Genomic DNA, 57,671 nt, shown 5'->3' with positions numbered 1-57,671 from the left:
ACAATCAATGCAATACTTCCGCCAAAATACAAACCATACTCTATCGCAACTGCTACAATTCTTTCAATATGTTGTCCAAATAAAGAACCTAGTACGAAATAAACGAGTGTCCAAACAAATCCTGTCGTATAAGAATACAAAGCATACGTCTTAAATGACATATTATTCATTCCAACTAAATACGGCACGATATGTCTTACAACTGGTATGAAATAGCTTGTCACTAACGCGTACTTTCCGTATTTATCAACCATTTCTTGTGATTTTATTAAATACTTCGCTTTTTTCTTTTTCATCAATTTATGGAGTACCTTCGTGCCAAATACCTTCCCTAATATATATCCTAAAGAAAGCCCTGATACAACACCTAAATATGTTAATACAAATGAAGGAACAACACTTAATATACCTACTGAAGATACGAAACCACCACTCATAACAATCATTTCATCTGGAATTGGCATACCGATAATACCTAACCATAAACAGAAAAATAATGCCCAATAACCGTATTGCTCGATATAGGATAATAATTCATGTAATTCCATTATGCATACGCTCTCCTTAGTTCTTTTTTGCAACTAAAGACGTAGGCTGGCGGGAAATTGAGCCATACTTTTTCTAGTGTAATTTCAGGGAAGAAATGCTGTATAAACCCTTTTTTCACAAGTGAATATTGAAATGTAATGAATTCACCATTCTCATGTATCGCTTCCATCGCATTATTTAAAATGCGCTTTGAAACTTCTTCTGGTAAAGAAGTGAAAGGCAACCCTGATAAAACGTAATCAATGCATTCTATATTGAGCTCCTCCATATACTTCTTTATATTTTCAGCTGAACCGTGTACAACAATGACATTCTGCTCATCTTTAAACTTTCTTTTTAATTCTTTGAAAAATACTTCATTAATTTCAATAAGAAGAAATATTGTTTCCTTCTTTTTTCTCTTCATAATCTCTTTCGTAAAAACCCCTGTGCCAGGCCCTAACTCTACAATACATTTCGCTTTATTAAAATCAATTACATCGACCATTTTCTTTGCTAATATTTTTGAACTTGGCGCAATTGCACCAGTATGTTTTGGATGCTTTATAAATTCATGTAAAAATGTAATGAGCTGCATGTAAACCTCTCCTCATTCTTTCGATAGTTTTTAACTTGTGTCTAAGTATAACTATCGTTTCTTAATAAAAATTGAGGAAGTTTCTTAAGATTTTATGAAGAATAAAAAAACAGCTATCGCGTGTAGCGATAGCTGCCCCTTATTACTTCGCACTCACGATCTTATAATAAGAACGAACCGTTAAGAAGTAATATCCAATATAGATGACACCGTATACTCCAATACTAATGAGAAGCGGAATCATAATTTCAAATGGTAATATATTTGATAAACCTTTTAGTGCAAATAAGCTGTGTAAAATACCGATTACTAACGGAATAGCGAAGATAAAGCTTACTTGTTTTGCGATAGCTTTCTTCATTTCTTGCTTCGTTACACCAACTTTATGAAGGACAATGTAACGATCACGGTCAGCACTTGCTTCTGTTAATTGTTTAAAGTAAATAATTGAGCCTGTTGCTAATAGGAATACTAATCCTAAGAATAACCCAATAAACATCATTAAGCCTGTCGTTTCAAGCCCCATTTGGAATCCTGTATAGAAATCGTTAAATGGTTTTAAAACTTCTGATTCTCCAGCTGGCATAATGCTTGCTAATTTTGCTGTTAACTCTTTACTATTTCGCTCACCTTTTACATCAATATTTTTTACAGTACGCGTTTCGTTTACTTGTTTCACTTGCTCATATGTTTTATCAGGAACGATTACAAATAGTTCATTTAAATTTGTAAGGCTTCTATTATTTACACCTTTAATTTTTAATTCTTTTGACTCATTTCCAACAGGGAATACAGCTGTATTTCCTGTATAAAGAGGACCAAAATCAAGTTTCTCAATATATAAGCTATCATATACGAAAGCTTCATTCGCACTTAAATTTACAGGTTCTACATCTAAATGTTTCACATGTTTATTAAAGCTTGATTGAGAAATAAGCTGGTACTGATTCGTAACATTATAGTGTGTGTTCAGAACTTGATCAGCTCTTTCACCTTTAAATGTTCCTTTCACAGGAATCATTTCAACTTCTGATTCATATGTGACTGGGTGATTATTCTTCTCTCCAGCAAGTATTTCATTTACTTTTTTATCTAATGCTGCATCTTTTTTCTCATAGGAATAACTATACGGCGCAGCAACTTTTGATTGCGTAAATGTGTTGTAATACATCGTAACTGACGTACCAACCGCTGTTAATGTAACTGCACTTAAAATAGCGATTGTCGCCAATGATTTCGCATTTCCTTTAATACGATATAGTAACTGCGATGTCGTTACCATATTCATACCATTATAAAATGCTGACTTATTATTTCTTGCACGTTTCAATACAAATACTGTGAAGAACATGAACAGTAAATAAGTCCCTGCTACTGTCGCTAATAAAATATATAATGCAACGACCATAAAGTCTGCATACATAACTGCTTTCATGTACATTAGCGCTAAAAAATAACCTGAACCGATTAAGAAAACTGAAATTAATGCCATGATGACAGATCCTTTTGGCATTGCTTCTCCTTCACGTTCTGCACGGAAAAGTTCAATTAACTTAAAGCGATAAATTAAACGATATCCTTGAAGTGATGTATATAAAATAATCACAAAGAAAATAATTGCTGTATCAATAATGGCAGCCATCGGTACTTCAAAATGAACGTTTAAATTTAATCCCATCATATTTACTAATAACTCAAGGAATAATTTCGAAAGGACACTACCGATCGCAATCCCGATTACTAATGACATTAATCCCATTAACATATTTTCATAAAAGAGCATTTTACCAATTTGTCTTTTACGAATACCTAATAACGAATATAAGCCAACTTCTTTTTTACGTTTACGTGTAAAGAATCCGTTCGAATATATAATGAACACTGCTACGAAAATGATAAGCATCACACTGGAAACTTGGAACGCTCCGCTAATTTTTTTTGAAGCTTCTGCTGCTTTTTCCATTTGTGAATTATATTGCAGTGCTTTAAATGTAAAATAAATAACAATACTAAAAATCATAGATGCGAAATATACAAAGTAGTCTTTAAAGTTCCGCTGTATGTTGCGGAGGGCAATGCTAGATAAGGTCATCAGCCATACCTCCAGAAATAGAAGACATTACGTCAACGACTTTTTGGAAGAACTGTTTACGCGTTGATTCACCACGGTGCAATTCTTTATATAGTTCACCATCTTTAATGAAAATAACTCGTTTACAATAACTTGCTGCAAATGCATCATGCGTTACCATTAAAATTGTTGAGTTATCATATTCATTTAATGACTTCATACTTTCAAGTAAATCTGTTGCAGATTTAGAATCAAGCGCTCCAGTTGGCTCGTCCCCGAAAATCATACTTGGATTCGTAACGATTGCACGTGATGCTGCGCAGCGCTGCTTCTGTCCACCAGATACTTGATATGGGAACTGACTTAAAATATGATCAATACCAAATTTCTTTGAGATTTCAAGAACGCGGCGATCAATCTCACTCGCTTTCACCTTTGATAACGCAAGTGGTAAAGCGATATTCTCTTTCACTGTTAACGTATCTAATAAGTTATAATCTTGGAAAATGAAACCTAAATGATCGCGGCGGAATAACGCTAACTTATCATCATTCATTTTCACAATATCTTTTCCATCAATTAAAATTTCACCGTTCGTCGCATTATCAATTGTAGAAAGAACGTTTAGTAAAGTCGTCTTACCAGAACCAGAAGGTCCCATAATTCCAACGAACTCACCTTCTTTTACTTGTAAGTTAATACCTTTTAACGCTGAAAATTTATTACCACCCGTGTCATATACTTTTTCAATATTTTTTGCTTCTAATACTGTTTTCATCTCGACATCCCTCATTTCTTCTATTCTCTATTTTCAACTATATACACTCTCTACTCTTGCCACTATCGATGTTTCTTACACAAACATGACAGTTATGTAAGGCACATAAGTAAAGAAATCAAAAAGTTAACGTAATGAATTAAAGTACTTTGTTACTATAACATTGGGATATCATACCATCCATTCATTCTCCTTACAGGAACATTACAATTTTGTAAGGTAAAAAATGCACCTACAAAGTTGTGCACGAAATGTCGGATGGAGCTATTTCGTTCCTGCTATTCTATGTACAGAGGAGGTCATAATATGGATTCACTTAAAAATATGAATGCTGCAATGCAGTATATCGAAAACAACCTTACACATGAAATTGATTTTAAAGAAGTCGCAAAAATAGCTTACTGCTCCGAATATCATTTCAAGAGAATGTTTTCTTTTTTAGCTGGCATATCACTATCAGAATATATTCGCTGTAGACGTCTTACTCTCGCTGCCTTTGAACTAAAAAACAACAATGTAAAAGTCATTGATATCGCTATAAAATATGGATACAACTCACCAGATTCATTCGCTCGTGCATTTCAAAACTTGCACGGTATAACACCTTCAGAGGCCCGAAATAGTAGCCATTCTTTGAAGGCTTATTCACCAATGACCTTCCAATTATCCATTCAAGGAGGAAATGAAATGAACTATCGAATTGAAGAAAAAGAGCCCTTTCGAATTATAGGTATTGCAAAACGAGTACCAATCGTTTTTAACGGTGTAAATGAAGAAATTGCTTCTATGTGGAAAAGTTTAAACCCAGAGTCTATTCAAACATTAAAGTCCCTTTCAAACATTGCACCTACTGGAATTATTAGTGCTTCTACTAATTTTTCTGAAGGAAGAATGGCGGAAAAAGGAGAACTTGATCACTATATTGGAGTAGCCACAACAAAGGATTGTCCAGAGCAGTTTAAACAACTCGAAGTCGCAGCTTCAACATGGGCTATATTTGAAGCTGTCGGTCCATTTCCTGATGCACTACAAAATGTATGGGGGCGTATTTATTCTGAATGGTTCCCTTCTTCGAACTATGAACTAGCGGAAGGACCGGAAGTATTGTGGAATGAACAGAAAGACATATCTTCTCCAAACTTTAAAAGTGAAATTTGGATACCGGTTTTGAAGAAGTGATAAAAAAACAAAGCTGCTCTTCCCTAAAAGGAAAAGCAGCTTTATTTACATTTTCAACTCTTCTTTATAAATACTATATGACTTTATTGTTGATACGATAATACATATTAATATGATTCCAATCCCCATAAAAATATTAAATGGATCTGGAAGCAAAGCCCCGGCATATATACAAAGTGAACCTATTACAAATACCCTCGAAGCAAATCTATGTGTTTTTCTCCAAACTACAGGATTTTCTAATGTCCAGTCCATTCGAATGCCTACTAACCCGTTCGGCTTCGTTTGTTGCATGTAATTACCTAGTACAAGAAACAATGTTCCAAGTCCAAAATTAAATGCAATTGAGCCCGATGCAATATAATTAGACGCTGCTAATAGTGCAAATATGTTACATCCAAATCCGATAAAGAGAATGGCATAATTAATCGCTGAAAGAACTTTGGATTGCTGTGTAGACTTATCTTTTATGAATCCAAAAACTAGCCATATCATATAGAGCACTACCATACTACCTATCGAGAATGAACTTGCTTCTATTTTAGAAAAATATCCATCTACTACTCCTGCTGCATTATAATGGCGTGGAATTTGTTCTGGTAAATATGGCCATACAATATACCATCCAATTGCAATGCCAATAATTAAACTCCATGGTAATACGTGTCTTTTCATCCTCTCTCCCCCATAATTTTTTATTAGGCCCCTATTTCTTTTTTATAAGCAATATATGAATATCCCATCGTTAATCCTACTGCACCAATAATAATTCCAACCATTACGAAAGATTTCCACGTTACTGGTGCAAAAACACTTAAAATCATAATGATCCCCAATGCAACAAACACCTTTCCGCTAAAACGGTGTGTCTTTCTCCATACTTCTTCGCTACTTAACGTCCACGGCGTTTTTATACCTACAAAATAATTTGGTTTACATTGTGGTAAATAGTTTCCGATGACTATAAATAAAATACCCACTAATAATTCCGGCACGCGATTAATGAATAAATTGTATCCTAATCCACTTGTAATAATATCTATATTCCCTACAAATAGTAGCAGTAATATCCCGTTATTCATCATCATAAAAGCTTTAGAAAACTTCTCGTAGTTCGCTTTCTTTGGATCAATCTTTGGTAACACGTTTAGAAAAATATATAAAACAATCATAATTCCAATCATAGAAAGCATTCCATACAATTTAGAAGAATATCCATCTACTTTACCTCCGCTCCAATGCGTTGCAATTGTATCCGGTAAATGTGGCCAAGCAAACGCCCAAGCTAAACAAGTTATAACAATTAATAAGATTGCAAAAAGATGCTTTTTCATTTCCCCTCTTCCCCCTTATTCGTAAATGTAAACACCCAAGTCAACAAATCTTGAAAGACCGTTGTGTTTAAAGAGTACACAATGAATTGCCCTTTCTTTTCATCTTGAATAAGTTCAGCATTTTTAAGTGCGCTTAAGTGGTGTGAAATACTTGGTTTTGTCATATTGAAATGTTCAGCAATCTCACCAGCGGTTAGATCACCTTCTTTTAATAAGTCTAAAATTTTTCGCCTTGTTGGATCTGCTAATGCTTTGAATGCTTGATTCAATGTCTTTCTTCCTTTCGATAATTAGACATTTAGATATTTATCTAAATATTAAACCGATTACCGTTATTTGTCAATTTCATCCAGCGCCCTTTTTACTTTTCTCACTTTTAACCTATACTGTTTACTAGCTTATCTTTCAACATAATGAAAAGACTTGAAACACATGATACACTATAGCTACAATTGTTTTTTTGAGGAGGAATATACATATGTATAAAATTTTAATCGTTGAAGACGATCCAAATATTTCATCATTACTGCAATCTCACATTCAGAAGTACGGTTATGAGGCTGTGGTAGCGGAGAATTTCGATGATATTATGGAATCGTTTAACGCCGTGAAACCACATCTTGTTTTACTTGATGTAAACTTACCGAAATTCGATGGTTTCTACTGGTGCCGTCAAATTCGTCATGAATCTACTTGTCCAATTATTTTCATTTCAGCTCGTGCTGGTGAGATGGAACAAATTATGGCAATTGAAAGCGGTGCGGATGATTACATTACAAAACCGTTCCACTACGATGTTGTAATGGCGAAAATTAAAGGACAATTACGTCGTATTTACGGTGATTATGCACCGAATATTTCTGAACGTATCGTTGAAGTAGAAGGTTTAAAACTATTCCCAGAACGTCCTGAAATTCACTTCGGATCTGAACAAGTTCTTTTAACGAAGAAAGAAGCTATTTTAGCTGAAATGTTATTATCTAAATTCCCTCGTACAGCGAGCCGTGAAGATTTATTAGCTGCGCTTTGGGATGACGAGAGCTTCGTTGAAGAAAATACATTAAACGTAAACATTACGCGTCTTCGTAAAAAGTTTAATGAGCTTGGCATTGAGAACTCTATTGAAACAGTACGTGGACTTGGATATCGCTTTAACGCAACTTGGAGTGAATAAGCATGAAGCTATTTTTACGTGATCATTTTGCATTTTTCCTACTGTACGTATTAAACTTCGGTATCATTTTCGTTCTTTATGATGCAGTAGATGGATTTCAAAACAATAAATTCTACTTCGTCGTTTTAAGTTTATATTTATTCATTTGTTTCCTCGCTTATCGTTACGTTCGCAATCGTAGAATGTACCATAGATTAAGTGAGCAACCAGAAAAAATGGAAGATGCGTTTATTGAAAGAGCGACTGCTCCGATGCCTCACGGTGTCAATGAACTCGTGCGTACGCAGTACCGCCTCTTCCAAAAAGAACTACAATCGTATGAAGTAAAACAACAAGAACATCAACTATTCATTAACCATTGGGTACATCAAATGAAAACACCTGTTTCTGTTATGCAGCTTATGGTGCTAGAAATGGAAGACGAGCATTTAATTCCAAAGTTTAAAAAAGAATTAGAGCGTCTAAACCAAGGGCTTGATATGGCCTTATACATGGCTAGGTTAAATAACTTCCATGAAGATTTCCATGTCGAGACGATTTCATTAAAAGATACGGTAACAAAAAATATTAATGGCTTAAAAGAACTATTCATTCGTAATGGTGTCTTCCCTGTTTTAGAAGTCCATTCTGATTTAAAAGTTACTTCTGATGCGAAATGGCTAAAATTTATCATCTATCAGTTAATGACAAATGCTGTTCGTTACTCTGGTGAGCGCGGAAAGAAAGTTTTCTTATCTGCTTACCGAAACGGAAAAGATATTATTTTAGAAGTTCGTGATGAAGGTGTTGGTATTCCGCAAGAAGATATTCGAAGAGTATTTGAACCGTTTTACACTGGGAAAAACGGTCGCGCATTCGGAGAATCTACTGGTATGGGCCTTTATATTGTAAGTAAAATTTGTGATTATTTAGGTCACTCGGTCAAACTAGATTCTGAAGTTGGTAAAGGAACGACGATTAAAATCATCTTCCACAACGCTGCAAATAATCAAGCAGAACATACGGAGAAGGTGACCGAAGTATGATCGTAACATATGCAAGCAAAATGTATGAGAACTCACTCTCATACATTTTTTGCAATACAACTACTTCTATATCTTCTAGCCGGAGGTATAATCTATGACATTTTGGCAATTTGCATTTAAAAACGTCACGCGCAACTCGAGAGCTTATTTTGCTTACTTTGTAAGTAGTTCCTTTTCCATTGCTGTGTTCTTTTCGTTTGCTGTTTACTTATTCCATCCGAAATTACAAAACTTTGACATGACCTCTGAAATTTCAGGATTAATGATATTTTCAGAAGTAGTAATTGTATTTTTCTCTTTCTTCTTTTTACTATATTCCATTGGTACTTTTTTAAAAGTTAGAAAAAAACAATTTGGTATTTTGACCATTTTAGGAATATCGAGAAAACAATTACATCGTCTTGTTTTTATGGAGAATATGTTAATCGGGATTTTATCTATCTTTTTCGGCATGCAGTTTGGAGTTGTTTTTTCGCAATTTTTCTTATTAGTAACAGCCAAACTTACGCATGTTCCAGGAATATATTTATACGGTCCTACTAACGCGTTTATTTTAACAACCATTGTTTTCCTTAGTCTTTTTATCATTGTATCCGCATTCACACCAATGCTTATTCGTACAAAAAAAGCAGTACACCTTTTAAAAACAAATGGTGGAAAACAAAAAGAAAGAAAACCATCCATACTTGTTTCATTATTTGGTGCGATTTGTTTATTTGGTGGTTATGCGTTAGCTGGAAATCCTAAATATTTCGTATCAGTAAACCCGCAAATCGGTGTTATATATATGGTTTCAAGTATTTTCGTTATCCCAACGCTTGTTACAATTGGAACATATTTCTTCTTTTCACAAATTAGTTTCTTACTTATTTATATTTTAAAGAAAAGAAGGAAGTTTTATATGAAACGGATTAATATGCTTTGGATTTCGGATTTAGCGAGCCGTATTCGAACGAATATTAATATGCTTTTTATTGTAGCGATGCTATCTACTATCGCTTTCACAATGATTACGTTTCTATATGGATTCGGGAAATTTATTAAGCTAGAAGTTAATAGAACTTCTCCTTTCCCAATTTCTTATTTTTCTTATGAGGCGAACCCTTTTGTTACAGAGCATTTAAATTGGCTTGAGCAACAATTACAAAAAGAGCATTTCCCTTATCAAAAAATAAAAGCTGATATATATGAAACACCACTAAAAGAAGATAAAGATATAGCTATTTATAATGACGTATACGCAATTAAGCAAAGTGACTATAACAAACTTGCAGATTCTTTACGAATGAAACAACTATTTATGGATGATAACGAAGTATATGTGTTAACAGGGACATCTTATTTCACTATATTCAACGAATTTGAGCAAAGCTACAAAAGAGATTACATTACACTCTCTAGTACAAATACGAAATTACGAGTAAAAGGCTATGAGCATGTGAATGCAATTCCATCTGGCTTTTCATATCAAACGATAGTTTTGCCTGATGTTATCGTAAATAACTTACCTAGCACCGTAAAGCATATATCAGCATACAATTACAAAATTCAAAACTGGGAACAGACATATAAAATTGCTGATAATTTTATGAAAAAAGTACAAAAAGATCGAGATAATTTCCAATATGAAGGGCCTCTCATTCGCTACTTTGAATCGGCAAACTCTTTATATAGAATAACATCAGGCAGTGCTGCATTCTTCCTAATCGGGACATTTTTAGGAGTTATCTTCTTCATTGGAGCTAGTAGCGTTCTTTACTTCAGAATGTATACGGATTTGACGAACGAACAAGAGAAATATATAACAATTTCTAAAATCGGTGTAACAGATACAGAGATGAAACGATCTGCAACCATTCAACTTAGTATTTTATTTTTCATTCCGTACATTATGGCATCCATTCATACAATGTTCGCAACAAAAATGCTACAAGATGTAATTGGTTTATCTCTGTTCAAAGAAGTTTCAGCTGTTCTTATTATTTTTGGATTCGTTGAAATCGTATTTTTCGTATTCATTCGTTCACTTTATATGCAAAAATTATCACAATACACAAGTGGACAAAATATTTAAAACAAACTTGATGAAAAGAGTATTTCTTATGCTCTTCTCATCTTCACCCTATCAGGAGGTTCAGGTGAATGACATTTTGGCAGTTTGCATTTAAAAACGTGACGCGGAACGCCAGAGCTTATTTCGCCTATTTTGTAAGCAGTGCGTTCTCCATCGCAATCTTTTTCTCATTTGCAGTTTATTTATTTCATCCTAAATTGCATATGACAGACGTGAATTATTCTCTGAACATATTAATGACAATTTCAGAAGTTGTCATTGTGTTCTTTTCATTTTTCTTTTTACTGTATTCAATCGGGACGTTTTTAAAAGTACGAAAAAAACAGTTCGGGATTTTAACAGTACTTGGCATATCTCAAAAACAATTAAAGCGACTCATATTTATAGAAAATATGTTAATTGGTGCTCTTTCTATATTTTTTGGCATTCAACTTGGAGTTGTCTTTTCACAGTTCTTTTTATTAGTTACCGCCAAAATTACACACGTACCTGGTTTATATTTATATCCGCCTACAAGTGCTATCGTTTTAACTATCATCATCTTTCTCGGGCTCTTCATTCTCGTATCATCTTTTACACCGATGCTCATTCGCACGAGAAAAGCCGTACGTCTTTTAAAAGAAGGAAAACAACAAAAAGAAAGAAAAGCATCCGTGCTCATCTCTCTATTTGGTGCGGCATGTTTAATAACTGGATATGTATTAGAATCCAATCCATTATATTTTATGTCGTTAGGCGATACCATTGGGCTTTTATATGCCGTCTCTAGTATATTTGTTATTCCATCGCTTATTGCAGCTGGAACATACTTTTTCTTTTCACAAATTAGTTTTTTACTTATTCGTATTTTAAAAATGCGAAGAACGTTTTATATGAAACGAATTAATATGCTTTGGATTTCGGATTTAGCAGCGCGCATTCGGACAAACATTAACATGCTCTTTATTGTAGCGATGCTATCAACACTCGCTTTTACAATGATTACATTCTTATACGGTTTTGGGAAATTTACAAAGTTTGATGCAATTAGACAAAACCCTTTCCCGTTTACGTATTTATCACATACTGAAAATACATTAGCTGATGAACATTTAAACTGGTTAGAGCAGAAATTTAATGAAGAGCATTTTACTTATACGAAATTTAAAACGGATATATATGAAGTATCTTCAGCTGAAGATAACACGCAGCTCTATTACGCAATTAAACAAAGTGACTATAATGTACTTGCTAAAGCATTAAATTGGGAAAAACTCACGGTAAATAAGAATGAATCTTATATTCTTATGAAAGACTTAGATGATCAAGTTATTGGAACACTTCACAATGAAGAAAAGAAAAATACTCTTACACTTACTCAAAACAATTTACAACTACAAGTGAAAGAATATAAAAGTTATAGCCCATTCCCAAACAGCTTAATATACCAATTACTCATACTATCTGATGAAACTGTAGAATCCTTATCCACAGTTTCCAAACAAATGAGTGTATATAACTTCAAAGTTACAGATTGGGAAAAAGCACATAATATCGGTTCATCGTTTATCACAAAAATCAATAACGACAATGCAGCAATTCAAGCAGAGCATCCACCGTTCCATGCAAGTGAAGCGAGCGATTCTCTATACACAACAAAACTAAATGTCGCTTCGTTCTTCTTAATTGGTACTTTCTTAGGTGTTATTTTCTTTATCGGTGCTGGTAGTGTTCTTTACTTCCGAATGTATACAGATTTAACAAATGAGCAAGAAAAATATATAACGATTACGAAAATTGGCTTAACTGAAACTGAAATGAAACGTTCAGCGACAATTCAGCTTGCGATTCTTTTCTTCGTGCCTTACATTATGGCATCAATCCATACGATGTTTGCGACAAAGATGCTACAAGAAGTTTTACATCTCTCGTTCTTCGCTGAGATTACAGTCGTACTGTTGATTTTTGGAACAGTTGAAATTTTATTTTTCCTTTTAATTCGTTCCTTTTATATGCAAAAATTATCACAACATATTAAGTTTTAAAAGTAGAAAGGTGATTACTATGGAAGAAGTATTACACATAAAAAACGTCTCAAAAGTATATGAGGGAAAAGTCCCTCATACTGCTTTAAAAAATATAAATTTACACGTAGATAAAGGGGAATTCGTTGCCATTATGGGGCCATCTGGTAGCGGGAAATCTACATTTTTAAACGTTATTTCTACAATTGATTCTCCTACTTCTGGTGACGTCGTTATTAACGGAAAAAAACCACACACATTTCGTAGAGAGAAGTTAGCTATTTTCCGCCGCCAAGAGTTAGGATTTGTTTTCCAAAACTTTAACCTACTAGATACACTAACAATCGGTGAAAATATCGTACTACCTTTAACATTAGATAATGTTCCATTAAAAGAAATGGATGAAAAGCTTGATAACATTTCAAAAAAGCTTGGAATTGATCATATTTTGGACAAACGTATTTTTGAAGTTTCTGGAGGACAAGCACAGCGTACTGCAGTAGCACGCGCTGTTATTCATCACCCTTCTCTCTTACTAGCCGATGAACCGACAGGGAACCTGGATTCAAAAGCCGCTATTGATGTAATGGAGTTATTTACGAAATTAAACAAAGAAGAAGATGCAACGATTTTAATGGTTACGCACGATCCGTTTGCAGCAAGTTATTGTAACCGTGTTATTTTCATTAAAGATGGAGAGCTTTACAATGAACTGCACCGCGGATTATATCGCGAGAAGTTTTATCAAGAAATATTAGATGTTCTAGCCTTATTAGGAGGAAGACGTGGATGACGTTTTGGCAATTCGCATTTAAAAATGTCTCACGTAATTCAAAAGCATATTTCGCCTACTTTATAAGTAGTGCGTTTTCTATCATGGTTTTCTTTTCATTTACTGTATACGCGTATCATCCACGCTTACAGAGTGTACAAAGCTTTCAAGAACGTGATCCTCTAATGAATTTAGCTAGTACAGCACAGCTTGTGATTGTTATGTTCTCGTTCTTCTTTCTCTTATATTCAATTGGAACATTTTTAAATGTGCGGAAGCAGCAATTCGGGATACTTACGATTCTCGGTATCTCACAGAGACAATTAAAAAAATTGTTATTTACTGAAAACATGATAATCGGGATATTATCTATCTTTATCGGGATACAAGGTGGCCTTGTATTTTCTAACTTTTTCTTATTAGTCACTTCGAAATTAACCAGTTCGAAAGGTCTATATTTATATTGGCCAACAGAAGCGATTATCGTTACAACCGTAACGTTTATCATTTTATTTTTAATCGTTTCTACATTTACACCAATGTTTATTCGTACTCGAAAAACAACGAAGCTTATTAAGTGCGTTAACAAAGAGAAGAGCGAGAAAAAACCCTCTATACTCATTTCACTATTTGCTTTAACTTGTTTAGGACTATGTTATTATATTGCCGGTTATCCGCAAGGCTACATAACGGAAAAAAATGCACAAAATGGATCTGTATTCTTAATTATGTTATCTATTTTACCGCTTGTAGTGATTGGGACGTATTTATTTTTTTCACAAACATTTCTTCTCTTTATCTATATTTTAAAGAAACGAAGAAAGTTTTACTTAAAACAAATAAATATGTTATGGATTTCAGATTTAGTTTCTCGTACACGCAGTAATATTAATGTACTCTTTATTGTTTCTATGCTATCTGCACTTGCATTTACAATTATTATCGGGTTATTTGCTGCAAACAATAATACGAAAGCACCCATACTAGAACGATATCCAATACCATTCACCTATACATCAGAAGGTGTTAATGCATTTGAACAAAAGCATATTACTACGATTGAAACTGAACTTACAAATGCTAATTTTCAATATGACAAATATAAGTTTACCGTTTTAAAAGATACAGCTTTAAAAGAATCAATTGCCATTATGAAAATGAGTGATTATAACGCAATAGCACAGCAATTAAACAGACCAAAAATCACTCTCGATTCTTCACAAGTTTATAATATTTCTCGCTATTCACCAGCGTTATTAAATCTCGTGTCTAACCCATTTGCGAAGCAGAACACAATTACACTTGGCTCTAATAAAAAGGAATTTCAAATTAAAGGTTTTATTAATAGAGGAATTGAGCCTCCCTTTGCATTACCCCACTTAATTGTGATGCAAGATGAAGTAATTGAAAATATGATTCCTCATATTGAAACAATTACAGTCTATAACTACTTCGTGGAAAATTGGGAAAATGCAATTGTCCCAACAAAAAATATATTAAAAAGCTTAGATCATGATGCAGAAACCTTGTATGAAGCACATAAAAATGAAGAAGATTTCATTAAACCATTTTATATTTATACAGCTACGGATGAACTCGTTCATAGTAAAGGAAATGCAGTCGCTCAATTCTTTATTTGGGCATTTCTTGGCTTTATTTTCTTTATCGGAGCAGCTAGTGTTTTATATTTCCGTATGTATAATGACTTAACAACTGAAAGACAAAAGTATATTACGATTACAAAGCTTGGCTTAACTGAATCAGAAATGTTTCGCTCTGCAACGATTCAATTAGGAATTTTATTTTTCGTTCCTTACATCGTTGCTGGTGTTCACACATTATTTGCGGTTAAGTTTTTACAAAGTATGTTTTCTTTCTCCTTACTAAAAGAGACATGTATCGTACTCACCTTTTTCGGGATTATCGAGATTATTTTCTTCTTCTTAATCCGTTCTCTGTACATTAATAAATTATCACAGCATATAAAAATATGAATAAAATAGCCTTGTGCAATATGCACAAGGCTATTTTCAATAGTTTTTAATAATTAGCAGCAATATCCGCCGTAGCCGCCAGCATAACCGCCGTAACCACCATAGCCACAACCGCCGCCTCCGCCGAAGCAGCTAGCACCGATGATAATTAATAAAATAAACAATACGATTAGAAGCGCAAAACCGCCTCCGCAACCATGTCTGCGGTTACAATCATCATGTCTGTGTTCACACTTTTCGCTCATTACCCTATTCCTCCTTTAGTATCATTCATAACAAGTTCACCTTGCTCTAAATGAGGGGATTCCATTTATATTATGTTTTCAGGGCGAATAGGAAGCTTGGCTTACCTAAAAACGGGCTTGTTTTAGGAATTGGGCTTAATCAAAAAAAGATACCTATTCAGGTATCCTTTAAAGAAACATATTCAACAAAAGAGCAAAACCAAATGCAATAAATGATAACAATGTTTCCAGCACCGTCCAAGTTTTAAATGTTTCCTTCACCGTCAAACCTAAATACTCTTTTACAAGCCAGAACCCTGCATCATTTACGTGAGAAAACATTAATGAACCTGCACCGGTTGCAATAACAAGCAACTCTAAATTCACACCAGACATGTGCTGAATAACTGGTGAAACAATCCCTGCTGCTGTCGTTAATGCTACTGTCGCTGAACCTGTTGCAATTCGAATTAATCCAGCTACCATGAAAGCTAATACAATTGGTGATAACGATATATGTTCTGCCATTTGCGCAATGGCCGTTCCAACGCCACTTTCAATTAATATTTGTTTAAATCCACCGCCTGCACCGATAATTAAAATAATGGAACCGACCGGTAATAAACTTTCGTCTGTTAATTTTTTAATCATCTTTTTATTAATTCCTTGTCTTATTCCAAGTAAATAAAATGCTGCGAAACATGAAATAAGTAAAGCAATTACTGGACTTCCAATAAATGCAAAAAATTCAGTCATCTTTTTCGGTAATGAAATATATGGTGCAACGACCGATAAAATCATCAATACAACTGGTAATAAAATAATAAAGAATGAAACTTTCCGACTCGGTAAATCGGTTGAGACAGTCGTAACTCGAATAAGCTCTGGTTCATTTTCAGGTATAACCGATACGATAAACTTAACTAAATCTATACAATTCAATCAAATTTACACAAGTTAGTGCTTCATCGTGTTCTCGCAGCCCCAAAGGGACGAGGGGTATAACACTCCACACGAGGCAGTATCGTTACCTCCTATTATCAAGCATTTATTTTACCCATCTTGATAAATTTATCGACGCATTTACATCCCTATCGTGATGGCTATTGCATGAAGCACAACGCCACTCACGAATTTTTAAACTCCACTGTCCTTCTGGTTGAACTGAATGGTCGTATTTTACTCCGCAACATGAACAAATCTTGCTTGAAGCGAACCATTTATCAGCTTTTACATACGCAATGCCATACTTCTCGCACTTGTATGATAAACATTGAAAGAAGAAGTGTAATTTTTGAAATGAAAATGCTTTCGATAGTTTTTTGTTTTTTAACAGGTTTGAGATAGGTAAGTCTTCCACAACAATCCTCATTGGTTTGGTTTTCACCAATTTAGCTGTTGCTTGATGGATATGGTTATTTCGGATATTCGTAATTTTCCTAGATAACCGCAGGTGCTCAGCTTTCGCTTTTTCATACCCGGCAGATTGAATTTTCACACCTTTTTTAAATCTCCTAGACATATCTCTTTGCGCTGACTTTTTCCTTTTCAAAAGTTTTTTAACCTTGGCATCTTTGTTTATATTTCGTTCTTTCATACCATTAGAAGCTACAAAAAGTTCTTTTAAACCAACATCCACACCAATCGATTCATTCGTTAGTTCTTGTGATTCAAAGTCTTCTTGGAATCCTGCACTCATCCACCAGTGACGACCATCAAAGGTAACTCTTGGATTGGATGGTTTTTTGTTTCTTGGTAGTTGTTGGCTTGTTTTCACTTCTCCAATAGACTGAATATGAACGACTTTTTTTCCTATAATCAGTCTTTCATAATTGGCATAAAATCCTTGGATTACATCTTTTTTAGATTTATAAGAAGTGTGATAACCATTTTTGTACTTTTTGAACGAATGCTTCCTTGCCTTATCAAAATCTTTTGAAGCCTGTTTGGGAACTTGTGCGTTAATGTCTTTTAACCACTCATACCTCTTTCGCTTCTTGATCTTTGTAAATCGTTTCTGTAAAGCTAACTGTGAAACAGATTTTCCAAATAGCTTATAGTATCTATCACTCATTCTTTTACAATAGTTATAAGCGAATCTTGCAGCACCAGCATGGTTTCTAAGTACTTTTTCTTGTTCAGGCGTTGGAATCAGTCTAACTTTCTTCGCCAATATCATCAGAATGTAACTCCTTTAATGAAAGATTTGTTCTTCTGAATCGTAGCGTGTTCCACCAGCATTCTCCTGAGACTACTCGGATGCAAACCTGTTAATTCTGATACTTGACTAACTCGTAAAAATTCCATTATTATTCTTACCTCATTGAACCTAACATAGCACGTATGTTCTGTATTTTCAAGGAAGTTTGATAGATTTAATTAAGTTTATCTCGTTCAACTAAGGGCTCAATTCCTTAGCCAGTTCTCTTATGAACTTCTCATATTTTCACATGAGCGCAGACTATATGTTTATCTCTTTAATTTTTCCAGCACCATAGGCTTGTGATGTACTCTCGTCAGTTATACGAGATAGTCGTTGAACGTTCATCTTATCTATTTTGACTTAGATGATTCGAGGCGGAAGACCCATTGTTCTAGTGTTTAGGATTTAACCTTGCATCATCTGATTGATTTTTTCTGCTTTCGCAACATTCACGCTCGCCATTTCTAGCCACGTTGTAGTTCAATCAGCTTTAGGGATTGCCCGCAGTTAAACCCTCACTACTAGCCAATCACTTGACTAGCAGGGCTTACTGATATATTTAATTAACTTTCGTTATAATTGGTTAAATAAATCGTAACAGTTAGTTACCCCTTACTTTATAAAAAAAGAGGGAACATCCCCTCTTTTTTATACGTCATAATTCACTACATAATGCTGCATTTCTGTATTGTAGTAGCCTTCGCTATATTCAATTACTTCGCCAACTTCATCGTAAGAATAGCGCATGCGTTTTAATAGCGCTGTTCCCTCTTTTTCACCTAGCGCTTCTGCAACGAAATTAGGCGCAAGTCCAACTGCGAATTCATCTCTGAAGTTTTCTAAATGTATACCTCGGTCCTCAACTAAATCGTAAAGCGATTGTAAATCAAAGTCCGATAAATCTGTACTTGCCATTTGAGCTGAGAAATAGTGCGTATAATGAATGTACGGCGTATCATTTAACATATATAGGCGCTCGATACGAAAACTCTCTTTACCGAATAATCGAAACGGCACTGTTCCTTCCTCATTATGAACGATTTCTGCTTTTAATAATTTCTTTTGTACTTTATATCCTTCTTCCACTAACACTTCTGTAAATTTCTTACCCTTTGACAGTTTTGTCGCAGAAGTATTACGAATCACTTTCGTTCCTTTGCCGCTCTTCTTTTCCAAATATCCTTCTTGAGCGAGTTCTTTAATCGCATTACGCACTGTAATCTTACTAACTTTGAACTCTTCTTCTAATTGCGGTTCTGAAGGAATATTCGTATGAATCGCATATACACCATGCAATATTCGATCACGAATAATATTTTTTATTTGCAAATATAATGGTCCTTTTTTTCTCGTTACGTTCACTGTTACACCCACTACCTTTCTACATCACCTACTGATGCCGTCATCGCCCGAAGTATATCCTTCTCTGATGACATTGGCGTATCACCGACGATTGTATGTGCTAGCATTCCAGCTGCTGACGCAAATGAAACAGCTTTCTCTGATGCGAACTCTTTTATCTCGCCATGAATAATTCCGCTCGTATAAGCATCTCCAGCACCTATTCTATCATATACAGAAAACGTAAGTGTTTTTGCAAAAGTGAACGTTCCATCTTTACATATAAACCCGCGAAGCGAATGTGTATTATCACTGTTAATAGAGCGATGAGTACCAGCAATTGTAGCGATATGATACGTTTCAGCTACCTTTGGAATAAGATCAACAAGTTGCGCCTCTCGCTCTGTCTCTTCTGTTTTCATTCCAAGAACAAACATTGCATCTTTTTCATTCATCATAACGATATCAGCAAGTCCTAGCATTTCTTCATAATGCGGTTTTGCCTGTTCATATCCGTCTTCTCCCCAAAGTGAGGGACGATAATTACAATCAAAAACGACGGTTCCTCCGTTTTCTTTAACTGCTCTCGCTAAAGATTTCATATGATGACGCACCATATCATTCATCGCAAGTGTAATACCGCAAAAATGAACGATATCAATTTCCTTTGCGATTTCTTCAAATTGATACATTTCTTCACATGCCGTATTGAAGCTACTTTCTAATCGATTCGAATATGTAACGCGGCTTGCACGTGCACCGAATCCATTTTCTAAAAAATACATACCTACATATTTACCGCCTCTTGAAACAAGAGAAGTTTGAATCCCTAACTTTTGAATGTAAGATACAGCTGCATCTCCAACCGAATTTTCCGGTAAAGTTGAAATAAGAAGCCCTTCATGCCCTAAGTGAGAAAGTGCCGCTGCAACATTCACACCTGTACCTGAAAATGAGTAATTTAACGTGTTAGCTTGCGACAACAATTCATATCCAGGTACTTGCAGGCGCATCATTACTTCGCCGAACGCTGCAATTTTCTTACGCATATTGATCAACTAGCTTTTTCACGACTGCTAATAATTCACGAACATCTTCTACTTTCGTATTACCAGTTTCTTTATCAATAATAGAAGAGTATACGTGCGGGATAACTTGCTCTACATTTGCCTCAAGCGCAATACGTACAATTGTTTCAAAGTTTTCTTTATCAATTCCACCTGTTGGCTCTAATGCGAATCCTTCTTCTGCACAAGCTTTCGCAACTGCGCGATATTCTTCTTCGTGAGCTAGCCCTTTCATCGGGAAGTATTTCAATGAATTTCCGCCCATATCACGTACAAGTGCGATCGCTGTTTTAATTGGAACGATTGCTTTTTCTTCTCCAGCCGCACTAATTGGGCCAGTAGAAATATTTACGTAACCTACTTTTCCTGTTGGCGATACTAAACTATTAATCCAGCTATCTTTTTCGCCAAGATTTGCACGTGTCGCTCCAACTGAAGGAAACACTTGGTTAATATGGCTACCAGGATAATGCTTCGCAATTTCAGCTACAACTGCTGCTTGGCGATTATCTCCTGCGCCTAGTCCGATTGATACAGCGTCATCAATTTCTTTTCCGTATGCTTTCATCGCTGTAACTGCTTCTTCTACTGTTGGGTAGTCTTTTGATAACACTCCTACTACTACATAACCTTCTGCTGCTTCAAAAATATCTTTCGCATTTTGGATATTGTTCGCTAATACATTTAATGCTACGCGGCCTTTATAAAAACGTTTTTGAATATTTGTCATTTTAGTTTCCCCCTACAATTTCTCTCAATTTTTCTTCAATTACATGTATGTCATCACCTTGAAGTGGACGTGGATCGATATCAAAGAATCCTTGTCTTACTCCGTAATCACGTGTGTAAATTGCGATTTCCCCGTCGCGTAATGCAGTCACAACGTCTTTTGCCGATTTATTTAACTCTTTCTCGTTAATATGAATACGTGCTCTAAAGATTGCTCTTCCTGCTTCATCTTGAACGATCGTTACATTTATACCGTTTAATTCTTTCAGCGGCATAAGTACTTGTAATAACTCTTTTTCTTGCTCACTTTTATCTTCTTTTACTCCGTACTCATCAAGCGCTTGAAGTAAACCGAAAGTTGTTTCTTTCCCCACTTTCATACTTCTTCCGATACAATGTAATTGCACTTTCAGCCATTCAATATATTTTCGTTTCCCGCCGACAATACCAGAAGTAGGTCCTTCAATTGCCTTTGAACCGCTATAAATGGCAAGGTCTGCATACTTCACGTATTTTTGAATATCCTCTTCAGCCGCCGCATCGACGATAAGCGGGATATTATTTCGCTGTGCTACTTCCCACGCTTCTTCAACAGAAATCATATTTTTTTGCACTGCATGATGTGATTTCACATAAAGAATTGCTGCTGTATTTTCGCCAATCGCATCTTCAATATGTTCTGCTTTCCCTTCATTTGCGTAGCCAACTTCAACGAGTTTTCCTCCACCTAAGTAAATCATCGTTTCAACAGGAGCACCGTATTGAACGTTATGACCTTTTAACATAATCACTTCGTTTTTCGCGATTACTTCTTGATGAAGTCTTTCACTTTTACGGCGATTTCCTTCTGTAACGATACCAGCGATAGAAAGCGCAATTCCGCTCGAGGCTGAATTCACAACGACCGCTGCCTCTGAATCTAGAATTCTCGCAATATGGTCTCCTGCTTTATCTACTAAATCTGCAATTTCCACATAATTTTGTCCACCATGTTTCATCGCATCCATTACCGTATCTGTAGGAGCAGATACACCTAAAATACTCATTCTACCGCTCGCATTAATTACTCTTTTTAATCCGTACTTAGCATTCAATGAATGACCCATTAATTACAACCCCTTTCGTATCAATTCTTTTTTCAGCAATGCGCTGATCCCCTTCTGAATCAATTAACGTAACCTTCTCATCTTTAACCGTAAATAAAGTTAAGTTTGCAATATCCCCTTCTTGAATACGGCCAAGCTCTGGTTTCTTAAGCCACTCTGCCGCATTTTTCGTAACCGCATCAATCACTTCTTCTAGCGGATAACCTAAGTAAAGGAATTTCGAAAGAACGTGAGCCATACTATACACTGGACCATGTATACGATTCTTCCGGTAAATATCCGTACTAATTGTATTAAAGGCAATATCGTGACGCTTCGCCGCTTCTGCTACTTTAAAAGAAAAGCTAGCATTACCGTGACCAACATCTAAATGCACGCCGCGATTCACTGCATCTAGTAACACAGGTAGCGGTTTGCCTTCTTCATCAAATAAATTATTTTCTTTCCCGTTTAAGTAATGTGTAATAACATCATCTTTTTCTAAAAGAGGTACAACTTCCTCAATGCGAGGAGGCGCTGAGCCGATATGTACCATAATCGGTAATGATGTTTCATGGGATAAAGCGCGCGCTACATGCAGCGGTTCAATTCCACTATCACAAACGACACTTTTACTCATTCTCGCCTTTAACCCAACGATTACATCTTTATACTTTTCTACTGCTTCTACCGCTTTCTCTTTATCTATCCATTCCATATTGGATAATTCATCAATTCGTTTCAAACCGATGCGAGAAATATTTAAAAAGGCAAATAAATTTGTCTTTGCCTGCTCTCTACTTTTTACTAAATCTGCAATGCGATCAGCACCGCAACTACCCGCATCAACAATTGTCGTTACCCCTTGCTTAACGCCAATTTCATCCACCTCATCGCCATACGGATCAAACTCTGGAAAAGCATGAACGTGTAAATCAATCCAACCACTCGATACGTAAGTACCAGAGTAATCAAGAACCTTTCCACCTTCGCCAGCACCAGCTTTCGTCACCTGTGCGATTTTATTATTTTCAATTACAATGTCAATCTCTTCCCCGTTCACACGTTTTACATTACGTAGTACGAATCGTTCTGTCATTGTACTTCCACCCTTTTCTATAAGAAGCCATAAGAATACGCTTACATTTAAGTTTCATTTTATATCTCTTTCACATATTTAGAGTAACATGAAAAAAACGAAAAGTAAATATAACGTTATAATGTTTAAAAATACATAAAAAGATGCTCCTCCAAAATGCTAATAGTATAGGAAATTATATCAACGATTTTTTGAATATATCTATCATAACTTACAATATATCAACGATTTTTCAATTATATCTATCATAACTTATAATATATTAACGATTCGACAAAGAATATCGATTTACCGACAAAAAACGTCACTTCCTTTCTTATATAAGAAAAGGCTGTCCCAAATGGCACAGCCTTTTTCTCTATTCCTGAATCGTCACAATAACCCCATCCATATTGTTCCCGGAAATTTCATACTGCTTGTTTGCTGGAACGTTCACTTTCGTATTCTCAGAAACTTTATAATAAGAAACAGTATATTTCTTACCTTCTACTTCAGTTGAAACCTCTTTTTCCGCTTTTAAAAACTCTAAATATTCCTCTAGTGTAAAATTCTTTTTTTGCATAATTGCGCTATGAGGTAGGCCGACATAACGGATATGCCATGGCTCATATTGAATTCCAGTAATGTTACTTTTATTTTTCGGATAACGTAATACAAAGCCATGCTTCCATACGTTCTCTTCAATCCATTTTCCTTCAGGCGCTTTCTCCATTTTCTTTTGAGTAGACCCAATGTCCAGTGATAATCCTAAATTATGTTCACTGTATCCTGCTGGAAGTGCATAATCAGATCCCATTTTTTCATATAGCTGTTTTTGCTCTTGGAAATCTCTATAACCACTACTAATCAAAAAATGGTTAACACTTTCTTTTCCAGCCGCATCGACTACGTTCAAAAACTTTTTCACAACATCCTTTGATAAACGAAGATTTCTATCAAATATTACATAACCTCTCACTAATTCACTATTATGATTTACATTTATAATATCAGACCTAATACTATCTTTTTTTACTGGATAATCCCTGTTAACTAATAATAAATCACCCTTATAAATTTGTTCCTTCGTAATCTCTTTCCTCTCGGTGTTTGCCGCCTTTACTAGCTCATCTTTCCCGACAATTTTAACATCGATTTCCTTTTGAAATAACGGTGATATATAAACGCCTACACATACTGTGCATGCTATAAAAAAAGAAATAAATACCCACTTTTTCATTTCTAGTTCCTCCTTAACGTAACTTACGTATAGAATAGAAAAAACTATTAAAATAAAAAGTGGGGTAAAGTTTAAATTTTTATTAAATTGTTACATTCTCGTCTTTTGGCAATCGTACTTCAAATAGCGTTCTAACTACATTGCTCTCAGCAGAAATCGTACCGTTATGTTGCTCGACAATATTTTTCGCAATAAATAGTCCTAGGCCAGTCCCGCCACGGTTCTCAGTTCTTGCTTTATCACCTGTATAGAACATATCAAAAAGATACGGTAAATCTTCTTCCGGAATGCTATCTCCGTAATTCATAATTTGTACGACAACTTCTCCATTATCAACATATCCATTCATATCAACAAATTGCCCATCATACCCGTAACGAACGGCATTTGTTAATAAGTTTTCAAATACTCTAGCTAACAATTTTCCATCACCGTGCATCGGTAAATGAGGAGCCACGTTCAATCTAGCTTCTAAATGATGTTTTTCTAATAACGGATACAATTCCTCCTCTAACTGTATAAGCAACTCACTTATATCAATCGGCTTTTTATCCAGCTTTAGCATGCCATAATTCATACGTGTAATTTCAAATAGCTCATCAATTAAACTTTCCAGTCTTTGCGATTTTGTATATGCAATTGTGGAGAAATGTTTAATTTGTTCTTTTGTTAAATTTTCATCTTTAAGAATTAAATCTAAATATCCTAACACGGATGTTAACGGTGTTCTTAAATCATGAGCTAAATTCACAACAAGCTGATCTTTACTACTTTCTGCAAAATCTCCTCTTTCAACAGCTTCTTTTAACTTTTCACTTGCAACATTTATTTCACGCGCGATATTTCCAAACTCATCATTTGATGAAACTTGAACTTTATTCGTAAAGTTACCGTTCGCAAGATGATGAATCCCATTAGAAATTTCATCAAAGTATTTTAAATACGGTTTTGTCAAAAAGAAGAAAAAGATAATAGATAACGGAATAAAGAAAATTAAAAAGAAGTTAATGTCTCCAAATTCCCTTACCATTGACCTAAATTGCGCTAAAGGCTCTTCGTAGCGAACCATCGTTTTATAATACAACTGCAATCCTTTATAAATTATATAAGTTACAGTTGCTGCAAGCACCATACTTAACGCAAATAAGGCAATCATTTTAAATCGAAAACTTTTCATCATATTAGCCATTGAAAGTATAACCTACTCCCCACACTGTTTTTATTAATTTATCCTTTCTTTTATCTTCTCCAAGTTTCTTCCGCAAAGTACGAATATGTACCATTACTGTATTTCCACCTTCATAATAATCATCCGCCCATACGTGCTGAAAAATATTTTCCACATTGTATACTTTCTTCGGATGACTCGCTAATAAATATAAAATATCGAACTCTTTCGGCGTTAATTCAATTTGCTCACCATACACATCAACCGTCCTGCGCTCAGGATTAATTACGACTCCGCCTATTTCTAAAGCAGATTTACTCTCCGCTACTTTCGGTTGATTTAACGTAAAAAACCTACGCAGTTGTGCATTTACACGTGCAACTAATTCTATCGGTGTGAAAGGCTTCGTCATATAATCATCCGCACCTAGTACAAGACCTGTCACCTTATCAAAGTCCGAAGTTTTCGCGCTTAAAAAAATAATTGGCATATGATGTTTCGCGCGAATTTGACGCGTCACCTCATAACCATCCATTTTCGGCATCATAATATCTAAAACTACCAAATCGATTGGCTGCGTTTCAATAATATGAACCGCCTCTTCCCCATCCGCTGCTTTCACAACATGGTACCCTTCTTTTTCTAAATGTATCTCAATTAAGTCAGCAATTTCCGCCTCATCATCAGCTATTAAAATTGAAATGCGCTTCATTTTACTCCCCCTTTTCCATTCCATTTTTATACGCTCGATTGTAAACTAGTCTATCCAATTTGTACAATACGAAAAGGCTACTCGTTAAAGTAACCTTGGTAAATAAAATTATATCAGCGATTTTCCAATTATATTGACTTACCGACAATGAACGACAAAATCCTCTCGCTACTTGCGGGCATCCTAACGCAACTTCCATTTACCGTTCAAAAACAATCCGCTGCTTCGTGATTTCCGCCAGCCTTCCGCGGTCTACTTCATACTCAGTATCAACGCTTTGTGGTACAATCACTTTCCCGCTCTCAAGCATCACTTCCGGCGAAATAATATCCTTCTCCCAATGTCTGCTAGAAGCGGATATATCGCCTGGAATCGTAAAGTTCGGCAATGAAGCAAGAGCAACATTTTGCGCTCGTGAAATCCCCATCTCCACCATACCACCGCACCAAACGGGTATGTTATGTTCCATACAATAATTATGAATTTGAACCGACTCTGTTAATCCGCCCACTCGCCCTGGCTTAATGTTAACGATGCGGCAACTACCAAGCGTAATCGCAACGCGTGCGTCTTCTAAACCATGAATACTTTCATCTAAACAAATCGGCGTTTCAATTTTCTTTTGCAACTCCGCGTGATCAAGAAAATCGTAATCCGCTAACGGTTGTTCAATCATCATTAATTGGAATTCATCTAGTCGTTTCAGCCTCTCTGTATCCGCTAATGTATATGCTGAATTTGCATCAGCCATTAGCGGGATATGCGGAAACTCTTTTCGAATTTCTTTTAATAACTCATAATCATGCTCTGGCTTTATTTTCACTTTAAAACGCTCGTATCCTTCTTCCGCGTACTTCTCGATTTGTTTTAACATAACTGGAATCGTATTAAGGCCAATTACAACGCCGACTTCAATTTCATGACTAGTTCCGCCAAGTACTGTCGCTAGCGATTTCTTTTGACGCTTCGCATATAAACCCCAAACAGCCCCCTCTATTCCGGCTTTTGCCATTCGGTTTCTTTTTATATGTTGAAATAGACCCGGTACCTCATTCGGATGAGAAATTTCAGCCTTTAATAAATCAGGTATTAAAAAGTCTTGCAGTACATGCAGCGCTGTCTTCACCGTTTCTTCCGTATACCACGGTTCAGAGAATGCAACGACTTCCCCAAATCCGATGTACCCGTCCGTATCCTCTAATTCAATAACGATACTCTCACGCTTTTCGTAAGTCCCGTAGCTTGCAGCAAACGGGATGACGAGTGGCATTTCCGTTATATGAAGTGTCGCTTTTTTTATCTCCACCTACATCTCCTCCACTAATTGTCTTAACTCTCGTCTTAACAATTTTTTCGAAGCGTTACGTGGTAATTCCTCTAAGAAACATGCTTTCTTCGGCACTTTATATTTCGCTAATTTCTCCTCGCAAAAATGAAGAATTTCTTCTTCTGTTACCGCCCCACTTTTCACAACAAAAGCAGCTGGTACTTGTCCCCATTTATCGTCAGCCATGCCGACAACGCCAGCTTCCGCTACTGCCGGATGAGAAAGCAACACTTCTTCAATTTGAGCTGGATATATATTCTCTCCGCCAGAAATAATTAAATCACTGCGGCGATCTAATACGTATAAAAACCCTTCTTCGTCTAAATAACCGAGGTCGCCAGTATGAAGCCATCCGTTTTGAATAGTCTCTCGCGTCGCATCTTCACGGTTAAAGTAACCGCCTGTTACGTTCGGTCCTTTTACTACAATCTCACCTTCCGCAAATGGTGGCACTACTACGCCATCTTTTTCAATACGAAGTTGGCACTGAAATAGTGGTTTTCCAGCTGATCCTACTTTCGTTAACATGTAATCTGCGGATAACGTACAAATTTGCGAAGATGTTTCTGTCATACCGTACGTTTGATACACTGGGATTCCTTTTTCCACACATGTTTCTAATAACGGTTTCGGCGCTGGTCCTCCGCCAAGTAACATGCATCGTAAAGAAGATGGATATGTCCCTTCTCCAAGTCGCTCTAATAAATCAGTTAACATTTTAGAAACGACAGAAATAATTGTTACTCCTCTCGTTTGAAGTGCTTTATGAATAAAATCAGCATCATATTTCGGAACAAGTAAAATACGCATGCCGTACATAATGTTTTTCATTAAAAGAGATAGCCCGCCAACATGGAACATCGGCATGCAGGCTAACCAACAATCATCATCACGAAGTCCTAAATTAAGCGACGAACCGACTGCGCTTGCCCAATGATTGCCGTACGTTAAAATAACGCCTTTCGGTTTGCCTGTCGTCCCAGACGTATAAATAATTGTCATCGCTTCTTCTAAAGAAAACTCTTCTTGTATAGAGGCTTCCTCTTTTGGTCCATTCATCACTTCGGCGAATGAATAAACAGGAACATCTTTAGCATCAAAATCTTGATCCGTTACTAAACAAACAACTTCAGCATCATCCATTTGCCAAAGTAGCTCTTCTCTTGAAAGACGCGTATTTAAAAGCACAGCTACTGCACCTACATAAGATAGGGCGTGAATAACTGTAATCATCTCCATACCATTTTTCATCAGAACAGCCACCTTTTGCCCTCGCTCCACTCCAACATACGTGAGGTGTTCACAAACAGATACTACTTTTTCATGTAGCTCCATAAAAGTAACTTTCTCTTCCTCTATTTCAATTGCAGTGCGATCTGGTGTTAAAAATGCACGTTGCATTAACCAATTTGGCATCGTCTCCATCATTCATTCTCCTTTCATGAAAGAAAGAGACTTGATATGATATCAAGTCTCTTAGTTGTTTTGTTTCCGGTTTAATCTCATCTAGCTACGCCTCCTAGACCCTTCCGTCTAAGAACCTTCCGCACGAGGAGAACGTAAAAAACACTTTCTGTGCGAAAGAACCTTAGCCAACGGGGCTAAACAGTCGGCTCCGCTTTCATCACGGGAAACGAGGGAATTGACCGAAGTCCGGACTGCGTTTTTCTTTGAATGCGTCGCGCCCTTCTTTTGCTTCGTCAGTTGTGTAGTACAATAACGTTGCATCTCCAGCTAGTTGTTGAATACCAGCTAGACCGTCTGTGTCTGCGTTGAATGCAGCTTTTAGGAAACGAAGTGCCATTGGGCTGTTTGCTAAAATTTCTTGTGCCCATTGTACTGTTTCTGCTTCAAGCTCTTCTAATGGTACTACTGTGTTTACTAAGCCCATATCAAGCGCTTCTTGTGCATTGTATTGACGGCATAGGTACCAAATTTCACGAGCTTTCTTGTGGCCTACCATACGAGCTAGGTAACCAGCTCCGTATCCACCGTCAAAGCTTCCTACTTTAGGACCTGTTTGTCCGAATACAGCGTTGTCTGCAGCGATTGTTAAGTCACATACGATATGAAGTACGTGTCCACCGCCGATTGCATAACCTGCTACCATTGCGATAACTGGTTTAGGAATTGCGCGAATTAGACGTTGTAAGTCTAATACGTTTAAACGAGGGATTTGGTCGTCACCTACATATCCACCATGACCGCGAACTTTTTGGTCGCCGCCAGAACAGAATGCACGTCCACCTTCACCTGTTAAAATGATAACGCCAACATTTGCATCATCACGAGCTTGTGCAAAAGCATCGATTAACTCCATTACCGTTTTTGGACGGAATGCGTTATGTACTTCAGGACGGTTAATCGAAATCTTTGCGATACCATTGTATGTTGAATAAATAATATCTTCGTAATTGCCTTCTTTTACCCATTCAATAGCCATTACAACTACCTCCTTGTATATTTCTGATTTCACCTATAAGTGTGGCTTCCTTCTTGCTGAAAAAAGTATCACTGCATAGTTTTTAGAAATCCCTTTACTATTGTATCAAACTTTTCCGGTTGTTCCACATGAATTGCATGGCCAGCGCCATGAATTTTGACAAATTTCGCATCAGACACGCATTTTTCGATGTTTTTTAATATGCGGAAGAACTTTTCATCATATTCTCCGTTCATTAAAAGAACAGGTATTTTTAAGTTTTTCAGCTCATCCCACCATGAAGGCTGAGCCCCAGTTCCCATGCCGCGCAAGCTATTTGCGAGCCCTTTTGGGTTGTTAGCAAGCCTCTCTTTTTGTACCGCTTCTTGTACGTTTTTTGCTAAACGTTTTTGCGTTTCAAAAAGTGGAATATCTTCCCATATGGATACAAAACTTTCTATGCCTTCTCGCTCAATTTTATCGGCAAGTCGATCATCTTTTTCACGACGTTCTTTTCTATCCTCTTCGTTTTCGAGCCCAGCTGTACAGTTTTCTAATAAAAGAGATTGTACATAATCTGGATATAGACATGCCATCGTAATCGCCAATCTACCGCCCATTGAATAGCCAAGTATATGTACTTTTTCAATATGAAGGTAATCTAATAGTTCTTTCATTTGCAATGCCACATTTCGGATGTCATAATGCGTCACATCTTCAGGGCTTTCCGTTTTTCCGTGCCCAACAATATCTACTAAAATGACTTGAAACTGCTCGCTCCAAGAAGGAACGAAAGAACGCCACGTTTCCATACTTCCCGTAAAACCATGAAGAAGTAGAAGTGGTTCTCCGCTTCCAACTACTTCATATTCATACGATACACCTTGCAGTGTTACGTTCATTTTGCTTCACCTTGCAACGATGTAGTAATTACGTCTTGTGTTTTTGCCCATAACGTACGGTGCAATGTTAAGTTTTCATCACGGTTCGTACAAATTTCCACAACGTGTAAACCTTTTGTCGTTGCTCCCTTTTGTACTTCTTCACGGAATTGCTCCCAACCATTTACACGGCTAAATGAACCACCGTACATTTTGACAACGTGCTCATAATCAAGTCCAATTGGTGTTCCAAATAATGATTCAAAATGTTCCTTTTTCTCATATTGTGGTAAGAATGAGAAAATACCCCCGCCATCATTATTTACAACGACAATTGTTATGTTTAATTCATGTAATTTCGCTGCTAATAGCCCATTTAAATCGTGATAAAATGATAAATCACCAATCACTAATACAAGTGGATCGCAAATAATGCTCGCTCCTAAAGCTGTCGAAATGATTCCATCAATACCATTTACGCCACGGTTTGCCATCACATGGATGTTTTTATCCGATGTGAAGAAGAATGAGTCTGTATCACGAATTGGCATACTATTGCTCGCAAATAACGTTGCGTCTTCTGGTAATACGCGCACAATATCTGTAATAACCTTTCCTTCAAATGCAGTTTCATATGTTTCCATTTCACGAAGCGTTTCCTTCGTTTTTTCGTTTATATGTTGCCACATTACGAACCAATCATTCTTCTTCATAACTGGCATTTTTTCTATTACTGCCTTGCAGAATTCAATGTCACTTGCTTGCACAACTTCTGTCGCAACAAGAGCTGGATCTCTCCATTGTCCTGATTCATCGACAACGATATGAACTGCTATCGTTTGTTTTTTTATGAACTGCGTTAATGATTTAGAAACAGGCATACCACCAAAGCGAATTAACACGTCCGGTTTCCATTTTTCTTTTAACTGCTCATTTCGTAAAAATGTATCATAACAGTCAATTACCATCGTTTTATCGTGGTGTCCGCTACGAATATTAGAAAGTGGGTCTGCTAATATAGGATAGCCAGTTTTTTCAGCTAGTTGCGTTGCAAACATTGCAATTTCTGAATGACTATCATCTCCACAAATAATAAGCCCCTTTTCCATATGTGAAAGGCGCCCTACAAGAGAATCTACATATTCACTCGGCATCGTCACGTTTCCTTGCTGAACTACTCTTGTATATTCACTACGTCCTTTATCCCATAAGCTTTCTAGTGAGAAATCAGGGATAAGTGGCTCGCGAACTGGAAAATTAAGATGAACAGGACCCTGCGGCGCTAAACAAGCATTTGCTACTATGCGCTGCGTCGTCATACGAGCGTAATGATACATCGCTTCACTCGCTTCTGGCAGTGCCATCTCTGTAAATTGTTTCACAAAAGTACCGTATAAATTAAATTGATTCATTGCTTGTGGTGCACCCACATCTCTTAATTCATGCGGTCTATCCGCTGTTAAGACGATAAGCGGTACCCTTGAATGAAAAGCTTCACATACAGCTGGATAGTAATTAGCTGCTGCTGTTCCTGACGTACATAATAATGCTACTGGGCGTTTTTTCGCTTTCGCAATACCGAGCGCGAAAAATCCAGCTGATCTTTCATCTACATGTAAATATGTGTTCATTCCTTCGTGTTGTTCCATTAGTAAAGCAATCGGCGTTGACCGTGAGCCTGGACTAATGACAACATCACATACATCTAGACGCGTCAGTTCATCCACGAACGCGCCTAAATAATATGATAATGCTTCTATATGATTGTTCATTTCATTAATTCCTCCAAAGCACCAAGCATCGGTCTAAACTTCAAACTTGTTTCTTCATATTCAAGCTGCGGGATTGAATCAATTACAATACCACAACCGGCAAATAAGGATGCTTTCTCGCCGTTTAATAATCCGCAGCGCAGCGCAACCGCAAATTCACCATTTCCTTCATCATCTATCCAGCCAATCGGTGCACCATACAACCCTCTGTCTAACAATTCAACATCACGGATCAGTTTCATCGCTTCCAAACGAGGTGTCCCGCCAAGAGCTGGTGTTGGATGTAATTCTTCTACCATTGTTAAAAGACTCGCATCGCCTTTTGCTTCTACAGGCGTATATAAGTGAATTAAGTTTTTCGTTGTTAATAAACCTGGGCTTTCCGGAATATTAACGTATTCGCAATGTTCATTTAGTACCGAGCGAATCATGTTAACGACATAACCATGTTCAGCTAAATTCTTTTCATCATGAAGAAGCGCATTACTATTTCGTTCACTTTCTTCTATAGAATGACCATGACCGATTGAACCAGCAAGACACATCGATGTAAATTTCTCATCTTCTTTGCGAATTAATCTCTCAGGCGTCGCTCCTAAGAAGCATGCTCCTTTATAATCAAAAGAAAATACGTAACAATCCGGTTGACCAATGCGAAGTGCTTCTAAAACAAGAGCAGAATCAATCGAATGGTTCATCTCTACTTTTAGTTCCCTCGCCAATACAACCTTCTGCACGTTACCCTGCTTCATCTCATCTTGTACTTTTTCAATTGCTTTCATCCAGCCTTTCGGATCCACTTCTACTTTAGAAATAACAGTTAATTTCGATCCGTTTAGCGCACATTTACTCTCCTCAAAAATTTTCTCTTCTAAAGAAATCATTTCATTATAAAGAGTTTCTTCACAATCTGTTGCTGCAACAAATGTATTCATCGTTAACCATGCTTTTTCATTTTTTACAGTTAATAAAAATGCTGGTAGTGAAAATGTCGTATCTTTAAATTCTTTCCATAGGTCCGTTTTCTCTTTTTCTGGATCAAATGAAAAACCACCAAATAAAAGCGGACCCGTTCCAAATTCATATTCATCTCTTTGGACAAATGCATTCTCTTTTACTTTCTCCCACTCGTCACGAGCGGTTTGAAAGCGCTTATGAGAAGAATTTGCTATAGTGAAAACAGAGCCAATTCCTGCAAATATTACATGCTGAGCCGGGTCTGCAAAATAACATCTATTTTCGAATGAAATCCTTTTTCCTGCTGCATAGAACAGAAGCGGATCCACCCAGTCTATTTGTTTTACAAAACTAACCAATGTTTTTTCGTTAGTTGCACGCTTGATAGCTGCAATAAGAACTTCTTGCAAGCCTTTTTGTTTCGTTTGAATCACAATTGTCTCCCCCCTATGGGCGAAAAATAGTCATAATTACGCTTGATTTTAAGATACACCTCAAACGAAAGGCCTGTCAACGTTTAGCATTTCTGAGAAATTCACCTTCTCTTCCTAGAAAATAAACGTTGACACTAAATGATGCTTTTTCTACACTTAGTTGTGTACAATATGTGACCAAAGGAGGATTCAACATGGAAATGAACGTCAAAACGAATTCCTCTCCTACAGCGCCAAAGCCAAGTAAGCAAACAGGCTGGCGCATCTGGTGGAGTTTACTACGTCCCCATACATTAACAGCCGCTTTCGTACCTGTTTTCATCGGAACAGCATATTCGATGCAGGTCGGAGGTATAAATCAAATACATCTTCCTCTTTTCCTTATGATGCTTCTTGCTTGTCTTCTCATTCAAGCAGCAACAAACATGTTTAATGAATACTTTGATTATAAAAGAGGACTTGATCACGAAGGTTCAGTTGGTATCGGCGGCGCTATCGTTCGCGATGGCATTCAGCCAAAAACAGTGCTTAACTTAGCATTTGGATTTTTCGGCATCGCAATACTATTAGGTGTTTATATTTGTATAAATTCTAGTTGGTGGCTTGCTGCAATCGGTCTTGTTTGTATGGCCGTTGCTTACCTTTATACAGGTGGCCCACTTCCAATTGCATATACACCATTTGGAGAGTTGACAGCCGGATTATTTATGGGTGTCATTATTATTGGGATTTCATTCTTTATTCAAACTGGCACTGTAACATCAGAAGTCATTTTACTATCTATTCCAAGCTCCATTTTAATTGGTGCCATTTTACTAGCTAATAATATTCGTGACTTGGATGGCGATAAAGAAAACGGTCGTAAAACGTTAGCAATTCTTGTTGGACGCGAGCGAGCGGTTGGTGTACTTGCTTCGATGTTCATCGTTTCCTACATTTGGACAATTGCTTTAATTATCGTAGGCATCGTATCACCATGGATGCTTATCGTATTTTTAAGTGCACCGAAAGCATTTAAAGCGACGAAAGGCTTTATCGGCAAAAGCATTCCAATGGAAATGGTACCTGCGATGATTGCAACAGCAAAAACAAATACAATCTTCGGTTTCCTAATGGGAATCGGATTATTACTTGGATACTTTCTATAAAAGGAGCTGCTTATGCGGCTCCTTTTTCATATCTGAAATTCATCTCATAATTCCTACTCTCAACGCTCATACTATGTAAAGAAACTGAATTGTAGGAAGGTGGACGACTATGTTAACTCCACAACAAGTAGGTCAATTTAAATCCATTTTAGAAAAACAAAAACAAGAACTGGAACAAACGATACAAACTCATGAAAATACAGATCGTGCTTCTGAACGCGATTCAGTAGGAGAACTGTCTAGCTATGACAACCATCCAGGTGATATGGCTACAGAGCTATATGAACGGGAAAAAGACTTCGGGCTTATTGAACTTTGGCATAAACAGCTTGAGGAGACGAAACATGCCCTACAAAAAATAGAAGCAGGTACGTACGGCATTTGCGAAGTGTCTGGCGAAGAAATTCCATTTGACAGATTGGAAGCAATGCCGACTGCTACAACATGCATACAGCACGCGACAAATAAGTTAAATATGAATACGCGACCAGTTGAAGAAGAAGTGTTGTCTCCTTCTTTCCACAAGCATGATGAGGACCATTCTGTTGAGTACGATGCGGAAGATGCGTGGCAAGATGTCGCAAATTACGGAACATCTGAAACGCCGTCTGATTTAGAAAGACAAGATTCAAAAAACTATAATGGCATGTATGTAAATAGTGAAGAAAACGTAGGCTACGTGGAGGATTTTGAAAACTTTATCGGTACGGATATGTACGGGAAAAACCCACAAGTTTTCGCTACAGAAGAGCATGAAGAATATGAACAAATGCTTGATGACTTTGAAGAGCGTACCTTTAAGGGCGAATTATCTTCAAATGAATCTAGTTCCAAAGAATAAAAAAAAGCATTCCGAAAATCGGAATGCTTTTTATCGCTAGCTAATTAGTTTTTTGTAACGTTAGCTGCTTGTGGTCCGCGGTTTCCTTCAACGATTTCGAAAGAAACTTCTTGACCTTCTTCTAAAGTTTTGAAGCCGTCGCCTTGGATAGCTGAGAAATGTACGAATACGTCTTCTCCGCCTTCAACTTCGATGAAGCCAAAACCTTTTTCGCCGTTAAACCATTTAACTTTACCTGTTTGCATGTCATGTACCTCCTAAATAAAAATGAAACTATGAATCCACATGAAAAGGTGGATATAAAGGACATGAATGTATAACAAGCTTACAGCCTTTAATACAACGTGCTTTATTTCCGTACCACATTATGTAGCTCAATAGTGCTTTCACTATATCATGCTATATCGAAAACGTCAAATGAGAACACTTTCATTCCATCATTTTTTATAATCCTAGTATAACCTTAAATTTTTATTCTATTTTTATTCAAAAATTAACAAAAATACAGTACTCTAATTCTTTTAACTTCTGTACAATATAATTACTACATATTTATGAGGTGAAAAAATGCAAGCACATGAAATCGAGTATAAGTTATATGGCGATGATATGCAGTTTGTTGAAATTGAATTAGATCCAAAAGAAAGCGTTATCGCAGAAGCTGGCGCAATGATGATGATGGAAGATTACATTGAAATGGAAACAATCTTTGGTGACGGTTCTGGCCCATCTAACGGTTTATTCGGCAAATTAATGGGCGCTGGTAAACGTCTCGTTACAGGCGAAAGTATGTTTATGACTGTATTTACAAATACAGGTCACGGCAAACGCCACGTCTCATTTGCTGCTCCTTATCCTGGTAAAATTATTCCTGTAGATTTAACAGAATATCAAGGAAAAGTAGTTTGTCAAAAAGATGCCTTTCTTTGTGCCGCAAAAGGTGTTTCTATCGGAATTGAATTTACGAAAAAAATAGGAACTGGTTTCTTCGGTGGTGAAGGGTTTATCATGCAGAAACTTGAAGGTGACGGCCTTGCTTTCATGCACGCAGGTGGAACTGTATATAAACGTGAATTAAAACCTGGTGAGAAACTTCGCATTGATACAGGTTGTCTCGTTGCCATGACAAAAGATATTAACTATGATATCGAATTCGTTGGTAAAGTAAAAACAGCTCTATTTGGCGGCGAGGGTTTATTCTTCGCAACATTAGAAGGTCCTGGAACAGTTTGGATTCAGTCCTTAACACTTAGCCGATTAGCAGCACGCCTTACAAGCCCAGCAGCGCAAAGTACTGGCGAAGGTAGTGTATTAGGTGGCCTTGGTCGTTTATTGGATGGGAAAGAGTAAAAAGGGCCCTTATGCAGGCTTGTCCATCGACTAATATAATACTAAAATTAAACACCCTTGCTTGCAGTAATGCAGTGAAAGGGTGTTTTAATTTAAGTCTACAAACGGGAAAAAGCAGATGAAATAAAGTAATAAGGTTTACTTCAGTAAAATAAGGTATATTATATTTGTTGAATAGATTCTCTTTCAAGACAAGAAAAGTAGGTGAACAAAGTGGGAAAATATCAATTGGATTCCAAAAGTCAGGTAGCTGTGGCAAAGTTTCATGAAAAACAGAAGCCTGCCAAATTTGATAAAAAGCAAAAACTTGAACAATTACGTGCGGAGTATTTGAAAAAAAAGCAAAAACAAACAGATAAATAATATGTTTTGTTTCCCGAAATTTTCGGTATATAGTGCGAACAAACACAAGTAAATAGGTAATCATCGTTCAAATATATACAGGCTATTTTTTCAAACCTCTTACAAGACCAGCATTATAAAGTACTGGTGAAAGTAGTATATTAGGTGGCCTTGTTCACCTTTTAGATGGAAAAGAGTAAAAAATGCCTCCAATGCGAAAAAACATCGGAGGCATTTCTCTAAAGTTTATGACTATGGCACTTTATTTTTACTGCGGAGGGCTATACATACCATTTCGAATCATATAATACTCCATCGCTTCATTAAGCCATGCCTCTTCTTCTTCCGTGTAAGGAGATGGCATCATATTATTATATTGTTCTTCTACATTCTCTAATTTACCTAAAGAATACATTGTCTCTTCACCAACATACTTAAGAGTCGCCTTCATATGTTCATCAGCCAATTTTTGCACTTCTGAATCCTCAATTTGTCTTCCAAATAACCTTTTCACTTCTTTTGCTAAACGCACAAACTCTTTATCAAGTGCTATGCCCTCTTCTTCCGACTTATTATATAATCCATCAGCAAAGTCTTTTGATACATATCCTTCAAGCCATAAACGTTGTTCGTTTTCTTTTTGAATGCTGTTAATTAGACTCATTAATATGTCACTATCCAACTCTTCATCTTCCTCAAGACATACCATTGTTCGTTCAAGCGCCTTTATCGAAACTTCAATGTGTCTTCTCTTTTCTTCAAAGGCTTTTCTTTGTTGTTCCAACGTTTCTTTTAAATTTACATTCAAACTTGGCATTTTCAGCATAACGCGTATTTCTTCTAAACTATATCCTAATACTTTAAGACTCACTATTTTCTGTAGCTCTAATATATCTTTTCCTTTGTACAAACGGTGACCAGAGCTAACATTCTTTCCAGGTTTAAGTAGTCCAATTTCATCGTAATATTGTAGTGTCCGTATTGATGTGCCTGTCCTCTTTGAAAACTCACCAATTGAACAGCCTTCTCTTTTGCTCATCTTACACTCCTCCTAACAATATGTTTACAAAAATCATACTCCCTCACGTAACTGTAGGTTCAAGTCTTTTTTCCAAAAGCATGAATCAAGTTCCTCACCGCATATATTAAACTATACCTTTTCTTAAGGAGGGCTTCCTTAATGCGTACTCCTTTATCCTTTGATAAAGACACTGCCATACTGTTAGCTTCTTGTTGTGAGTTAACGTATGAACAATATAAACAAAATGGTATTTTCGAAATACCAGATGGTTTTCAATATGTACAAGGGTTTCAAGGAAAAGCCATTCAAACAACAGAATGGTTCGGGTTTATATTAGAATCTGAGGATACAATTATCGTTGCCTTCAGGGGCACTCAAACAGACCCTGATTGGATTATTGACTCTCTCGTCAATCAAAAACCTTATCCTTATGCTTTAAATAGCGGAAATGTCCATAACGGCTTTCTCTCTATTTATGAGTCTTGTCGTGATTCTATTATGGATATGCTCGTATCATTGCCAGCACATAAAAAACTGCTAGCTACTGGGCATAGTCTAGGTGGTGCGCTTGCCACATTACACATATTAGATGCACGTATAAATACTGCCTTCGCACAGTATGGACTTTATACATTCGCTTCTCCAAAAGTAGGAGATATCGCTTTTCGAAATTATTATAAACTACAAGTAGCTAGTAGCTTTCGTTTCGTCAACTTGTTCGATGTCGTTCCACTTCTCCCTCCCCGAAACATAAATTTTAATGATCATGATTGGGAGTATGCACACGTCCATCACAATATGACATTTACAAAAAATACAAAATCCATTACAAATAATCATTCCATTACAACATACAAAACATGTCTGACTTCTCATTTTTAACCAGTAAACAATTGGAAATAAAATATTCGTATACTATAATACTCTATGAAGTTATTTTTGGATGAGGGGACCTTACATGTTAAAATTTATCTTCACACTTTTTCTTATTGTAATTTTTACGGTCACAGGTTTCTTTACATTTTCATACTTTGCGACAGGAGAGTATGATGGGGCAGGTATCATATATACCACTGTTCCATTTCTTTCTTAAGCAAAATAAATAAAACGAGCTTAATTTTATTAAGCCCGTTTTATTTATTAATATCCATTTTTATTGGTAAATCGATAATATATCTCCCAATATAGCAACTTCTTTAAAACTGTTTAACTGCATTACCAATACCCCAAATTTCATTGCTGTACTGCAAAATCGTTCGATCACTCGCAAAATGACCAGACTGTGCAATATTTAAAATCGACATTTCTAGCCACTTTGTTCGGTTCTCATAAGCTCTACCGACAGCTTCTTGTTTTTCAGCATATGGGCCAAAATCTCGCAGAACGAAATATTCATCATTTTGAATAACGAGAGAATCGTAAATCGCTTCAAATTCTGCTCCCGATTGTGCAAAGAAACCATTTGTTAATTGATCAACTACTTTTTTAATGTGCCTATTGTGGTGATAATAATCACTTGCACGATATCCACCATTTTGATAGTAATGAAGAACCTCTTCCGCTGTTAAGCCGAAAATGAAACAGTTATCATCACCAACCCGGTCTTTTATTTCAATGTTAGCTCCGTCTAGCGTTCCGAGTGTAATCGCACCATTCATCATAAATTTCATATTACCTGTTCCCGATGCTTCTTTACTCGCCGTTGAAATTTGTTCACTTACATCCGCTGCCGGGAATATATCTTCCGCTAAAGAAACTCGATAGTTTTCTAGAAAGATAACTTTCATATATTGACTGACATACGGGTCATTATTTACTTTTCTTGCGAGTTCATTTATTAATTTAATAATTTTTTTCGCGTAATAATATCCAGGTGATGCTTTCGCTCCAAAAATAAAAGTACGCGGATAAAATGTAAAACTAGCATCCTCTTTCAAACGGTTATACAAATATAAAATATGAAGAACATTTAATAATTGTCGTTTGTAAGCATGTAATCTTTTCACTTGCACATCAAAAATAGAATTTGGATCAATCGTAATCCCCATTGTATTATGAATGCGCTCTGCTAAAATCTCTTTACGTTCTTGTTTTACTTCTGCAAATTTCTCTTGGAAACTAGCATCATATTGAACTGTTTGCAACGATTGAAGCTTAATCGGTTCTTTCTTCCACTCTGTTCCAATCGCCTCTGAAATGAGATTTGTTAGCTGTGGATTTGCTTTCATAAGCCAGCGCCTATGAGCAATTCCATTCGTCTTATTATTAAACTTATCTGGATAAAATTCATAAAACAATCGCATTTCCCGCTGTTTTAATATTTCCGTATGAATTTTTGCTACACCGTTTACGCTATGGCTACCGACAATTGCTAAATGAGCCATTTTCACAAGATCATGCGCAATAATTGCCATGTCTTCAATGCGATGCCATTCATAAGGATAACGTTCCCAAAGTTCATGACAGAAACGTTCATTAATCTCTTCAATAATCATATAAATTCTCGGTAATAACGGTTTAAAAATGTGAATTGGCCACTTTTCGAGCGCTTCTGATAACGTCGTATGATTCGTATAAGAAATCGTCTGCGTCGTTATGTGCCAAGCTTCTTCCCATGTTAACTTTTCTTCGTCTAGTAAAATACGCATCAGTTCTGGAATTGCTAAAACCGGATGTGTATCGTTAATATGAATCGCAATTTTTTCATGTAGTTGACGAAGGTCACCATATCTTTCTCTATGCATTCGAACAATATTTTGTAAACTTGCTGATACGAGGAAATACTGTTGTTTTAAACGAAGTATTTTCCCCTCATCATGCGTATCATCTGGATATAAAAACTCCGATACAGCCTCTGTTTCGCGCTTATATTTCAAAATATCTTTGCAGTTTTGCGGGAAAGGAACTGGTTCAGCATTCCAAAGTCTAAGTGTGTTTACAGTACTCGTCTCATAGCCTACTACCGGCACATCATATGGCACTGCCATAATGACTTCTGCATTTGTATGCCTAAATTCTAAACGCCCGTCAATTTCTAGCGGTTCAACACTGCCGAAATAACTTACTTCCACAGCTTGATCATGCCTTCTTACTTCCCATACATTTTCATGAAGAAGCCACTGTTCTGGAAATTCAACTTGATAACCATCAACAATTTTCTGATCAAACAAACCATGTTTATAACGAATTCCACAGCCGTGTCCTGGCAAGTTTAAAGATGCAAGTGAATCGAGAAAACAGGCTGCTAAGCGTCCAAGCCCACCATTACCAAGGCCTGCATCTGCTTCCACTTCTTCTAACTCTTGTAACGAAATCCCTAGTTCAGATAACCCCTGCTCGCATACATCTCTAATACCTAAATTCAAGATGTTACTTCCAAGCAAACGTCCAAGCAAAAATTCAATAGACAAGTAATACATTTGCTTTTGCTCTCCGGATCGATAACTCTCATTCGTTGCAATCCATTGACTATTCATATACTCACGTACCATATGGCCGAGCGTATTATATTGATCACGAGTTGTAGAATCTTTGAAACTTTTCCCATACATCGTCTCTAACTTTTCTAGAAAAGTTGATTTAAAACTTTCAACATGAGTAAACATTTTTTCACCACCTACATGTTATTCCATGAGACTTTTATACAATTCCTTATAAGCAAGAGCCGATTGCTCCCAGCTATAATCTTCAGTCATCGCTTGTTTTACAAGCTGCTCCCACACTGGTTTATCGTGATAAAATTCAATTGCACGGTGAACCGTATGCAGCATGTCATGTGCATTAAAATTCGTGAAACTGAAACCATTTCCTTCTCCAGTTTCTTCATCATAAGAATGTACCGTATCGTTTAATCCACCTGTTTCTCTTACAATTGGAATCGTACCGTACGCTAATGCGATAAGTTGTCCAAGTCCACACGGTTCAAACAGCGATGGCATTAAAAACAAATCGCTTCCCGCATACACTTGGTGCGCTAATTCTTCATTAAATCCGATATAAACTTTTACCTTCTCCGGATACTCATATGCCATCCACTCAAAGAATTGCTCATATTCCGAATCACCTGAACCTAAAATAATACATTGTACATCTTCTTCCATTATTTCGCGGAATACAGTGCGTACTAAATCAAGACCTTTTTGCTTCGTTAATCTCGTTACCATTGAAATAATTGGTGTATCCTCTTTTTCTGGCAAACCAAAATAACGCTGCAAGGCGCGTTTATTTTCACTCTTTTCATATAATGACTCTGCATCATACTGAGCCTTAATATACGAATCCGTTTCTGGATTATATACGCTCGTATCAATACCATTTACAATGCCGCTAAGCTTATCATTATATTTTCGCAGTAATCCATCTAGCTTCTCACCGAAAAATTCATATTGAATTTCTTCTTTATACGTCGGGCTCACCGCTGTAATTTGATCCGAAGCGATAATACCGCCTTTCATAAAGTTTATGTTTCCATAAAACTCTAGCTGCTCACTATGAAAATATTCATCACCAAGCTCTAACAAGTCGTACATCACTTCAGGAGGAAATACTCCTTGGAACTGCAAGTTGTGAATCGTATATACCGTTTTAATACGCTCATATAACGGGTTATCTTGATACTTTTCACGAAGTAAGAAATTAACCATAGCCGTATGCCAATCGTGGCTATGAAGAACATCCACTTCAAAGTCAAGGTGTGGAATACACTCTAACACTGCTTTTGAGAAATAAGAAAAACGCTCCCCGTCATCATAATGACCATACAGAGAATCTCTCTTAAAATAATATTCATTATCTATTAAGTAATACGTAATTCCGTCTTGCTCACCTTTTAAAATTCCACAATATTGATTTCTCCACCCGAGCGGGACGTTAATTACTTTATGTAACGTACACCCATCTCTTAACTTTTTCGGAATGAGGCTATAATTCGGAAGTATAATACGAACGTCCACTCCTAATTTTTTCAGCTCTTTTGGGAGCGCACCCGCTACATCAGCTAATCCTCCCGATTTCACAAACGGTACACATTCTGATACTGCAAATAAAATATTCACTTGTTGTCCCACTGCGCGAAAAGTTTTTATTACTCCTCTTGCAGCTTCCTCCCTTCGAGTTTTCATTTAAATTAAAACTTTAATCAGTGGAGGAAAAAGCCCCCACTGATTCTTTAGGAATAACTATTAATCGTACTGTTTTGTACGCTTCCTTTTTCTACAACATACGGCTCATCGATGTTTCCTTTTAATACGACACCGTCGCCAATTTTCACGTCTTTATCAATAATAACACCGTCTATTATACAGTTATCTCCAATTTGGCTCTTTTGCATAATAATGCTGTTACGAATAATTGATCCTTTTCCAATTTTAACTGAACGGGAAATAACACTGTTTTCTACCTCCCCCTCAATAATACTGCCATTTGCAATCATTGTATTTTTCACGACTGCACCCTTTAGATAACGAGTTGGTGGCTCATCTTTTACTTTCGTAAAGATCGGCGCTTCTTTCTTAAATAATTGCTTCCAAATAGCAGGTTGCAAAATTTCTAAGCTATGTTTATAGTAACTTTCGATCGAGTCAATAATTGCTACATATCCAGTATGTTCATATGTAGCAATGTGTAATGATTTCCCGCGTTTCTCTCTCACTACATCAAATAAACTGTATTGCTCCACATCTTTATATGTCTCAAATAAATCTAATAATAATTGTTTCTTTAACACGTATGTTTGAAGCGAAACCCCTTCATGGCAAACTTCCGTAATATCAGCTGCCGTATGTATATGTCGCTCTAACACCGCTTGAAAATTTAATGCTGTTACGAGATGGCTATTCGTAATAACAACGTACTCTTCTCTGCTTCTTAGAAAATAATCAATATGTCTTCTAAAGTGTGCAAAAGACCCAAACTCATCTTGGTCACATTGGCAGTTTGGCGGGAATAAAAATAGTCCGTCTCGTTTTCTATCTAAATCCCACTGTTTTCCTGAACCAACATGGTCCATTAACGAACGGTTTTTATGGCTTGTAAAAACTGCCACACTATGAATACTAGAATTCACCATATTTGAAAGCATGAAATCAATGAGTCGATAACGGCCCCCAAACGGTAACGCCGCTAGTGAACGATGCCCTGTTACTTTCTTTAAGGAAGGAAAACTTCCCGTTGCATTAATAATTCCTAACATTTTTTCTCCCATTCATTTCATCCCCCTTTTCTATTTCCCTTCAGCAATTAATACTACATCGTCAACATTCTTTTCTGGACGAATGATTGTTCCATCTTCGATAACCATTTCTGATCCAACAATCGCTCTTTCAATCACAACATTTTTACCAATCTTAGCCCCTGGCATAACGACAGAATCAATCACCATACTACCTTCTTCCACCGTCACTCCTTGGAATAACACAGAATGCTTCACGTCCCCTTCAATGACGCACCCTTCGTTAATAAGCGATTCTTCTACTTTCGCCTTTTCAGCAATATATTGAGGCGGTTCGTTTGGATTGACAGAGTAAATACGCCAATTACGATCGTTTAAATTCAGTGATGTTTCATCGCGAAGCAAATCCATATTCGCTTCCCATAAGCTCTTCACCGTTCCAACATCTTTCCAATATCCTTCAAACGGGTACGCCATTAGCTTCTTCCCTTCATCTAATAAAAGCGGAAGGACGTCTTTTCCAAAATCATTACTAGATTCAGGATTTCTTGCATCCATCTCTAAATACTCTTTCAAAATTGACCAATTAAAAATATAGATTCCCATCGATGCAAGATTACTTCTTGGAAATTGTGGTTTCTCCTCAAACTCAACAATCTCCATCTCTTCATTTGTATTCATAATGCCAAAGCGACTCGCTTCATCCCAAGGTACTTCAATAACAGAAATGGATACATCCGATTCTTTCTCAATATGGTAATCTAGCATCTTACTGTAATCCATTTTATAAATATGGTCGCCTGATAAAATAAGAACATACTCCGGTTCATACTGACTTAAATAGTTTAAATTTTGATAAATGGCACTTGCCGTACCTGTATACCACTTAACCCCTGAAGACTCCGCATAAGGAGGTAATACTGTGACCCCACCGTTTACTCGGTCTAAATCCCACGCATTTCCGATTCCGATATAATTATGAAGTTCAAGTGGTTGATATTGTGTTAAAATCCCAACCGTTTCAATACCAGAATTCGCACAGTTACTTAGCGTAAAATCAATAATGCGATATTTACCACCAAATGGAACAGCTGGCTTGGCTAAATTTTTTGTTAATGCACTTAAACGACTACCTTTTCCCCCTGCTAGTAACATTGCTACGCACTTTTGTTTTTGAGCCATCTTGTTTTTTGCTCCCCTTTCTCGTCTTCACTGGTCGTAATATGGATACGCCGAATGGTGGAATTGTAATCTCTACATGTGCCGCTTGATTATGGTACGGTTCTAGAATTGTCTTAAGACGTTTCTTATTCACTTGCCCCGAACCGCCATATTGCTGTGCATCACTGTTTAAAATCTCGTTATAATACTCGAAATCTGGTACACCTACTTTATAGTTTTCATATGTAGCTTTCGTAAAATTACATACGACAACTAACGCATCTTCTTGTTTATCCCCTTGGCGGATAAAAGAGAAAATACTTTGCTCATTATTATTAGCATCAATCCACTGAAAACCTTCAGGTGAATGGTCAAGCTGCCAAAGTGGTTTTGAGCGCTTATACAATGCTATGAGCTCATTAAAGTAATCATGCATATAACGATGCATTTCAAAATCATGTAAATTCCAATCTAAATCTTCAAGGTCTTTCCACTCATCAAACTGTCCGAATTCTCCTCCCATGAAAAGTAACTTCTTTCCTGGGTGAGTAAAGAAATATCCATATAATAAACGAAGTTGAGCAAACTTATCCCAGTAATCACCTGGCATTTTATTTAATAACGACTTTTTCCCATGAACGACTTCATCATGAGAAAGCGGTAATATGAAGTTTTCAGAGTACGCATATAGTAAAGAAAACGTCATTTTCTCATGAATGTGTTTCCTATATTCAGGCGCACACTCCATATATTTCAGCACGTCATTCATCCAGCCCATGTTCCATTTGTAATTGAATCCAAGCCCACCTTCATACGTTGGAGTTGTTACAAGTGGCCAAGCTGTTGAATCTTCTGCCGTCATAAGAAAATCTTCATCCTCTGCAAACACTGCTTCATTTAACTCCCTTAAAAATGAAACAGCATGCTCATTACTTTGCTCTTGTCCTTCTTTATTCCAGTACAACATGTTCGCAACTGCATCAACTCTGAAACCATCAATATGGAAATATCTCATCCAAAATAACGCATTTGAAATTAAGAAATTACGTACCTCTCTCTTTCCTAAATCAAAATTGACAGTTCCCCATACTGGATTTTCTTGTACATCTTTATCTTTATATTCATAGGTCGGTGTACCATCAAACAAATATAAACCGTGAGCATCTTTACAAAAATGCCCCGGCACCCAATCTAAAATGACACCGATTCCATATTTATGACATTCGTCGACAAAATGCATTAAATCATGCGGCGTACCAAATCTACTCGTCGCTGCATAATATCCCGTTCCTTGGTATCCCCAAGAACGATCATATGGATGCTCAACAAGCGGCATAATTTCAATATGTGTAAATTGATGTTCCACCACATACGGGATGAGCTCTTCAACCATTTCCCTGTAAGAGTACAGCGTTCCATCTTCTTTCTTTTTCCAAGAACCAAAATGTAATTCATAAACTGTCATCGCTTCTTTATAAATCGATTTTTTCTTTTTCTTACGATTCCAGTTTTTATCATTCCATTCATATCCTTTTATATCAAAAACTACAGATGCCGTATTCGGTCTTACTTCTGCATATACAGCATACGGATCTGCCTTTAAAATGACGTCACCAGCCAACGTTTCGATCGCATATTTATATATTTCTCCTTCTTCAATATGCGGTATAAATAAGGACCAAATGCCTTCTTCTGTCACTTGTAGCATCTTATGTTGCTCATAATCCCACTCATTAAAATCCCCAACAACACTCATTGCTTTCGCATGAGGAGCCCACACTGTAAATCGTACCCCTTGAATCTCATCTTCCGTCACAACATGCGCGCCAAAGATGTTATAACTTTCATAGTACTTTTCTGTATGAAACTCATCTCGTTTCACTTCTTCACAATTTATTACACTCAATATGCTCACCTCACTTAGATGACAGAATTTTTTATACTTTAACTATTTCTGCGAAAAACTGCAATATCCTTGTTAATTTATAAAAAACATTCGTTTTTTTCTTAAAAATGTTAGTTTTTCTTCACATTTCTGTGTAAAATATCGAATTTTGACGAATATTCATTGTAAACGCTTCATTCTACTTCTATATTTACGCCTATTATTTTTTTCTCAACCTTTATTTTATTAGGTTTATTCTATTTTTCATGCTATTTTCCACTAAAAATAACCATAAAATAATCTGTCATAAAAAATGTTTCTCAACATTTTTTATCATATTTTTATTGAAACGCGAAATTCATAAGCATATACTTGTTCTCAATAAAGAACAGAAATCTTTCGTAACTATAATTCATAGCGGACTACTATGTTTACTTATTTATCCTTGTTGCGAACGATTGCTATAAAAATTTAACTAGGGGGCTTTCTTATGTCATTAAAACAAAAAGTAGGAATGGGAGTTGTCACCGCTTCACTTGGTTTATCCCTTACATTCGGAGGTGTATTCGCCTATTTCAGTGATTCAGAAACATCGAGTAATTCATTTCAAGCTGGAACACTAGATCTTTCTATTAATCCAAGTGTAATCGTTAATGTGAAAGATTTAAAACCAGGTGATTTTATTGAAAGGAACTTCAAGCTTGAAAATAAAGGTACATTGGATATCGCAAAAGTAGCACTTGAAACATCATATGAAGTTACAGATGCAACGCAAAATAATGTCGGTGAAGATTTAGGTGATCACATTATCGTCAAGTTTCTAGTGAATGATGGACAGCCATCTAATCCAAACGATGATCATGAGATTTTGTGGGAAACAAAACTATCACAATTAAAAACTATGAAACCTGAAGATGTCGCTACGTCTTTAGAACGTCATAACTTAATAGATGGTATTAAATCTGGTGAAACAGATTACTTACATGTCCTCTTCTCATTTGAAGATAACGACCAAGATCAAAATAAATTTCAAGGTGATTCCCTGCAGCTAAACTGGACATTCCATGCTGAGCAAACAGCAGGTGTGGAGAAATAATTTTTAAAAATATATATTACCGGAGGCCTATAAATGAAAAAGAAAAACCGTTTTGTTACTGGAATTGTAACGGCTGGCGTTCTGTTTTCAACTGCCATTCCGTTCAATGTACTTGCTGAAAGTCCTATTAACCAAATTGAATCTTCAAATGCTCATTCTATATTATCGAAGCTTTCTAAAGAACAACGCCTAGCATTACAAACGGTAGATGCCAACCCTGGTTTTACAATTTCACCAGATATTAATACGAGTAGTTCTGAGCCTGTAAATATCATTGTAGAATTTCAAACTGCTCCAGTAAAGATTAATGAATTAAAACAAAAAGAAAAAGGATTACAAGCTGCTCCAGAAAATATAAAAGCACGTATTGATCAAGAACATGAAGAATTCGAAAAAGGACTAAAACGTCTTTATCAATTCAGCCCATCAGTAAAATCAGGAAACTTCCAGTCTGTACAAATTAAACGTTCTTATAAGCATGCGATAAATGGTGTTGCGATGACATTACCAGCAAATACAGTTGAAGAGTTGTTACGAATTGGTGTTGTAAAACGCATTTGGAAAGATTACGAAGTGAAATTAAATTTACCAAAACAAGCTGAGCAAAAAGCACCTCAAAAACTAACAGATAGCATCCCGCAAATTGGAGTAGATAAGTTACATAGTGAGGGCATTACTGGAAAAGGAATTAAAGTTGGCGTATTAGATACAGGTATTGATTACAATCATCCTGACTTAAAAGACGTATATAAAGGCTATCGCGCAAAACCTGGCGAGGACTCTAGCAAAGTAGATCCAAATTCAGTAAAGGGTTGGGACTTTATTAATAATGATGCAGATCCAATGGAAACTACTTATTCAGAATGGCAACAATCTGGTGCTCCTGAATTTGATAACCGTGGTTCTGCCTTCTACACAGCCCACGGCACTCACGTAGCAGGTATCGTTTCTGCTCAAAAGAAGAACCAATCTGATTCAGCAGTAAAAGGTGTTGCACCTGACATTGAACTGTATAACTATCGTGTACTCGGTCCATACGGAAGTGGAGATAGTTCAGGTATTATCGCTGCAATTGATAAATCTATTTCTGACGGTATGAACGTTATTAACTTATCGTTAGGTGATGATAGCAACAATCCTCTTGATCCAACATCTATCGCTGTTAATAACGCGATGCTTTCAGGCGTTGTTACAGTCGTTGCTGCTGGTAACTCTGGACCGACTCCATCAACACTCGGATCACCAGGTGCTTCGCCATTTGCTATTACGGTTGGAGCCAGTGATAGCTCTATTTCCTTACCGAAACTATCAGGTCATGCTGGACAATTACAATTCCCTAACCTAATTTTGTTCGGCAAAAACTTCACTGATAAAATAGAAGATTTCAAGGGACAAACTTTACCTATTGAATCTGTAGGAATCGGTACGCCTGACGAGTTTAGTAAAAAAGATGTGAAAGGAAAAATCGCTCTCGTTGCACGTGGTACAACCTCATTTGATGAAAAAATTGCTAACGCAAAACAAGCAGGTGCAAAGGCCGTTATTATTTATAACAACGTGGATGGAGAAATTCCTTTCTACGTTGGTGAAAGCACAAAATACATTCCAACATTCCGCCTAACGAAAGAAGACGGTGAAAAACTAAAAACTCAAATTGAACAAGGTAGCACATCCTTAACTTTCGATGAAATTAATTACATTCAAACAGAAGGCGATCATCTTGCAGACTTTAGCTCACGCGGTCCTGTTACAGCAAATGATGATATTAAGCCTGATATTACAGCGCCTGGTGTCGCTGTCCTTTCAACAGTTCCTGAATATATTAACGACCCGCAAGAGGGTGAAAACTACGCTGTTTCCTATGAGCGTATGCAAGGAACATCTATGGCTTCCCCTCATATTGCTGGCGTTGCTGCTCTAATTTTACAAGAACACCCAGACTACTCTCCGTTCGATGTAAAAGCGTCTCTTATGAACACAGCTGATGATTTAAAAGAAAAATATTCGGTGTATGAAGTTGGAGCTGGGCGAGTAGATGCTTACAACGCCGTTCGTACAGAAACAAGCTTTAAAGTATTAGATACGACACAAACTGTTGTAAATGATGAAGTAATTGAAGTGCCCGAAGAAACTGGATCTATTGCATTCGGTAAGTTTTATCAAAAAGACGGTGAAGCTCTTGAACAAAAACGAAATATAAAAGTAACTAATCATAATAAACAAGAGAAAAAAGAATTTAAAACAGAAATTTCTTATACACCAGCTTCGTCTACTATTAACGATGCTGTCGCAAACGGTGTAAAAATCTCTGCTCCAGAAACAATTACTCTTGATGCTGGCAAAGCAGGTGAAATTGAAGCAAAAATTAATGTTCCAGCCGGTGTAAAACAAGGCCGATATGAAGGATATATTCATATTACGAACACGAAAAATAAAGAAGAAATATATCAAATCCCATTCTCTATTCGTGTATCAGAGCCTGGTATTGAAAATGCAATACTATCAAGAAAAGCAATTTCAACTGATACATCTAAATTTAATCCATACGGTGAATCGTATGTTCACGGGGCATTCCAATTAAACAGCGAACTTGAAACGTTAGATCTTATCGTAAAAGATTCCAAAACAGATAAAGCTCTGGGCTTCATTGGGACATTAAACACAAGTGGACTAAAAACTGATGTGTATTACTACTTAGACTCATTCTTTAATGGAAAAGTGTATCCTTTTACAAATGATCCTGCAAAACCAATTGGTGATGAGAAAATCAACTTACCAGAAGGAGACTACACAATTGAGTTTGTCGGTTATGATAAGGCTGGGAAAGCACGTGTAAAAGGTGATTATGTTGTAATTGATAATACCCCACCAGAAGTGAAACTAACTGGATTAAAACCTGGTATTTACGAGTTAAATGAAGAAAATTATACAGTAGAAGATGGCAAAAAAGCACTATGGATTAAAGGAAATGTATACGATTCAAACGTTGACTACTTAAAAGGAAAAGGATTAAACATTACGCAAGAAGCGAATGGCGTTATGTACTATGACTATTCTCCATACTTGCATAAGTTTTTACCGATTAATGCAAATGGCGACTTTAAAGTTGGCATTACACCTGACTCCTTCAGAACGGAAGGTCCAATGAACACAGGCGTATATATTTTCGATTATGCAACTGCAGGAGCTGACTATCCAAGCGGTGTAAATAACTACTGGTTTATCCCACAAGATGCTCAATATGCGAAAGCTAGTTACGATAAAAAAGAATTATATAAAAATGACGAGTTCACAGTAACACTAAACGCAAAACACGTAAAACAATTTGTTGCTGGGCAATTTAATGTAAACTTCCTAGAGAAGAACTTCAAATTTGCAAATGCAAAATTTAATCCTGCTTTTGAAAAGCTACTTTCCGAAAAAGGAGTAACCGCAAAAGTAAATGAACCGAAACTAGAGGCAGGTTCGGTTACAGTTGGCGGCACTATCGATGACAAAAACTTTGCTGGATTAGATGGTGATTTCCCGTTCATTGATGTAACTTTCAAAGTAGAAAATGATGAATTTTATGAAGCAAACGCTCAATTAGAGTCACCAATTTTTGTTTACTGGAAACAAGGTGAATCAGAACCAAATAGAATGCGTGTACTTCAAGATCAAACATTCTCAGTTATGTCCTTAAATTCACTAGTAGAAGGAAATATTAAACCTGGTGCATTCTTAAATGAACGTGGATATTTAGATGAAAAGTTTGATTATGCAAAGCTTGGCGTAAAAGTATACGCAACTGATTCTTACCGTCATAAGTTTGAAGGTTCACTAGATAAATATGGGTACTTCAAACTAAATGGACTTCCAGTTAATAAACGCGACTATAACCTATATGTAGAAGTGCCAGGACATTTAACAAGCCGCCTAACAACGAAACTTGGTACTGAAAAAGACGGTAAGCTGCTTGGCCAATATTATTATGCAAGACCTGACGAAAACCTTGCCGGCGATGTAAATGCTGATAAAGTAATCGATATTAAAGATGCTGAAATTATCGCTAGCAACTATGGTAAAAAAGGACTAACTGTAAAAGACGGAGACCTTAATAAAGATGGGATTGTCGACGAAAAAGATATTCGCTTCGTTGAAAAGAACTTCTTGAAAAAAGGGCCAGATGCATCTAAATCACAAACACCTGTAGAAAAATCAAAAAGCGGTACACTGACAGATATTTTAAAGAAATTGGGATTAACGCCTAAAAAATGATAAAGTGAAACTTTAATCAGTGGGGGGTGTTCATCCCTCACTGATTATCAGCCCTCACCAATCGGGCTTTTACGGGCAGTTGATCACCAAACTAACTTCTTTGCTTTCGCTGCATTTTGAGGTGGGGATCTTACTGCCCGTTAATGCGGGATAATAAAGAGCACTCTACGTAAAGTAGAGTGCTCTTTTCTATAAACGACCCTTATCCAGCAAAAGGGGTATATTGGGGATATACAAGGGAAACCGGAAAAGGAATTTATATTAAATTATATAAGTTCAGAGGTAAGAAGCAGTTTCCCACCTCTGAATTATTTAGCAATTATTATAGTACTGGTGCCATTGTTTCTTTTAATACTTTTACAGAATGAGCGAATTTCGCTTTTTCATCTTCATTTAGCTCAAGTTCTACGATTTCACGTACACCTTCGCGGTTAATTACAGCTGGAACACCTACGTAAGCATCTTTCTCTCCGTATTGACCTTCAAGGTATGCAGATACAGTTAATACGCTGTTCTCGTTGTTTAAGATTGCTTTAGTTACACGAAGTAGTGACATACCGATTCCGTAGTAAGTTGCACCTTTACGCTCGATAATATGGTAAGCTGCATCACGTACGTTTTCGAAGATTTTATCTAAGTCTTCTTGATTGTACTGTTCGTTGTTAGCTAAGATTGTTTCTAGTTTTTGTACACCGATAGTAGCGTGGCTCCATACTGGAAGTTCAGTGTCACCGTGTTCACCAACGATGTAAGCATGAACGTTACGTGGATCTACATCTAAGTAGTCACCTAACATGTAACGGAAACGAGCAGAGTCTAAAGTAGTACCAGAACCGATTACGCGCTCTTTTGGTAAACCAGATTCTTTCCAAGTTACGTAAGTTAAAATGTCAACTGGGTTAGTTGCGATTAAGAAGATTCCATCGAATCCACTATCCATAATACCGCGAACGATTTGTTTAAAGATCTTTGTATTTTTCTCAACTAAGTCTAAACGAGTTTCACCTGGCTTTTGTGGTAATCCAGCAGTGATAACTACTAAATCTGCATCTTTACAATCTGCATAGCTACCGCTCCAAACTTTTGTTGGTGATGGAGAGAATGGTACCGCATGGCTTAAGTCCATTGCTTCCCCTTCTGCTTTTGCTTCATTAACATCTACTAATACGAACTCTTCAGCTACACCTTGGTTGATCATTGAGTAAGCGTAACTACAACCTACAGCTCCTGTTCCTACTAATACTACACGATTGATACCTTTTTTCATGGTAATTTCCCCTCTCTATTGTTCACATCTATTTTTTATGATTGTTTAAGTAATTAATTAAAATACTAATTTAATGTTGTTTAACTTCTTTACATTCATATTGTAGCACGTATTATTGTGAATTACTTCACAAATTATGACCTATTTGTGAACTTTTTCACATAGAGTGTAAAGTTATTAGAATAGGTGTGGAATCAATTTCAATGGAGGCGTTTTCTTTAGATTGTGAATAAAAAGAATGTGATTTGATTATTCCCTATAGCTAAATTCAATTTCTATAATCAAACTAACACATTATCTCCTTATACGCTGGACGTCAGTTGGCCTATATAGACTACGGTGACATAAATGAATTAGCATATACTTTACCACCTCCCTTTTAACTATTACCGTATATTAATAAAAAGATATTATTCAAAATCATGCATTCTTTTCTAATAATAAACCATTCAATATAAGTGATAGGCTATGCAAAGCTTTAGACAAATGTGCTTCTGCATCTTCAGAATTCGCAATCCAACAAGCAAGGTCCACTAGTCCACCATTTATGAATCTTGCTAAAGCTTCGCAGTCCGTCTTTTCAATAATACAGTCTTTCATTAATTGCTGAAGCATCTCCGCCATCGTCGTTAAACATTGCGAATGCGATGATTGATAATAACTATTTCCTAATACTGCTGGTGCATCACGAAGTACAATTCGCTGAATTTCTGGATTAAGTGCCATCGTTAAATACGCACGACAACGTCCAACAAACCCTTCCCATTTTCCTTCCGCTTCATCTGATACTTTCCCTAATTTATTATCCATTTCGATATCAATTTCTTTTACAACTGCTTCTAACAATCCTTTTTTATCACCAAAATGATGATAAATTGCACCACGTGTTAAACCGACAGATGCTGTAAAATCATCCATAGACGTATTTACATATCCAACTGTACCAAAGGCCTCTCTTGCTGCACTCAGCAATTTAGCACGTGTTTCAGTAATCATTTCTGCTCTCGTTTTTTTAATCATCTTTTCCTCCTACTTCTATTCATTCTCTTTATTCAAAATGAATTGCACTATAGTATCGTTCTCTATATAAAAGAATAACTCCTTTAAACATCGGCTCTCTATCCAGAGATAAAACATTTCAATTGACATACGCACCGTATGTTAATATGATATTTACATACGGTGCGTATGTAAATTATTTCTAGCTTACAAGATAATATAACTTCTTACCTATATCCTACATTGACTCACTGTCCCTTTTTATAGAAGGTATTAATGAAACAGAGGAGGATTTAAAAGAATGAAGAATGTATATGCAAACGTCAAATACTTTGGTGATTATTATGTTTAATTCCTACCGTGAGATTTTCAGTGCTCCTGGTACAAAAGGATTCTCTTTAGCAGGGTTTATAGCTCGGATGCCCATATCAATGATGGGCATTGGTATTGTTACAATGTTATCTCAGTTACGTGGTGACTATTGGCTTGCTGGAGCTGTTGCAGCCACCTTTACATTATCATCTGCTTTACTAGCTCCTCATATTTCTCGGATGGCCGATCAATTAGGGCAATCTCGCATACTTCTTCCGACTACAGGTATCAGTGTTTTCTTTACGATCCTCTTACTTCTATGTACGAAATATGAAGCTCCTTATTGGACGCTATTTCTATCCGCCTTATGTGCAGGTTGTATGCCAAATATGTCAGCTATGGTACGTGCACGTTGGACTAAACTATACCGTGGATCCCATAAATTGCATACAGCATTTTCCTTTGAATCGGTCGTCGACGAAATTTGCTTCATAATTGGTCCTGTATTATCTGTCAGTTTAAGTGTTATGTTCTTCCCAGAAGCAGGGCCACTTTTATCATCTGTTTTTCTTACAATTGGGGTATGCCTATTCATCCTACAAAAAAGCACAGAACCACCTGTACACCCTGGCGACATTACAAACAAAGGAACAGTATTTAAAATTGGTTCTTTGCGAGTACTAGTATTCACACTCATTGCTATAGGTACTATCTTTGGCACAATAGATGTCGTTAGTGTAGCTTTTGCTGAACATCAAGGAAACGCAGTAGCTGCTAGCTTTGTACTTTCTGTCTATGCAATCGGTTCATGCCTGGCAGGCCTTATTTTCGGTACTCTTAAACTCAATGCTCCACCCTATAATCAATTTTTAATAGCAGTCACACTTTCCATGATAACAATGCTGCCACTATTTTTCGTAAATACTATTGCTTGGCTAATAGTTATTGTCTTCTTTGCAGGACTATCTGTCGCTCCTACTATGATTATTACTATGGGGCTTGTGGAAAGAATTGTACCTGAATCAAAAATAACAGAAGGAATGACTTGGGCAATTACAGGACTTGGAATTGGAGTCTCCCTAGGATCAGCGATAGCTGGTTTAGTTATTGATAATTTTGGAGCTCGAGCAGGATTTAGTGTGGCTATTATAGCAGGAGGCCTTGCCTTCACTATTGCACTTTTAGGATACAAAACTCTTCACTTCGCATATAATCATGCTGTTATTAAACAAGATGGACATTCAATAGAGAGTTAAAACATGTTCAAAAAATAGGATTATCTCTTCTTATGCATGAGAAAAGGTAATCCTATTTTAAACTTATTATTTATAATCTGTCATAGCTTCTTCTATATCTATACACAACAAAAAAGAGATAGCAGTTTATGCTATCTCTTTTAGTATGACCCGTACGGGATTCGAACCCGTGTTACCGCCGTGAAAGGGCGGTGTCTTAACCACTTGACCAACGGGCCAATTACTGGCAGAGAAGAAGGGATTCGAACCCTCGCACCGCGTTCGCGATCTACTCCCTTAGCAGGGGAGCCCCTTGAGCCACTTGGGTACTTCTCTATAAATATGGCTCCGCAGGTAGGACTCGAACCTACGACCGATCGGTTAACAGCCGATAGCTCTACCACTGAGCTACTGCGGA

At 36.6% G+C, this 57,671-nt stretch carries 49 protein-coding genes and 3 tRNA genes (1 of these 52 running past the window's edge); 16 read left to right on the top strand and 36 right to left on the bottom strand.

Going from position 1 to position 57,671, the window contains the following annotated elements; translation table 11 throughout:
• The 4 genes from MRP26_RS27035 to MRP26_RS27020 form a co-directional block, all read right to left on the bottom strand.
• Positions 1-548 carry the 5' portion of a DedA family protein gene (locus MRP26_RS27035; RefSeq protein ID WP_098250696.1) on the bottom strand. The gene continues 52 nt to the left of window position 1, outside the view, so the window shows 548 of its 600 coding nt (coding positions 1-548); its start codon is at positions 546-548; the stop codon falls past the left edge of the window.
• The gene (locus MRP26_RS27030) at positions 548-1,126 is read right to left on the bottom strand and encodes a class I SAM-dependent methyltransferase (RefSeq protein ID WP_001176064.1); all 579 of its coding nucleotides are present in this window, start codon (positions 1,124-1,126) and stop codon (positions 548-550) included. Before MRP26_RS27030 ends, MRP26_RS27035 begins: the two co-directional genes overlap by 1 nt.
• A 142-nt stretch (positions 1,127-1,268) precedes the next feature.
• Positions 1,269-3,218, bottom strand: a complete 1,950-nt coding sequence (locus MRP26_RS27025; protein ID WP_000176150.1) for an ABC transporter permease — start codon at positions 3,216-3,218, stop codon at positions 1,269-1,271.
• On the bottom strand, positions 3,205-3,975 hold the full coding sequence (locus MRP26_RS27020) for an ABC transporter ATP-binding protein (protein WP_242807141.1): 771 nt from the start codon (positions 3,973-3,975) through the stop codon (positions 3,205-3,207). The genes MRP26_RS27025 and MRP26_RS27020 overlap by 14 nt, the downstream gene beginning before the upstream one ends.
• Before the next feature lie 306 nt (positions 3,976-4,281).
• Here MRP26_RS27020 and MRP26_RS27015 point away from each other — a divergent pair, with 306 nt between their 5' ends.
• Positions 4,282-5,154, top strand: a complete 873-nt coding sequence (locus MRP26_RS27015) for an AraC family transcriptional regulator (RefSeq protein ID WP_242807140.1) — start codon at positions 4,282-4,284, stop codon at positions 5,152-5,154.
• Positions 5,155-5,199: 45 nt separating this feature from the next.
• On the opposite strand, the gene MRP26_RS27010 is transcribed toward MRP26_RS27015, so the two are convergent.
• The 3 genes from MRP26_RS27010 to MRP26_RS27000 are packed head-to-tail and all read right to left on the bottom strand — an operon-like array spanning position 5,200 to position 6,757.
• Complete coding sequence (locus tag MRP26_RS27010; protein WP_000820672.1) at positions 5,200-5,829, bottom strand: SdpI family protein; 630 nt, start codon at positions 5,827-5,829, stop codon at positions 5,200-5,202.
• 23 nt (positions 5,830-5,852) lie between these two features.
• Positions 5,853-6,488: an SdpI family protein gene (locus tag MRP26_RS27005; protein WP_157417421.1), complete on the bottom strand. Its 636-nt coding sequence runs from the start codon at positions 6,486-6,488 to the stop codon at positions 5,853-5,855.
• Positions 6,485-6,757: an autorepressor SdpR family transcription factor gene (locus tag MRP26_RS27000; protein WP_088024190.1), complete on the bottom strand. Its 273-nt coding sequence runs from the start codon at positions 6,755-6,757 to the stop codon at positions 6,485-6,487. Before MRP26_RS27000 ends, MRP26_RS27005 begins: the two co-directional genes overlap by 4 nt.
• 209 nt (positions 6,758-6,966) lie before the next feature.
• Here MRP26_RS27000 and MRP26_RS26995 point away from each other — a divergent pair, with 209 nt between their 5' ends.
• The 6 genes from MRP26_RS26995 to MRP26_RS26970 all read left to right on the top strand — a co-directional run bounded on the left by MRP26_RS26995 (position 6,967) and on the right by MRP26_RS26970 (position 15,530).
• A complete protein-coding gene (locus MRP26_RS26995) occupies positions 6,967-7,662 on the top strand; it encodes a response regulator transcription factor (protein WP_000276738.1) in 696 nt (231 codons plus the stop codon).
• Positions 7,663-7,664: 2 nt separating this feature from the next.
• Entirely contained in the window at positions 7,665-8,687 is a 1,023-nt protein-coding gene (locus MRP26_RS26990; protein ID WP_098679515.1) for a sensor histidine kinase, read from the top strand.
• A 94-nt stretch (positions 8,688-8,781) separates the two neighbouring features.
• Positions 8,782-10,761, top strand: a complete 1,980-nt coding sequence (locus tag MRP26_RS26985) for an ABC transporter permease (RefSeq protein WP_242807139.1) — start codon at positions 8,782-8,784, stop codon at positions 10,759-10,761.
• A gap of 68 nt (positions 10,762-10,829) precedes the next feature.
• The gene (locus MRP26_RS26980) at positions 10,830-12,785 is read left to right on the top strand and encodes an ABC transporter permease (RefSeq protein WP_088024195.1); all 1,956 of its coding nucleotides are present in this window, start codon (positions 10,830-10,832) and stop codon (positions 12,783-12,785) included.
• A 19-nt stretch (positions 12,786-12,804) separates the two neighbouring features.
• Positions 12,805-13,557 carry an ABC transporter ATP-binding protein gene (locus tag MRP26_RS26975; protein ID WP_000393250.1) on the top strand — a complete coding sequence of 251 codons (753 nt, stop codon included), beginning with the start codon at positions 12,805-12,807 and terminating at the stop codon, positions 13,555-13,557.
• The gene (locus tag MRP26_RS26970; RefSeq protein WP_242807138.1) at positions 13,554-15,530 is read left to right on the top strand and encodes an FtsX-like permease family protein; all 1,977 of its coding nucleotides are present in this window, start codon (positions 13,554-13,556) and stop codon (positions 15,528-15,530) included. The genes MRP26_RS26975 and MRP26_RS26970 overlap by 4 nt, the downstream gene beginning before the upstream one ends.
• A 53-nt stretch (positions 15,531-15,583) precedes the next feature.
• Here the strand turns inward: MRP26_RS26970 and MRP26_RS26965 are convergent, their stop codons facing one another.
• The 17 genes from MRP26_RS26965 to MRP26_RS26885 all read right to left on the bottom strand — a co-directional run bounded on the left by MRP26_RS26965 (position 15,584) and on the right by MRP26_RS26885 (position 34,170).
• Entirely contained in the window at positions 15,584-15,775 is a 192-nt protein-coding gene (locus tag MRP26_RS26965; RefSeq protein WP_001290392.1) for a YjcZ family sporulation protein, read from the bottom strand.
• Between the two features lie 168 nt (positions 15,776-15,943).
• On the bottom strand, positions 15,944-16,696 hold the full coding sequence (locus tag MRP26_RS26960) for a GntT/GntP/DsdX family permease (RefSeq protein WP_276569922.1): 753 nt from the start codon (positions 16,694-16,696) through the stop codon (positions 15,944-15,946).
• Between the two features lie 106 nt (positions 16,697-16,802).
• A complete protein-coding gene (locus tag MRP26_RS26955; protein WP_000599321.1) occupies positions 16,803-17,933 on the bottom strand; it encodes an RNA-guided endonuclease InsQ/TnpB family protein in 1,131 nt (376 codons plus the stop codon).
• A gap of 672 nt (positions 17,934-18,605) precedes the next feature.
• On the bottom strand, positions 18,606-19,331 hold the full coding sequence (locus tag MRP26_RS26950) for a GntR family transcriptional regulator (protein ID WP_043935190.1): 726 nt from the start codon (positions 19,329-19,331) through the stop codon (positions 18,606-18,608).
• Positions 19,331-20,347: a sugar kinase gene (locus MRP26_RS26945; protein ID WP_242807137.1), complete on the bottom strand. Its 1,017-nt coding sequence runs from the start codon at positions 20,345-20,347 to the stop codon at positions 19,331-19,333. The genes MRP26_RS26950 and MRP26_RS26945 overlap by 1 nt, the downstream gene beginning before the upstream one ends.
• Entirely contained in the window at positions 20,340-21,095 is a 756-nt protein-coding gene (gene dagF, locus MRP26_RS26940; protein ID WP_078401182.1) for a 2-dehydro-3-deoxy-phosphogluconate aldolase, read from the bottom strand. Before dagF ends, MRP26_RS26945 begins: the two co-directional genes overlap by 8 nt.
• 1 nt (position 21,096) lies before the next feature.
• The gene (locus MRP26_RS26935; RefSeq protein WP_197242905.1) at positions 21,097-22,200 is read right to left on the bottom strand and encodes a DgaE family pyridoxal phosphate-dependent ammonia lyase; all 1,104 of its coding nucleotides are present in this window, start codon (positions 22,198-22,200) and stop codon (positions 21,097-21,099) included.
• Positions 22,178-23,278 carry an amidohydrolase/deacetylase family metallohydrolase gene (locus MRP26_RS26930; RefSeq protein WP_197242907.1) on the bottom strand — a complete coding sequence of 367 codons (1,101 nt, stop codon included), beginning with the start codon at positions 23,276-23,278 and terminating at the stop codon, positions 22,178-22,180. The genes MRP26_RS26935 and MRP26_RS26930 overlap by 23 nt, the downstream gene beginning before the upstream one ends.
• Before the next feature lie 358 nt (positions 23,279-23,636).
• Positions 23,637-24,497, bottom strand: coding sequence for a M15 family metallopeptidase (locus MRP26_RS26925; protein WP_197242910.1), 861 nt, complete (start codon positions 24,495-24,497; stop codon positions 23,637-23,639).
• Positions 24,498-24,579: 82 nt separating this feature from the next.
• Positions 24,580-25,686, bottom strand: a complete 1,107-nt coding sequence (locus tag MRP26_RS26920) for a sensor histidine kinase (protein WP_000002599.1) — start codon at positions 25,684-25,686, stop codon at positions 24,580-24,582.
• Positions 25,679-26,377, bottom strand: a complete 699-nt coding sequence (locus MRP26_RS26915; protein ID WP_000822510.1) for a response regulator transcription factor — start codon at positions 26,375-26,377, stop codon at positions 25,679-25,681. The genes MRP26_RS26920 and MRP26_RS26915 overlap by 8 nt, the downstream gene beginning before the upstream one ends.
• Positions 26,378-26,576: 199 nt before the next feature.
• Complete coding sequence (gene menC, locus MRP26_RS26910; protein ID WP_197242913.1) at positions 26,577-27,683, bottom strand: o-succinylbenzoate synthase; 1,107 nt, start codon at positions 27,681-27,683, stop codon at positions 26,577-26,579.
• Positions 27,684-29,129, bottom strand: coding sequence for an o-succinylbenzoate--CoA ligase (locus tag MRP26_RS26905; RefSeq protein WP_200458613.1), 1,446 nt, complete (start codon positions 29,127-29,129; stop codon positions 27,684-27,686). It lies immediately after the preceding gene.
• A gap of 199 nt (positions 29,130-29,328) precedes the next feature.
• Positions 29,329-30,147 (bottom strand): 1,4-dihydroxy-2-naphthoyl-CoA synthase, encoded by an 819-nt coding sequence (gene menB, locus MRP26_RS26900; protein ID WP_000963881.1) that lies wholly within the window; start codon positions 30,145-30,147, stop codon positions 29,329-29,331.
• A gap of 68 nt (positions 30,148-30,215) precedes the next feature.
• Entirely contained in the window at positions 30,216-31,028 is an 813-nt protein-coding gene (menH, locus tag MRP26_RS26895) for a 2-succinyl-6-hydroxy-2,4-cyclohexadiene-1-carboxylate synthase (RefSeq protein WP_088024217.1), read from the bottom strand.
• Entirely contained in the window at positions 31,025-32,779 is a 1,755-nt protein-coding gene (menD, locus tag MRP26_RS26890) for a 2-succinyl-5-enolpyruvyl-6-hydroxy-3-cyclohexene-1-carboxylic-acid synthase (RefSeq protein ID WP_242807135.1), read from the bottom strand. Before menD ends, menH begins: the two co-directional genes overlap by 4 nt.
• A complete protein-coding gene (locus MRP26_RS26885; RefSeq protein ID WP_242807133.1) occupies positions 32,776-34,170 on the bottom strand; it encodes an isochorismate synthase in 1,395 nt (464 codons plus the stop codon). Before MRP26_RS26885 ends, menD begins: the two co-directional genes overlap by 4 nt.
• 194 nt (positions 34,171-34,364) lie before the next feature.
• Between MRP26_RS26885 and MRP26_RS26880 the strand changes: the two genes are divergently transcribed.
• Both MRP26_RS26880 and MRP26_RS26875 read left to right on the top strand, forming a co-directional pair.
• Complete coding sequence (locus MRP26_RS26880) at positions 34,365-35,318, top strand: 1,4-dihydroxy-2-naphthoate polyprenyltransferase (RefSeq protein WP_000425766.1); 954 nt, start codon at positions 34,365-34,367, stop codon at positions 35,316-35,318.
• A gap of 109 nt (positions 35,319-35,427) precedes the next feature.
• Complete coding sequence (locus MRP26_RS26875; protein WP_242807131.1) at positions 35,428-36,159, top strand: yteA family sporulation protein; 732 nt, start codon at positions 35,428-35,430, stop codon at positions 36,157-36,159.
• Positions 36,160-36,203: 44 nt separating this feature from the next.
• Here the strand turns inward: MRP26_RS26875 and cspD are convergent, their stop codons facing one another.
• Positions 36,204-36,404, bottom strand: a complete 201-nt coding sequence (gene cspD / locus MRP26_RS26870) for a cold-shock protein CspD (protein WP_001193052.1) — start codon at positions 36,402-36,404, stop codon at positions 36,204-36,206.
• Positions 36,405-36,726: 322 nt separating this feature from the next.
• Here cspD and MRP26_RS26865 point away from each other — a divergent pair, with 322 nt between their 5' ends.
• Positions 36,727-37,509, top strand: coding sequence for a TIGR00266 family protein (locus MRP26_RS26865; RefSeq protein ID WP_001147841.1), 783 nt, complete (start codon positions 36,727-36,729; stop codon positions 37,507-37,509).
• A gap of 213 nt (positions 37,510-37,722) precedes the next feature.
• Positions 37,723-37,872: a hypothetical protein gene (locus MRP26_RS26860; protein WP_000521637.1), complete on the top strand. Its 150-nt coding sequence runs from the start codon at positions 37,723-37,725 to the stop codon at positions 37,870-37,872.
• Positions 37,873-38,119: 247 nt separating this feature from the next.
• Here the strand turns inward: MRP26_RS26860 and MRP26_RS26855 are convergent, their stop codons facing one another.
• Positions 38,120-38,890 carry a MerR family transcriptional regulator gene (locus MRP26_RS26855; protein ID WP_242807129.1) on the bottom strand — a complete coding sequence of 257 codons (771 nt, stop codon included), beginning with the start codon at positions 38,888-38,890 and terminating at the stop codon, positions 38,120-38,122.
• Positions 38,891-39,031: 141 nt separating this feature from the next.
• On the opposite strand from MRP26_RS26855, the gene MRP26_RS26850 reads away from it, so the two are divergent.
• Both MRP26_RS26850 and MRP26_RS30850 read left to right on the top strand, forming a co-directional pair.
• Positions 39,032-39,754 carry a lipase family protein gene (locus MRP26_RS26850; protein ID WP_001260112.1) on the top strand — a complete coding sequence of 241 codons (723 nt, stop codon included), beginning with the start codon at positions 39,032-39,034 and terminating at the stop codon, positions 39,752-39,754.
• A gap of 76 nt (positions 39,755-39,830) precedes the next feature.
• Entirely contained in the window at positions 39,831-39,965 is a 135-nt protein-coding gene (locus tag MRP26_RS30850) for a hypothetical protein (RefSeq protein ID WP_016079902.1), read from the top strand.
• Between the two features lie 103 nt (positions 39,966-40,068).
• Here the strand turns inward: MRP26_RS30850 and glgP are convergent, their stop codons facing one another.
• The 5 genes from glgP to glgB form a co-directional block, all read right to left on the bottom strand.
• Positions 40,069-42,477 carry a glycogen phosphorylase gene (gene glgP / locus MRP26_RS26845; RefSeq protein ID WP_053563458.1) on the bottom strand — a complete coding sequence of 803 codons (2,409 nt, stop codon included), beginning with the start codon at positions 42,475-42,477 and terminating at the stop codon, positions 40,069-40,071.
• An 18-nt stretch (positions 42,478-42,495) separates the two neighbouring features.
• On the bottom strand, positions 42,496-43,926 hold the full coding sequence (glgA, locus tag MRP26_RS26840) for a glycogen synthase GlgA (protein WP_043315821.1): 1,431 nt from the start codon (positions 43,924-43,926) through the stop codon (positions 42,496-42,498).
• Between the two features lie 113 nt (positions 43,927-44,039).
• A complete protein-coding gene (gene glgD / locus MRP26_RS26835) occupies positions 44,040-45,074 on the bottom strand; it encodes a glucose-1-phosphate adenylyltransferase subunit GlgD (RefSeq protein WP_016079899.1) in 1,035 nt (344 codons plus the stop codon).
• 18 nt (positions 45,075-45,092) lie between these two features.
• Positions 45,093-46,223 carry a glucose-1-phosphate adenylyltransferase gene (glgC, locus tag MRP26_RS26830; RefSeq protein ID WP_000057604.1) on the bottom strand — a complete coding sequence of 377 codons (1,131 nt, stop codon included), beginning with the start codon at positions 46,221-46,223 and terminating at the stop codon, positions 45,093-45,095.
• Positions 46,171-48,108, bottom strand: coding sequence for a 1,4-alpha-glucan branching protein GlgB (glgB, locus tag MRP26_RS26825; protein WP_075717046.1), 1,938 nt, complete (start codon positions 48,106-48,108; stop codon positions 46,171-46,173). The genes glgC and glgB overlap by 53 nt, the downstream gene beginning before the upstream one ends.
• A gap of 469 nt (positions 48,109-48,577) precedes the next feature.
• Here glgB and MRP26_RS26820 point away from each other — a divergent pair, with 469 nt between their 5' ends.
• Positions 48,578-49,183 (top strand): CalY family protein, encoded by a 606-nt coding sequence (locus MRP26_RS26820; RefSeq protein WP_053563456.1) that lies wholly within the window; start codon positions 48,578-48,580, stop codon positions 49,181-49,183.
• Positions 49,184-49,216: 33 nt separating this feature from the next.
• The gene (locus MRP26_RS26815; protein WP_242807127.1) at positions 49,217-53,440 is read left to right on the top strand and encodes a S8 family serine peptidase; all 4,224 of its coding nucleotides are present in this window, start codon (positions 49,217-49,219) and stop codon (positions 53,438-53,440) included.
• 322 nt (positions 53,441-53,762) lie between these two features.
• Here MRP26_RS26815 and MRP26_RS26810 read toward each other — a convergent pair whose 3' ends face one another.
• Together MRP26_RS26810 and MRP26_RS26805 are read right to left on the bottom strand one after the other, a co-directional pair.
• On the bottom strand, positions 53,763-54,707 hold the full coding sequence (locus MRP26_RS26810) for an L-lactate dehydrogenase (protein WP_000715346.1): 945 nt from the start codon (positions 54,705-54,707) through the stop codon (positions 53,763-53,765).
• A 420-nt stretch (positions 54,708-55,127) separates the two neighbouring features.
• Positions 55,128-55,727: a TetR/AcrR family transcriptional regulator gene (locus tag MRP26_RS26805; RefSeq protein ID WP_088025484.1), complete on the bottom strand. Its 600-nt coding sequence runs from the start codon at positions 55,725-55,727 to the stop codon at positions 55,128-55,130.
• 323 nt (positions 55,728-56,050) lie between these two features.
• Here MRP26_RS26805 and MRP26_RS26800 point away from each other — a divergent pair, with 323 nt between their 5' ends.
• A complete protein-coding gene (locus MRP26_RS26800; protein WP_095691521.1) occupies positions 56,051-57,274 on the top strand; it encodes an MFS transporter in 1,224 nt (407 codons plus the stop codon).
• Positions 57,275-57,420: 146 nt separating this feature from the next.
• On the opposite strand, the gene MRP26_RS26795 is transcribed toward MRP26_RS26800, so the two are convergent.
• The 3 genes from MRP26_RS26795 to MRP26_RS26785 all read right to left on the bottom strand — a co-directional run bounded on the left by MRP26_RS26795 (position 57,421) and on the right by MRP26_RS26785 (position 57,671).
• A tRNA-Glu gene (locus tag MRP26_RS26795) sits at positions 57,421-57,492 on the bottom strand.
• A 6-nt stretch (positions 57,493-57,498) separates the two neighbouring features.
• Positions 57,499-57,589: transfer RNA gene (locus tag MRP26_RS26790), tRNA-Ser, on the bottom strand.
• Between the two features lie 7 nt (positions 57,590-57,596).
• Positions 57,597-57,671, bottom strand: a tRNA-Asn gene (locus tag MRP26_RS26785).

Origin of the sequence: Bacillus sp. CCB-MMP212, assembly GCF_022748145.1 — a bacterium.
GTDB classification, from domain to species: Bacteria; Bacillota; Bacilli; order Bacillales; family Bacillaceae_G; genus Bacillus_A; species Bacillus_A cereus.
Note: the sequence above shows the minus strand (reverse complement) of the source record. Positions and strands in the feature narration are given on the sequence as shown.

What these genes read in the sequence shown, in the direction of transcription:
- MRP26_RS26855 (WP_242807129.1), bottom strand. Translation starts at nt 38,890, where the DNA reads ATGAGCAAAAGAGAAGGCTGTTCAATTGGTGAGTTTTCAAAGAGGACA.
- MRP26_RS26930 (WP_197242907.1), bottom strand. Translation starts at nt 23,278, where the DNA reads ATGACAGAACGATTCGTACTACGTAATGTAAAACGTGTGAACGGGGAA.
- menH (WP_088024217.1), bottom strand. Translation starts at nt 31,028, where the DNA reads ATGAACGTAACACTGCAAGGTGTATCGTATGAATATGAAGTAGTTGGA.
- MRP26_RS27030 (WP_001176064.1), bottom strand. Translation starts at nt 1,126, where the DNA reads ATGCAGCTCATTACATTTTTACATGAATTTATAAAGCATCCAAAACAT.
- MRP26_RS26875 (WP_242807131.1), top strand. Translation starts at nt 35,428, where the DNA reads ATGTTAACTCCACAACAAGTAGGTCAATTTAAATCCATTTTAGAAAAA.
- MRP26_RS26995 (WP_000276738.1), top strand. Translation starts at nt 6,967, where the DNA reads ATGTATAAAATTTTAATCGTTGAAGACGATCCAAATATTTCATCATTA.
- MRP26_RS26985 (WP_242807139.1), top strand. Translation starts at nt 8,782, where the DNA reads ATGACATTTTGGCAATTTGCATTTAAAAACGTCACGCGCAACTCGAGA.
- MRP26_RS26965 (WP_001290392.1), bottom strand. Translation starts at nt 15,775, where the DNA reads ATGAGCGAAAAGTGTGAACACAGACATGATGATTGTAACCGCAGACAT.
- MRP26_RS27010 (WP_000820672.1), bottom strand. Translation starts at nt 5,829, where the DNA reads ATGAAAAGACACGTATTACCATGGAGTTTAATTATTGGCATTGCAATT.
- MRP26_RS26880 (WP_000425766.1), top strand. Translation starts at nt 34,365, where the DNA reads ATGGAAATGAACGTCAAAACGAATTCCTCTCCTACAGCGCCAAAGCCA.
- MRP26_RS26935 (WP_197242905.1), bottom strand. Translation starts at nt 22,200, where the DNA reads ATGGGTCATTCATTGAATGCTAAGTACGGATTAAAAAGAGTAATTAAT.
- MRP26_RS26805 (WP_088025484.1), bottom strand. Translation starts at nt 55,727, where the DNA reads ATGATTAAAAAAACGAGAGCAGAAATGATTACTGAAACACGTGCTAAA.
- MRP26_RS27025 (WP_000176150.1), bottom strand. Translation starts at nt 3,218, where the DNA reads ATGACCTTATCTAGCATTGCCCTCCGCAACATACAGCGGAACTTTAAA.
- MRP26_RS27005 (WP_157417421.1), bottom strand. Translation starts at nt 6,488, where the DNA reads ATGAAAAAGCATCTTTTTGCAATCTTATTAATTGTTATAACTTGTTTA.
- MRP26_RS26820 (WP_053563456.1), top strand. Translation starts at nt 48,578, where the DNA reads ATGTCATTAAAACAAAAAGTAGGAATGGGAGTTGTCACCGCTTCACTT.
- menD (WP_242807135.1), bottom strand. Translation starts at nt 32,779, where the DNA reads ATGAACAATCATATAGAAGCATTATCATATTATTTAGGCGCGTTCGTG.
- MRP26_RS26925 (WP_197242910.1), bottom strand. Translation starts at nt 24,497, where the DNA reads ATGAAAAAGTGGGTATTTATTTCTTTTTTTATAGCATGCACAGTATGT.
- dagF (WP_078401182.1), bottom strand. Translation starts at nt 21,095, where the DNA reads ATGACAAATATTCAAAAACGTTTTTATAAAGGCCGCGTAGCATTAAAT.
- MRP26_RS26955 (WP_000599321.1), bottom strand. Translation starts at nt 17,933, where the DNA reads ATGATATTGGCGAAGAAAGTTAGACTGATTCCAACGCCTGAACAAGAA.
- MRP26_RS26905 (WP_200458613.1), bottom strand. Translation starts at nt 29,129, where the DNA reads ATGGAGACGATGCCAAATTGGTTAATGCAACGTGCATTTTTAACACCA.
- MRP26_RS26800 (WP_095691521.1), top strand. Translation starts at nt 56,051, where the DNA reads ATGTTTAATTCCTACCGTGAGATTTTCAGTGCTCCTGGTACAAAAGGA.
- MRP26_RS26850 (WP_001260112.1), top strand. Translation starts at nt 39,032, where the DNA reads ATGCGTACTCCTTTATCCTTTGATAAAGACACTGCCATACTGTTAGCT.
- glgD (WP_016079899.1), bottom strand. Translation starts at nt 45,074, where the DNA reads ATGGGAGAAAAAATGTTAGGAATTATTAATGCAACGGGAAGTTTTCCT.
- MRP26_RS26920 (WP_000002599.1), bottom strand. Translation starts at nt 25,686, where the DNA reads ATGGCTAATATGATGAAAAGTTTTCGATTTAAAATGATTGCCTTATTT.
- MRP26_RS26980 (WP_088024195.1), top strand. Translation starts at nt 10,830, where the DNA reads ATGACATTTTGGCAGTTTGCATTTAAAAACGTGACGCGGAACGCCAGA.
- glgC (WP_000057604.1), bottom strand. Translation starts at nt 46,223, where the DNA reads ATGGCTCAAAAACAAAAGTGCGTAGCAATGTTACTAGCAGGGGGAAAA.
- glgP (WP_053563458.1), bottom strand. Translation starts at nt 42,477, where the DNA reads ATGTTTACTCATGTTGAAAGTTTTAAATCAACTTTTCTAGAAAAGTTA.
- MRP26_RS26915 (WP_000822510.1), bottom strand. Translation starts at nt 26,377, where the DNA reads ATGAAGCGCATTTCAATTTTAATAGCTGATGATGAGGCGGAAATTGCT.
- MRP26_RS26970 (WP_242807138.1), top strand. Translation starts at nt 13,554, where the DNA reads ATGACGTTTTGGCAATTCGCATTTAAAAATGTCTCACGTAATTCAAAA.
- MRP26_RS26815 (WP_242807127.1), top strand. Translation starts at nt 49,217, where the DNA reads ATGAAAAAGAAAAACCGTTTTGTTACTGGAATTGTAACGGCTGGCGTT.
- MRP26_RS27015 (WP_242807140.1), top strand. Translation starts at nt 4,282, where the DNA reads ATGGATTCACTTAAAAATATGAATGCTGCAATGCAGTATATCGAAAAC.
- cspD (WP_001193052.1), bottom strand. Translation starts at nt 36,404, where the DNA reads ATGCAAACAGGTAAAGTTAAATGGTTTAACGGCGAAAAAGGTTTTGGC.
- MRP26_RS26945 (WP_242807137.1), bottom strand. Translation starts at nt 20,347, where the DNA reads ATGCGTAAGAAAATTGCAGCGTTCGGCGAAGTAATGATGCGCCTGCAA.
- menB (WP_000963881.1), bottom strand. Translation starts at nt 30,147, where the DNA reads ATGGCTATTGAATGGGTAAAAGAAGGCAATTACGAAGATATTATTTAT.
- MRP26_RS27020 (WP_242807141.1), bottom strand. Translation starts at nt 3,975, where the DNA reads ATGAAAACAGTATTAGAAGCAAAAAATATTGAAAAAGTATATGACACG.
- MRP26_RS26865 (WP_001147841.1), top strand. Translation starts at nt 36,727, where the DNA reads ATGCAAGCACATGAAATCGAGTATAAGTTATATGGCGATGATATGCAG.
- MRP26_RS26975 (WP_000393250.1), top strand. Translation starts at nt 12,805, where the DNA reads ATGGAAGAAGTATTACACATAAAAAACGTCTCAAAAGTATATGAGGGA.
- MRP26_RS26990 (WP_098679515.1), top strand. Translation starts at nt 7,665, where the DNA reads ATGAAGCTATTTTTACGTGATCATTTTGCATTTTTCCTACTGTACGTA.
- MRP26_RS26810 (WP_000715346.1), bottom strand. Translation starts at nt 54,707, where the DNA reads ATGAAAAAAGGTATCAATCGTGTAGTATTAGTAGGAACAGGAGCTGTA.
- MRP26_RS30850 (WP_016079902.1), top strand. Translation starts at nt 39,831, where the DNA reads ATGTTAAAATTTATCTTCACACTTTTTCTTATTGTAATTTTTACGGTC.